The organism is Verrucomicrobium sp. BvORR034, from assembly GCF_000739635.1.
GTDB lineage: Bacteria > Verrucomicrobiota > Verrucomicrobiia > Verrucomicrobiales > Verrucomicrobiaceae > Verrucomicrobium.
This window is the reverse complement of the sequence record NZ_BATQ01000067.1, coordinates 57,672-115,342: the sequence shown is the minus strand read 5'-3', so window position 1 is coordinate 115,342 and position 57,671 is coordinate 57,672. Positions and strand designations below refer to the sequence as shown.

Here is a 57,671-nt window from a genome sequence, read left to right as displayed (position 1 = left end):
TTTGCTGATGTCCCCACTGCCGTGGCCAACCGGCTGGAGATGCGCTTCGGCACCTGGGCCCGTCCGTTGCATCCGTTGCTCACCCTCCAGGCAGAGTGGCTGCTGGGCCTGAACTTGGAAGAACTGAACCCCGTGGCCGCCGCCCAGCGGGTCCCCTGCCCGCTGCTGGTCATCCATGGGGCCAGAGACCAGCATGCAAAGATCGGAGAAGGCCGCGCCATCTACGACCGGGCCCCCGGTCCCAAGGAGTTCTGGGAAATTCCCGGAGCTGCGCATGTAAACTTGCACCGCTTCGCCACTTCCGAGTATGAATCGCGGGTGGCAAGCTTCCTATCCGCCAGCCTGCCGCAGTCCACCGCTCCATGAATCCCACCTCCCCGCCCAGCGCCGCGCCGTCCGCATTGATCAGCATTGAGCCCGAACTGGGCTCTGAGGAGGTTCAGGAGCTCTTCAACCAACTGGCGATTTCGGGCGAACGGCACTCCCCGCCGCGGAACTACCGTCCCCTCAATCTGGTGATGCGCGATGGAGCAGGCATCATCCGGGGTGGCCTTCTGGGCTCCATTGCCTGGGACTGGCTGCAGATCGACCTCCTGTGGGTCGAGGAAACCTTCCGCGGGCATGGGTTTGGCCGCGAGCTCCTGGAGCTGGCCGAAGCCTGTGCCCTCAATGAACGTTGCCGTCATGCCCGGCTCGATTCCTTCGACTTTGGCGCCATCCCCCTCTACGAGAAACTTGGCTATGTGATCTACGGCTCGCTGGAGGGATTCCCAGCCGGGCACACGCAGTACTTTTTGCGCAAGACTCTCGGCCCGCCCGTGTCCCCTTCCGATGTGACCAAGGTCGTCTGAGTTGCCCACTTTCCCGTCATGAAAATCCCCTCCCTCCGCATCCTCATTCTCTGCAGCGCCGCCGCCCTGCTGCTGAACGGCACCGGCTGTAGCACATACACTGGCAGCTCCTCCTCCCCCCCGGCCCAGTCGGCATTCTTGTACGGGAAGAAGAAGCTCCAGGACGTCCGCAAGCTGCCTGCCAAACTGATGGCCCTGATGCGTCGCGACGGATCCTTCTGGGATGCCGACGACATGACCGGCGCCCCCTCCATCCGCATCGATCTCGGCGAGCAGATGGTCTATTTCTACAAAGGGGATGAACTTGCCGGCGGCTCCCCCATCTCGTCCGGTAGAGAGGGCTACTCCACCCGCCCCGGACGCTATCGCATCATTGAAAAGGACATCGACCACAAGTCCTCCATCTACGGCGACTACGAGGACTACGACGGCAATGTCATCGTGCAAAACGTGGACAACCGCAAACATCCCCGCCCGCCCGGCACCCGCTTTGAAGGAGCCAAGATGAACTACTTCATGCGCATCTACGGCGGCGTCGGCATGCACCAGGGCTACCTCCCAGGCTACGCCGCCTCCCACGGCTGCATCCGCCTGCCCGGCAAAATGGCGGAGAAGTTCTATGAAGCCACTCCCATGGGCACACCGGTGACGATTGTGCCGTAGTTCAGATTCCCTCGACGGCCATAACTCCGTCTAACGTATCCAGACGGCTCCTGAAAAACTCAGCAGGCGTAGTCCGGTTGTGCCAACCGGCTCACGCATCAAGCGCCTCTCGATCCTCTTCCCGCTCCGCCCCCCCACAGACCGCGGGGCCGGAGACCGCGCCTCCTTTACTCTGCGGCCTTGTCACCTTGAAGCTTGTTTCCGGGTACAGGAGGCGGGGGTTCCCAGCCCCGCTCACGCATCAAACGTCCCACGATCCTTGACCACAGTGGGCACGGACAAGCCTGCGCCGGCATTCATGTCTGGCGTCTCCAGCGCAGTGGGTCGCACCCTCTCACCCAAAACTTTTTTGTTTTTTACCGTTAAAAAAAGTCCGCAGGTGGAGATCACTCCATATCCCCTTTCTCATGTTACCTGGTGAAACAGAGCGGCATACCCGATTCCTGCGGGTGTTTACCGCGCACGAGATGGCCATCCGGGCTTACGTCCGGCGGTTGGTGCCCTCCCGTGCCGATGCGGATGACGTGATGCAGGAGGTCGCAGTGGTGCTCTGGGAAAAGTTCGGTACTTTCCGTGAGAACGGCGACTTCCGAGCTTGGGCCTTTGGCATCGCCCGCTACGAGGTGCTTTCCTGGCGCAGGGACAAGGGCCGCGACCGCCTCGTGCTGGACGACGATGTCCTGGAGCGGCTCGCCGAAGAAACGGTTCAGGACGAGCCTCGCCTGCACCTGCAGCGCCAGGCCCTGGAAGGCTGCCTGGCGAAGATGAACGCTGGTCAGCGGGATCTTCTCATGCTGGCCTATGAAGAGGGCGTCTCCATTCAGACCGTCGCCCAGCAGAGCGGGCGTACGGTGGCGGGCTTTTATCAATGGCTCCACCGGGTGCGACGCCTCCTGCTGGAGTGCATTCAACGTGGCCCCATGGGGAGGGTCTGGTCATGAACCGGCCCAACGACCCCTGGGATGCCCTGCTGGGCCGCTACCTCGCCGGCCAGCTAAACGCTGATGACCGCCGACTGCTAAATGAGCGCCTGCGCCATGATCCCGCGGCACGACGGGACTTCGCCGCGATGCTCAACCTGGACTCCGCCCTGGCCGTGGCAGCAGCGGGCACCCGCGAGGAAAGACGGGCCCGCGCCGTCAGGAACAAGCGCCTGACCTGGATTGGCACCACCATCGCCACCGCCCTGGTCCTGATCTCCGCATTGGGTTGGTGGATGACCCAGGATGATCGTGCGCCCTTTGCCACCGTCATCACCTCACAGGGAACGGAATGGAGCGGCCCCACTGAGGTACGAGGAAAGATGCAGCACGTCCAATCGGGTGCCGTGGGCTTCCAAACCGCCACGGGCAACCGCGTCATTGTGGAAGGTCCGGCCACCTTCCGGTTCACTTCAGCGCAGGAACTGCGGCTCGATCACGGCCGGGTCCTGGCCATGGTCTCGCCCGAGGGCAAAGGTTTCACCGTGGTGACTCCGGCGGGCAAGATCGTCGACTATGGCACCGAGTTCGGCGTGGACGTGGATGCCGACGGTTCCGCGGAGGTGCAGGTGTACCTGGGAGCGGTGGTGGTCACCCCCAAACGTCAGGGCAGTCATCGCAACCTCACCAAGGGCGAGGCCCTGACCATGCCGGGCGATGGCTCGCCCCCAGGGGCCGTAACTGGCGGTCGCCGCCAGTTCTTCACCCAGCCAGAGACGGTGCAGCAACTGCGCAATACCATGGACCAGCAGGTCCCCGTCTCGGCCACGCCCGACACGCCCAGCCCGCGCACCGCTCATGGCGACTTCTGCAATCTGGGCAACGGAGCCGGCCTGCCAGGGGTCGTCTATGACTTCAAGCAGGATCCGCAGAAGCAGGACATCCCTTTTGACTCCGGACGTTATTTCAAAAAGGTGAAGGCACTCGGCGCGGCGGGATTCCCGGCCGGGGAGGTGCAAGGTTATTTCCGTGTGCCGCCACTCCAGCGGCGCTTCGCCTACCTGGCCATGCCAGTGGAGGAGGCTGATCTCGCCCCCTGGACACTGGGGGCGGAGCAATCCATGCAACCCACAGGCTGGGTCGCCCACTACAGCGGTGTGGTGACGCCGCCCACCAGTGGGGAATGGCGTTTTGTCGGCTACTTCGATGACGCCCTGGCGGTGTACATCAACGGACAACCAGTGTTGGACGGCTCACGTGATGAGATGATCAACGCTGGCGAGCCACACCCCGATGGCGAATTGCGCCAGCCCTTTGGCACCCAGGCGGTGCTCAATGGCAAGGCCCATGCCGGCAAGTGGGTGGCTCTGAACGGCCCGACGCGGATTGACATTGTCGTGGGGGAACGGGTGGGCACCCAGATGGGCGGGCTCCTCATGGTGGAGAACCGCCGCACAGCCTACAACGTGCGGAGCGACGGCTCCCCCATCCTGCCCCCCTTCGTGACCCGCCGTCTGAGCACGGAAGACCGGGCTCACATCAAGGCCTTTTCCGAATCCCGCGACGGCTTCCAGCTCGAGTGGCAGAACCTCCCCGTTTTCAGACTGGACGACAGCACTCCCGCCCCCGCTTCAAGTTCGTCCCAATAACCGCCGCGCTCACCCCGCGGTACCTCTTCCTTTTGGCTCCTCACCCTCATGGCTCTCCCCATCTCCGCAGCCAGCTTCCCTTCCTTCACAGCCCGCCTCCGCACGCGCGCCCTCTCCCTGGCGGCAGGTCTCGTGGTCTTGCTTGGCACAGCGCTCGCGCTGCCTGCGGCCACCGTGCTCAAGAACGGTACGGCGAACATCACCCAGACTGCGACCGACTGGGTGGATGGCAGCAGTTCACCCATCGCTCCCACATCGGCAGATGTCGGGCAGTTCGGCAATGGCGTCCCCACCACTCTCACGCTGGCAGAGAATGTCTCGCTGCTGGGCTTGAATTTCGCCGCGGTCACCACGCCCTCCACTTTTGTCATCAATGACGGCGGGAGCAAGGTGCTCACCCTCGGTGCCAGCGGCATTGTGGTGGAAGCCGGGTCCCACAGCGTTACCTTGAACCATGCCATCGCTCTCGACGCCGACCAGACCTGGACGGTGGGCACCGGGCGGGCACTGGTGGTCAACGGTCCCATCAGTGGGAACTTCAACCTGAATCTTTCCAGCGCCGCCGGCGACTATACTGCCGGCTTTCGGTTCACGGGTACAGCTGCCAACACTTACACCGGCACCACCACCCTCTCTGCTGGAGCCCTCATCCTCGCCAAATCAGCGGGGGTGAACGCCATCGCAGGCAACATCTCCGCCACCGCCCACGGAGCGAACATCATCCTGGCCAATGACGAGCAGATCGCCAACACAGCCATCGTGACCCTCGCCAACGGCGCCAAGCTCATCCTGGAAGGCCGCACCGAGACCATTGGCGGCCTCCAGGCCACCGGCAGCACCACGCTCGTCCAGGCCACGGAATCCGGCACCAACCGGCCTTCCACGCTCATTCTTGATGTGGCCGGATCGAATTCCTACCACTTTAACGGCGGGATCGTGCGCAATGGCGGGACCACCAGCGCCCTCTCACTCGAAAAGAAAGGTACGGGCACCCAGATTTTGGAAGGTGCTCTCATTCACACCGGCACCACCACCATCAGCGGCGGCACGCTCGTGATTCGCACGAATGGGGCGGTGTACTACAACAACACCCGGGCCATCACCCACTGGGCCAGCGCCATCGTCAACAACGCCACGCTGAATCTCCAACACACGAACACCACCGCAGTGGCAGAGACCCTCAGTGTCGCCATCAGCGGCAGCGGTAGCGTGATCAAATCGGGCGCAGGCACGATCCATCTGGGCAACACCGGCTCCAGCTACACAGGCATCACCTATCTTGAAGCTGGCATCCTGGGCGTGGCAAAGCTCGCCGACTACGGTGCCACCAGCAGCCTGGGCAATCGCGCTGCAGATGCCGCAGGCGATGTGGGCCTGGTGTTTCGCGGTGGCATCTTGCAATACGTCGGGGCCACAGCCCAGTCCACCAATCGCGCTCTGCGCATTGGCACCGCTGGCGGCACCATCGACGCCTCCGGCTCCACGCTCAGCGCGACCGTCAAGTTCACCGCCACCAGTTCCCCCGACCTCTTCGAAGGCACCGGCGCTCGCACCTTCACCCTGACGGGCACGAACGCAGGCCAAAACGAGTTCCACCTGCAACTCACGGACCAGGACACGAACAAGACCAGCCTGCAGAAAACGGGTGCGGGCACCTGGTACATCGCCAACACGAACAACACCTACACCGGCACCACCATTCTTCAGGGCGGGACTCTCAATGTGGCCTCCCTCTCGGACTACGGAGTGGCTGGCAGCCTGGGAGCCCGCCTCGCCACAGAGGGTCCCTCGGGCACAGATCGTATCGGCATCCTGTTCCGGGGTGGCATCTTGCAATACACTGGCAGCACCGCCCAGAGCACCAATCGCGGTATCCGCATCAGCACCACGGGCGGAGCCTACATCGATGCTTCGGGATCCACTCCTGAGGCCACTCTCAGCTTTACCGCGGTCTCCTCGGCCGACCTGTACGAAAACGCCGGTGCCCGCCAGCTTACCCTCACCGGCACCAATCAAGGAAACAACACGTTCAACCTCCTGCTCACCGACCAGAATGTCACGAGCGGCAAGACCACACTGAACAAGACCGGCATTGGCACCTGGATCCTGACCAACGGAAGCGGCACCTCCTCTGAGAGCACCTACAGTGGTGACACCAACATCAATCAGGGCATCCTGGCCACACGGGGCTTTGGCATCGGCAACAGCAGCCTCGTCAACCTGGCGGATGAAGCCACCGCCACCCTTCGCCTCGACGCCAACGAAACCATCGGAGCTCTGGGCGGCGGTGGGTCCACGGGTGGCAAAGTCGATCTTCAGACCTTTGCCCTCACCCTAGGCGGCGGCAATCGTGACGGCACCTTTGCTGGTGTGATCACCGGCTCGGGTGCCACCAAGGCGGACGACCTCATCAAAACCGGAACGGGCACCCAGTACCTGACCGGAACGAACAGCACCTACGGCGGGTTCACCGTGCTGGCCCAGGGCATTCTGAACATCGCCAAGATCGGCAACCTTGGGGAAAACAGCAGCATCGGCAACCGTGCGGCAGACAACGCCGCCAGCGACGTGGGCCTCATCTTCCGTGGCGGCACTTTGCAGTACACGGGCAGCACCGCCCAGACCACCGATCGCGCCATCCGGGTGAGCACCACAGGCGGGGCGTTCATCGACGCCTCCGGCTCCAACATCGACGCCACCCTCTCCTTCACTCGTGGCAGTTCTCCAGACTTCTTCGAAAACGGCGGCAGCCGTCAGCTCACCTTCACCGGCACGAACCAAGGAAACAACACCTTTAACATGGCCATCACCGAGACGGGCGGCACCACGACGGTGAACAAGACCGGCATCGGCATCTGGAAACTGGGCGGCACCAGCAGCTACACGGGCGATACCAACGTGAATGCTGGAGCTCTGTTGCTCACCGGAGCGCTGGCCAACTCCAAGGTCACGGTGGCCAGCGGCGCCACTCTCGGAGGCACCGGCACTGCCGCCGGTCAGATCATCATCAATGGCACCCTGTCACCGGGGAATGATGCCAAGACCAATGGCTACGGGATGGGCACCATCACCTTCACCAACACGGTCAACTTCGCCCAGGGCAGCAGCTACTTCGTCCAGCTCGGCACTCATCTCGGCGGCGGCGTGGGTGCCTCAGACCGCATGGCCGCGGGCAGCGGGCTGACCTTGGGTTCAGAGGTCAACCTTTCGGGTGTGTTTCAAGGCACCTTCGACGACCGGGAAGACAACACCCGCTACTGGATCGGCACCAACGGCGGCACGTGGACCATCAACGGAACCTTCGCCAACAGCGAGGTCTGGGACTGGACCGGCATTCTCTACACCGCAGAGGAGGCTCCTTTTCACCTGGGCTACAAGGTGACCGTGGATGGCGTGGACTTCGCCCTCTTCTATGATGCGAACTTCGGCAGCGACTCCCTGTATGGTGGTAATGACATCGTACTCATTGCCACCGTGCCAGAGCCGCTTGTCAGCACCCTTTTGCTCGCTGCGCTTGGCAGCATCGCTTTGCAACGGCGACGTCGTGATCCCCGCCATCGTCTGATCGGATAGATTATTTCATCATACCCACATCGTTCATCCCCCGGTCTATCGGGCGGGTGGAGACCGGCACGGCCGGCCCACCCCCTCATGCACTGATGGCTGAAGCACAAGCGGCACACTTTTGAGATTTAAGTCTTGAATCGAGTTTCGATTCGTCATTACATCGTACACACCGCGTTTCATTTTTTATGAACCTGGAGCAGTCCATCACTACCACTGGTAGCAATATGCGGGCGCAGCAAAGAACCTCGTCAGGCATGGCCTTGATCTCCGTGCTCTGCGTGCTGGCGCTGCTCATGGTGCTCGTGCTTGCTGTGCTCTCCATGAGTCGCACGGAAACGCGCGCTTCATCATCGTACGCCCGCATCACTGATGTGCGCACCCTGGCGGATCTACCGGTAAATGTGGTGATGGGCCAGATCCGGCAGGCAACTTCCGGATTGGGTGATGGCAAGTCGTGGACCTCCCAGCCAGGCATGATCCGGGTGTTCGGCACCGCACCTGGCCCATCGAATCGCGCCAGCCTCATCCAGGCTTATCGGCTCTACTCCTCGGATGCCATGGTGGCCGGAGCTGCCTTTGACTCCACGACGGAAGCGGCAGGTCTGACGGGATGGGAGACCAAAAAGGCCCACTTCACAGACCTCAACGAACCTGTAGTCACCCCTCTTCCTTCCGGCACGCAGACCATCCTCAGGAAGACATTCCCCATCATGGACGTGAGTGTCTTCGACTCCAACTCCGATGGTGTGGCTGACCTTGTCGGCAGCAGCGATGGACGAATCGACGGTGCCCGCATCCTTTCAGCCCTCCCCGGCACCGACGCCTCGCACCCGCTGCCCATGCCCGTACGCTGGATGTATGTGTGCGAGGACGGACGGCTGGTCGTGCCCAGCGGCGAGCAGAATGGCGAGGCTCTCTTTGATTCATCCGTGGTCACCACCGCCAATCCCATCACCGGCCGCATCGCCTTCTGGACGGATGACGAGTCCTGCAAGGTGAACATCAACACCGCCAGTGAAGGGGTGCCCTGGGACGTGCCGGTGGGCACCTCCTGGCAGGACCAGAACTGGGCCAAGTTCATGCCCGGCCAGAATGAATTCCAACGCTTCCCCGGACATCCCGCCATGACCTGTCTGAGCACCGTGATGAAGAGCTTCGACCCCGCCTTCACCCGCCTCACCCAGCAGATGAGCTCCGCCTACACCGCCGGCACGGGCGAGGCCACCTATGCCAGCACAGATTATTTCAAAAACCTGTACGAAATGCTGCCCCGTACCAACTGGGGCGACTTGGGGCAGAGCTCCCGCGCGGGAACCACCGCCGTCACGGTGGACACCGGGCTTCCCGTGAAGGCGGAGCGCATCTTCGCCTCCGTGGATGAGTTCTTTTATGCCTCGAACCTGAACGGCTCCGGCCAGCGCCTGCCCAATGACTCCGCCAGCCGCGTGGATGGCAATGAAATCCGCATGGCCCGCGCCTTCCTCACGGCGCACAGCCGCGCACCAGAGACCAATCTCTTCAACCGGCCTCGCATTTGTCTCTGGCCCCTCTTTGCGGACCCGAACACCCGCAACCCCAAAGACCGCCTCATAGCCTTCGCAGCCACTTCATCCGGGCAGACCGCCGCCTGGTATCGCGCCCAGAAATGGGTTTCCGATTCGAACCCAGGCTCATCGCAAAGCCCGGATGCGGACTTCAACCTGCAACACAACCAGCAGCTCTTCTCGTACCTTCAGTCCCTCACCGCCAAACCCGTGCCCGGCTTTGGCACCGACACCTTTGTCACCAAGTATGGCGAGCTGAACCGCAACCAGATCCTCCTGCAAATGTTCGACCTGCAACGTTGGGGGGTGAACTCCTGGTACGCGGAACGCGGCGCTGGCGGGGCGATTGATTTCACGAAGAGCTATGCCTACGTCCCCCCGCGGGCCTATGTGAGACCATCCGGCGGCTGGGTGGGCGAATGCTCCGCCCTGCCGACAAAGGTAAGCACCCTGCCAGATGGCGGAGCCGTGCCACCCGATGGGCTCAAGGCATTCGGCCGCTGGCCCACCGTCGTGGAGGTGGCCGTCGTCTTCATGCCCACAGAGATCAAGGCCAAGAACAACACCGTCCTGCGCGACAGCTTCGATACCATCGAGGTGAACAAGGCCAAGTTCGAAGGCGTGACCAATCTCTACGCTGACAGCGGCCCCACCTGGACGCCGCCAGACGGCCCGGGGCAGAAGTGGGCAGACCGAACCGTCAAGATGCGGCCCTACCTCATGATCCAGCCCTTCACCCCGGTGGTGGGCATGCCTCCCTACAGCGCCAACATCCGCTACCGGATCGAGGGGCTGGAGACCTGGAAGGTCAATGGCACCACCGCAATGTTCGCCGACATCGGCACGTTGAACACCCTTCGCACGGAGCGCTCCAATGGGAGCACCGATGAAAATGCCCACATGACCTCCTACACCGGACTGCAGGCGATCATCATGGACAAACTGCCCCGCGAGTTTGTGGGCTCGCCCAACGAGGGCAATTGCTACCCCTTCATCGGCCGGGAAATCCCCGTGGACCCCAACCAGGGCACCTTCACCTTTCCCGGTAGTCCCGGCGATGACGGATCGAACCAGGAGATCACGATCAAGATCTACTCCGGGTATGGTCCTGCACCTGGCCCCAATGACACTCCTCTTCAGACGATCAAGATGCGGTTCCCCACCGTGAAGTTGCGCACCCCTCGACTCTATCTCGGTGAGTGGAAGGATACGCCGCTCATGGGGCTGCAGCGCCGCATCGACCAGGGGAGCTTCCAGTCAGAAGTGACCCGCCCCGGCGACGTCATTCGCTCCGTCGTCGTCAATTCCTCCCCCACCTCTCCCAGCGGCGGAGACTACCGCATCATCACCGCCAAGGCGTTGGTGACAGCCGACCACTTCAAGCCCCATCCAGAATACTTCTACGATGCCGACGGTACCAAAGGCAGCTTCGTGTACGAGGCCCAGAGCTTGCGTCTCGCCTCCAAGACCCATACCGGCCACTACGGCCACCCCAACATCGTCGCACCGGGCTACTTCGACAGCATTGCCGATGGAGCCCAGCACTCCTGGCAGACGGCCGGTTGGGAGTGGACCGGCTCCTCCCCCAACCTCTCCAGCACCAAGCCCTATGGTCTGCTGAGGGACGTCTTCTACTGGCAGGACTGCCAGCCTGCGGGCCCCATCAAGCTCAACGGGGCCTACAATTCCTTGAACCGTCCGGGCGACTGGGACAACGGCATCGGCCGGGTGGAGGACGGCGCTTACATCAACAAGCCGGATGAAGGCGGCTACGATGGCAGTGCCAACAAGTACTTCGAGCGTGGCGGATTCGCCGAGGACAGCGGCAAGGCCTACTCCCCCAACCGGCAGATCGCCTCTGCCGTGGCTTTTGGCTCGCTGCCCAGTGGTGTGCTTGGGAATGCCACCACCCCCGTCTCCCGCCCCTGGCAGACGCTCCTGTTCTGCCCCAACCCCCACTCCCGCAGCACCCTGGCGCTTCAGCAGCCTGTCGCAGCAGATCACTTCGGTTTCACGCTGCCGCGGGACCACCTGCTTCTGGACTCCTTCTGGATGCCCATCGTGGAGCCCTACGCCATCAGCGAGCCCTTCTCCACCGCGGGCAAGGTGAACATGAACCACCAGATGCTGCCCTTCACCTACTTGCAACGGGCCACCGCGCTGCATGCGGCCCTGCGCAGCGTGAGGGTACGAGCCATGCCCGCCTCCCTGGCGTGGGTGGGAAACAGCGACCGGACCAACTATCGCGACATCACCAATGGCGTGGAGGAGTGCTACAAGTCTTCCGGCCACTGGATGAAGTTCGAGACCAGCTATGACGTGAATGTGACGGAGACACTCAAGGCCTTCACCCACCGGTTCAACACCCAGAAGGACGTGTTCCGCTCCGCCTCGGAGATCTGCGAGGTCTTCCTCGTGCCCCAGATGATCCCGGGCCGCACCTACAGCACCGCTGCAGGCGGCAAGCCTTCACGCAATCCACAGTACGAGGAAATGACAGACTGGTGGAACGGCGCCCTGAACACCCAGAAGGATGGCATGGAGCTCACCGGCGACAACACGCGTGAGTCGCCGTACAACCAGCTCTACCCGCGCCTCACCACGCGGTCAAATGTCTTCCAGGTGCACTATCGCGTGCAGGCACTCCGCAAGTCCCGCTCCACCAGCGCCAGCCGGTGGGACGAGACCCGGGACACGATCTCCAGCGACTATCGCGGCTCCGCTATCCTGGAGCGCTACCTCGATCCCAACATCACCGGTCTGCCCAACTTCATCACCAACCCCGGCAACTCCTCCGCCGCCCTGGACGACCACTACCGCTTCCGCGTCATCCAGCGCAAGCAGTTCGCCCCGTGACTTTCTGTTCCCACTTCATGCACCCCCACCCTCATTTGAGCACCGCCATTCCCCATGAAACTTGTCTTCCCCGACGTGCGAGCCCGTCTGTACCGGGTCCGCTGCTCCTCTGCCTTCTCACTTGTTGAAGTCACCCTCGCGGTGGCTGTGACCGCCACCGTGGCCATGACTCTCCTGGGCCTCCTTCCGGCAGGTCTGGATGGCATGCGCCAGTCGGCCAATACAGCCGCCCATGCCCGGATCCTGCAGACGCTTGCCGGGCAGGCCCAGATGAGCACCTGGCAGGAGATCACCAGTTCCGGCTACTCCAGCCGCACTTACGCCTTCGACTATCAAGGAGGTGAGCTGGAGAGCCTGGAGAGCGCTCAAGTCACCTACCTGGCCAGGGGCCGGGTGCAGGATGCCCCACCCCTGCCGGGCAGCACAGCCACAAATCCCCGGCTGCGGCTCCTCCGCATCGATATCGTCACCGGCTCCAGTCCCTCAGACTTTGGCACCCCACGCTGCAACACCTACGCCACGCAGATCGCCCAGATGGATGACACCCCCTAACCCAAGTTGCTTCCATGAACCGCCGCCTGCACGCCCCCGCCTTCACCCTGCTGGAGATGCTCGTCTCCATGACGATCACCTCCATCCTGCTCACGCTCATGGTGCAGATCATGGGCACCACCCAGCAGACCTGGCAGCGCACCAAGTCCCAGGCCGAGGCCTTCCGGAGTGCACGTGAGGCCTTCGAGAGCATCTCCCGCCAGCTCGCCCAGGCCACCCTGAACAACTACTGGGACTACAACGACCCCAACCAGCCCACTTACTACCAGCGACAGTCCGAGCTGCACTATGTCTCCGGCCCCGCCTCCTCTTTGCTCACTTCCATGGCCAATCCCACCATCGGTCACAGCGTGTTCTTCCAGGCACCTCTGGGGGTGGATCATCTGGACCCCGCCACCCAACCCGGTGCCGGACTGGACCAGGCCCTCAACGCCTGGGGCTACTATGTGGAGTACAATTCTGACCTGCCCACCCGTCCCGGGTTCATGACGATAGCCTCCCCCACCCACCCTGAGAAAAAGCGCTTCCGGCTCATGGAGTTCCGCCTGCCCTCGGAGAACTTTGATCTCTTCAAGCTGCCCAGCACCGCCACCGCAGGCACCCGTCCGGCCTTGCATGCCGCCTCCACCGCCTCGGGTCTCTACTCCTGGTTCCGCACCCCTTTGCAAACGCGGTCGGAACCGCTCGCGGAAAACATCCTGGCCCTCATCATCCGGCCCACCTTCCCCGGACAGTCCACCCAGCCGGATGACTATCTCTATGACACGCGCAGCTGTCAGCTCTCCAGCGGCAACATTTCCGATGTGGATGCGGCCCGCCGTCACCAGCTGCCTCCGGCCATCCGCATCGTGCTCGTGGCTCTGGATGAAAGCTCCTGGCTCAAGATGGAGCACGACGAAACCCTCTCCACAGAACTGGTGAACCTCGTCAACAACGAGCTCTTCACCCGGCCTGCCAAGCTGGAGGAGGATCTGACCGAGCTCTCGGCCACCCTGACCACCATGAACCTGCAACACCGCATCTTCAATACCACGGTCTCCATCCGCGCCGCCAAGTGGCATACCGAGAAACAGAAGAATCCCACGACCACTCCGTAGGTGCTGCGGCAGATGGATCCCACAAATTCCCACGCCATTTTGTTTCCATGAACCCACACTCTCCCGCCCCCCGTCCATCGGCCCGCGGATTCACCCTCGTGGAGCTGATCGTGGTGATCGCCGTGGCCAGTGTGATCATGAGCCTCTCCATTGGCGGGCTCAACCAGTCCCTGCAGTCCCAGAGGCTCAGCGCCTCCGCCACCCGCCTCGCCGGTGAACACGGTGCCGCCACCCTCCAGGCCGTGCGGGAGAATCGCAGTCTCGAAGTCCGCCTGCTCCGCCGCACACTGGACATCAGTCCCGCCAACCGCCTGCGGGGCGTGCAGATCTATGCCGTGGAGCCCACCACCGGCCTGCCCAGCCCCGTGGGCGAACCGATCTTCCTCGATCCCGGCGTCGTCATCCTGGAAAACGAAGTGCACTCCTCCCTGCTCAAGCACAAATCCACCACCATCCCCGACGGCTACTACACGCTGAAGGCCTCCGGCACCACGGATCTGGACAAAGGCGCCACCGACCGCTGGTGCTTGACTCTGGCACTGGAAGAGGAAATAAAAGACGAATCCACCCCTCCCGCGAACCACCGCGTCCTGGTGATCAATCCCCACACCGCAGCGGTTCAACTGTACTAGGGCGTGTGCAAGAGATGATCCAGACCTGCAGGGCCCAGTAAACTTTGCAGTGCAAATGCTCAGTTGAAGCTCTTCCTCGAAGAGGATGAGGCCACAAGCCCAACGTTGGACGAGCTTCAAGCGAGTCTACGTTTGGAAGATGAGGTTCGGGAATCTACTCCGAAGGAGTTGTGGCGGCCTGGCTCACTTCGGCACCAAGGTTCGTTGACAGGATCCAGCCTCGCCGTGTGCGGCGCCTGCCCGAGAAACTCAACCGCATGTCCAAAGAGAGCCTCACAGCCACTGCTTGATTTTTGGCACATGGAACATCTATAATTGCCACACTCCCCCCACCCCATGTCTTCCGATTCCATTGCCCGCATCAAAAACGACCTGGAACTCTACGTCCGCACAGGGAAGGTGGAAAAATTCCTGGAATCTGTAAAGGCCCTTCAAGATGCCGGCGAGGAGTTCCTCGTGGATGCCAACTACGGCGCCAGCGCCACCCTGCTGGAACATGCTGCAGGCAGAGGGCAGCCAGAAACCATCAAGGCCCTGTTGACACTGGGTGCCGAAGTGGACCGCCCCAACAGCCGCGGTGAGACCGCTTTGATGCACGCCGCCTTCAAAGGAAGCCTGCCCGCCGTGAAAGTCCTTCTGGAGGCGGGCGCTGATCCCAAAGCCCGTGACCGCAGGCGCAAGACCGCGTTGGACGGCGCCCTGTACACCAAGTCCACCGAGGTGGCGGCCCTGCTCGCCAGCCTGGATACCCAGCCCGACCCCATCGCCACCTCCAACTGGTGGGCCACCGCCCCACCCGAGGTGGCCGGTCCCCTGCGGCTGCTCCTGGAGACAGTCGCAAAAGACGGATCTCGAGGTGAAGTCCTCGAACCCTGGATTCTGGCCCGCACCCTGCCCCAGCTCCAGGTTCCCACCTGGTGGGAGGAGCTCATGACCTCGCTCCCGCTGGCCGGAGTAGAATTCGCATGCCCTTCACCAGAATCGCCTGATGGGGAGTACGCCCAGTTCCTCAGGCTGGATGGATTGGAGGAAATCACCACCGACTGGGAGCACGTCATACCGACCTTGCAGGAGGCACGCCTCTATCCTATCGCCATGGCCTCCAACGCCTGCTACTGGGTCGTCCCAAGCGATGGCGACCTCAGCAGTCCCGTGAACTATTGGGACCAGAGCGGCCACTGGGTGGTTCCCGGCAGCCCCACCTTCGCCGCCTGGCTGGGTTCCGCCCTGACCCTGCGCGACAAGTGGCGGGAGTACATAGTTTAGGCACAGCTGAAAGCCCTGGATTATTGAAAGTACTCTCTCAGCGCACCCCTGGCATTGCTGGACAACTCTTGGCGACGCGATTCCTTGATCGCCTCAGACTCCAGACTTCCTGCCGCTTCTCGATTCGGCTCATCTTCCGAGTCCTCCACATCGAAGTCATCCACCTCCACCTCGTTGTTGTCCGCGCCAGTCTTGGGAGCTTTGGCAGACTTTTTGCCACCTTCCACGCTCCTGTCACGCCCGGCCTCGGGCGCAGGAGATAATAACGCCCTGATCCCGGTCGGCACAGAGAAGCCCACGAAGAGGGCGTTGGCCAAGTTTCCGTTTGCGAGCGCGTAGGCGCAAGCCCCCGCAAAAACCGCCAGCACTCCCACGATCAAGAGATAGACCTTCATTTGCCGCTTGGGAATCAACGCCCTCCTAGCAATAAAGCTCTTGTAGAGGCGCAACGCTTCGTAACCAGCGAGACCGATCAAACCAAAGAGAATGTCCAGTTCTTTCATTGTAACATGGTTAGTCGCTTAGTACCGTCCAGAACGACTGTCAGCGAGTTTTCAATTAGCAAGTTGCGTCCGACCAAAGCCTTCCGGCCCGGACAGAGAATCCTCCCCCCTCCAGTCTCCAACCGCAGCGGGCAGGTAGGCTTGCAGAACCTCGCAAATGGTCCCTCCTCCCAATTTCGGACCGCCTGCCCGCGGATCTCTACCCCCACCGTCCCTCCATTCCCTTGGCAGCGCACCAGGCATTGAAGCTTGAGAGCCGTAGCCCAGTAGTGCGCGGAGTCCGCTCCCAGCCGACGCTTTGGAGCCCAAAAAGTCGTGGGTTTGATCAGTTCGAGGGCCAACAACGCCTCATAGCTGAAAAACGTCATGGGTGCCCCCGTATCAAAATGGGCCGACACCTCCTTGTCGCCCGCAAAGGCCAGCGTCACCGTGGGGTAGAAAGACCTTCCACTCTGGTCTCCACAGGGAGCCCAGGCCATATCCACGTCATCCACTTCCACATCATTCCAAAACACAAACGGCACCCGCTGCTGGATCCGCCCAAAGTCCATCATGCTCTCCTCGTCCCAGTTCTCTTCCGGAGAGCTACCATAGGCCCGCACCACTTGGTGGTCCCCGCACAGCAGCACCCAGAGCTTCCCTTCCGCAAATGCCCGGTCGAGCGTCTTCCGGGCAATTTTGCCCGCTTGCACGCGTAGCTGGTCCTTTACCACCAACGGCAGCTCGGTGAACTCTGACAACGGCATGTCAAATGGGTTCTTGCCCCGCAGTTCAATAGCTACCTCGTCCTGGATTTTGATCGTGGTAGTGACCCCCTCCTCCATCAACCGCCGGATCGGGGCAAGGAACTCCGAGTCAAACTTCGAACTGCTGGGGTTGTCAAAGTCTTTGTCCATCAGCTGCACATCAAAGCCCAACGACCGCAGCTCCGCTTGGTATCGCGCTAGGTAAAGATAGCCCGACAGGACCGCTAGCCTGGTTTTGGGCAAGATCTGACGCAACTGCCGCAGGCACTCAACCCCATCTGGCGGCGGCATGTTGATGTCTACCAAGCAGGCCTCGAACTCAGTCTCCCGCGCCAGAGCCACGGCCGTCGCCGTACAGTCTGCAGTGGTTACCTGAAACCCGTTTTCATCCAGGGCCCTGACAAAGGACGAAAGCTGCGCAATCTGGTCATCAACCCACAACAATTGTCGTCTTTCGTTCTTTTTCATAGGCGAAGGCTCCTGAACATGCTTCTATGCAAACTCGACCTGCATTCCCGGTAGATGGATGATCATCTCCGTGTGGTAGCCCCACTTGGAAGCCGCCCGCACAGTCCCGCCATGAGCGTGGATCAATTGGCGCACAATCGCCAACCCCAGTCCCATGCCCTCATGCATCCGCGTGGTGAAAAGGTAGTCAAATACACGCTCTAGTTTGGAGGACTCGATGCCTGGCCCGTTGTCATAAAACTTGATCATCAGCCCCTCATCCACCTGCTCCGCCGATATGCGAATCAGCTTCTGCATCCCCTTAGTGTCCCGCTCCAGAAACCACAGCGAGTTCGCAAAGAGGTTGGCAAAGACCCGCTGCAGTTTGTCCTCATCCACGCGAATACGCCACGCATGGGGGCACTTTACCTCGACGTTCACCCGTATCTTCGCGGCCTCATTCCTCACCTGGTCCACTGCCCTGTCCAGAAACTCTCGCAGAGACACTCGCGTCTTCCTGACTTCGCTGAATCGGGCCAGCCTCGTTAGAGAGTGAATCCTCTTCTTGCCCTTGTCCACGCACACAAGGGCTTGCTCAATCTCCGGCACACCAGACACCCCGCGCGCGGCCTGGTATAGCGCCGTGGACAAATAGTTCTGCGCGTGCAGGAGTTGCTCTATCGCATCATGCACATTCTCCAGTGCCAGCCTTCCTGCCTCAATCGCCGGTGCCGCCTGGATGATGCGACGCTCCATCTCCGTGAGCATCTGGATCCGATCCGCATTGGCCAGCCCCGCGCTCATGCGGTTCGCAAAGGCCTGTAGAATATGTAGATCAATTTCAGAGAAGCCAAACTGACGCTTCGCATAAGCCGCAATCACCCCCGCAGCCTCCCCACCAATGTCCAGCGGTACAAATATGGCCGCGCGCCAATTCCGCTGCTTCACCAGATCCCGGTGATGAGCCACCCCCAAACTCTTCTCCTTGAGTTCGTCTTCATCGAGCAGGTCATTCAACATCACCGGTTTCCCGTTCTGGACCGCCTTGCCAGCAATGCCCTCCCCGATGTTCATGTCCAGATGCACCCGTCCGGGCGGGTCCAGGGCAAAACCGCGTGTCTTCAACGCTCCACGGGATTTGTCCACAATCCACACCACTACCGCCGCCGCCGCCAAGGCCAGACGCCCCGCCTCCGCCACGGCATCAGCAATTGCGTTGGACGAACTGGGCACGTTAAGGTCCTGGCTGGACAGTTGCTCAATCGCCGCGCAGGCTTTCTCCGCCCTGACCGCCCGGGAGACATATGTGGCCACGTACTCGATACGCGGCTGCGCCTTCTCCAGAACCTTTTCATCCACCAACACCCAGAAGCAGCCGATCGGGTTGTCAAATCCTGAAACCACTGGCGTCAATAGCAGCACCGCATCCCCTCCCGTCGGCAGATCCAGCTTGCACTGCCGAGGTTCCTTCAGTTCCATCCTCGACCAAAGCTCCTGCACCTTCTCCAGGGCCGCGCAGCACCTCGTCTCCAGCATATCTTCGTCATCCACCAGAAATTCCAGCTCTCGCCCCGCCCCATCCCCGATCTGAGGCACAATCAGCCCACCCGCCGCATGGTGAGGCAGATCCCTGAAGGCGAGACCGATCAAATTGACTGCCAGCGAACAAAGCGGCCGCCCTCCAGCCCTTAGGTTTTCAAATGCCACAGCAAGCCGGGCAAATCGGCTTTCAACGTCCCTGTTAGATTCCGCCTTCATGACACGCGCAAAAGCCCAATGGCACGGCACCCAGCATCAAATCAATATACCCTCACATCGAACAACCTACACAATGTTTGTCAACACATTGTTGGTTAAGGCATACTTACAAACCGCTACTACCCCACCCCTCTTCGGATCGCCTCGCCAATTTTTCACATTCATGGACAACCACTTGCAGATCGCCCTCTCCAACCATTCCTTCAGCGCCGATTCGCAAAAAAAACGATGCGTAAGTGCATGAAGCAAACAAAAACACACAAATTCACGCCTGGACTTTCCTGAACTTCCCTACCCAGCACAAAGGGCGGCAGCGTTTACACACAACCGCCCTTGCAAATCAATCCGCGCGACAAACTACCGTACTGCCTTATTGCTAAGGTTCTGGACTACTGGTTCGCGGAATTACCGGATTACTGGGCCTTTTTACATCACCATACCGCCATCCACCGCCAGCGTCTGGCCCGTGATGTAGCGTGCTTCGTCGCTCGCGAGGAAGGCAGCGGCATTGGCGATGTCCACCGCCTCACCGAAGCTGGCGAGCGGGATCTGCTTGAGCACCCCTTCCTTCTGGGCGTCGTTCAGTTCATTGGTCATGTCTGTGACGATGAACCCCGGAGCAATGGCGTTGACAGTGACGGCACGACCTGCAAACTCCCGCGCCAGAGACTTGCTGAAGCCAATGAGGCCAGCCTTGCTCGCAGCATAGTTGCACTGGCCAGCATTGCCGATCAAACCAATGACGCTGGCCACGTTGATGATGCGCCCGGTCTTTGACTTCAGGATGGAGCGCTGGAAGGCCTTTACGAGGTTGAACGCCCCTTTGAGGTTGGTGTTAAGAACGACATCCCAATCCTCGTCGCTCATGCGTAGGGCCAGGCCATCGCGCGTGACGCCAGCGTTGTTCACCAGAATGTCCACGCTACCCAGATCGGCCAGCACCTGTTTGCCCATCGCCAGCACGGCGGCGGCATCGGCCACGTCCACAGCGTAAGCCTTCGCGGCTCCGGGATAGGCGGCATTGATGGCCTCGGCGGCTCCTTGGGAACTGTTTTCCGTGCGGCTGACGATGGCAACCTTGGCGCCTTCTGCGGCAAAACGTTCTGCGATGGCGCGACCGATCCCACGGCCGGCACCGGTAACTACTGCGACTCGATTGAGGAGCTTGCTCATTCAGGGTCATTAGCGAAGCCCGGGCGGGCTTGCAACCCAGAATGCGGCACCATTTCCTTCTTCTTGCTCTTGAAGTTGTGACAGCTACACTCGCCCCATGCGGTGCCCCGTTTGTCAACAGAGCCTCCATGAAGTCTCCCCGGCGTGCCCGCATTGCAGCTTCGATCTCACCATCGCCGTGCAACACTTGGGCATGGTGCCGCGGCTGCAACCAGACGTCACAGATCTGGCAGGCGTGCTCACCCCTGGCCAGACCTCACTGCTCCAGGAGATGATCCGCGAGAAGGAGCGACGTTTCCCTCAGCTTCAGTTCGCCTGCGTCACCCTTCAGATCCCCCCTCAGGTGCCCCTGCGCGCCTATACTTTCTGGCTGCTCAATCGCGGCAGCCTGGTCAGCGCCATGGAAAAAGGGGGCGACTGCCGCATCGTGCTCTTCACGCTGGAAATGAACCAGATGCAACTGTGCTGCATGCTGGGTTACGGCCTGGAGCCCTTCGTAAACCAGACCACTCTGGAGCAAATTGTGCAATCGGCACAGCCCCTGCTTGCCAGAGGAGATGCCGCCGGAGCCTTTCAGGCCTGCTTGGAGCACGTCGACCTGCATCTGACGGCCATCAGCCGAGCCATTCCCGCCATCTACGGCCTCCACGAAGAAAAAGTCGCATCACCATTGAGCACGGAGGCAGAGTTTGCCTACTAAGTAGCCAGCCTCGCCCTATGGCCCCACGATCCCCTTCCCATTCGTCCGCCGTTTCCCGAAGCCGCCTCGTCCAGACCGCGCTGGGCGCTTTTGCCGCCTTTTTCCTGGGAATGATCGGTCAGTATCAGGCCCAGGCCCGCGAGTACCTGCCCCAGTCGGTCACCTTCAAAGGAGAGGACAAATTCCAAGCCTTGGTGACGCGAGCCCTCCGGGAGAATTGGCGTGCACTCCCCATGGGCGAGCGAGTGGCCCAGTTCGGTCTGGCCCTCCGCGGCACCCCGTACGTCGGGTACACACTGGAGATCGACAACAAAATCGAGTCCGCCTCCTGCAACTTCAATGGCCTGGACTGCTGGACCTATTTCGAGACCGCGCTCGGTCTGGCTCGAATGATTGGGACCCCCAAGCCCGCCTACACTCCCAGCGATCTCCTTGCCGAGATCGAGTGGACCCGCTACCGAGGAGGCGTCTGCACCGGCTTCTATCTGGAACGCATCCACTACCTGGCGGAGTGGTGGTATGACAACGAAGCCCGTGGGAATGTGCTCAACGTCACTGGAGACGTAGGCCCCACCGTCGCCCTGGTCGGGAGAAAGTGTCAGGAGATGACCGTGCTCTGGAAAGGCTACCGCTATCTGAAGAACGACCCCTCCATGCTGCCAGAAATGGGCCGCATCGAGCGGAGGGAAAGCGCCCTCCCCTTCAACTACATCCCGAAGAGCAAGGTGGCCGCCATGGAGAAGAACCTCCAAAATGGAGACATCATCGGCATCGTCACCAACCAGACTGGCGGCCACTGCTCCCATGTGGGCATGGCGTACCGCACGAAAGACGGTGTGCTCCACTTCATGCACGCCTCCAAGAACCACAAAGCCGTGGTGCTGGATGACTCCCTTTCCACCTATCTGAACCGCTTCAAATTTCACTCCGGCATCATCGTGGCCCGCGCCCTGCCCCGGACGGCCACGATCATTGACCCCACTCACTACGCCGACCGCATCCAATACATCACCGGCATGCCCCCGCTGGTGGTCGCCAGAAAGGGGTAAGCAGCGTCACCAAAAGCCTGAGCGCCCCCCCACCACCAAGGAGCGGCGGTTTGTGCTTGCGCTTGCACAACCGCCGATGGGAAGCGGAGCGATTGGCCACAAAAACCCGACTGCCGTGTGAGGCCCAATTGCTGCTTGCAGACTTGGGATCAATTCCGCTCCGGCCAACTCCGGCGGTTGTGCAAGCACAAACCGCCGCTCCTTGGACAGCAAAAACCAGCACGCCTTGACTACGGCCGCGTACGAATTGCAGCAGCCCAATCCTCCCTGTTGTCGATGTTCACAACATGGAAATCACAAGGGCCACCAAAGCGGCGTCGAGCCGCACGTACTCCAAGACACTGTCGTGACTCGCAGCGTGGCAGGCGAAAACGGCACGTTCCAGATACTCGCAAGCACAAGCACATGCACATGCTCGATCCCCTTCAGATGTCCATGTACTTTGCCATGCTCACCCTCAGGGGTACGGAACGCCATCAACCTCCCACCAAGCGCTCCACGCCAACGGCGTGATACATAAGAGCCCGGGGTCAGACCGCGAAGCGGTCGCCACCCCGGGTATCGATAGAGTAGCACTGGAACTCCAACGGAGTTCAACAAACCGTCCAAGCTACCTGGAGACGAAATTCCCATTCCCTACGGTCCTCATCCCACAATGCGGCCACGCCATGGCCTCTGAACCTCGCTTCAAACTTCTGGCCCCCTTCCCGATACGAACGTTGCATGCCGAAGGCATCCCAGAAGGCAGCCAGGGGTCGGGCGAATTTGACGAGCCCAGCCCCAGGAAACTCGCACAAACGATTGCCCCTGAAGGGACGCCAGAAAGCGTGTTCCTCCCAGCAACGATTCTTGCACCCCTCCAAGATGCATTCATTGTACCACGCCCTCCAAGGGCATCGCTTCGCTCAACCTCTGGCTACCGTCTCAAATGGCTTCGGCATGAAGGAAGGATGGCCACCCAGTAGCGAAAAATCTCTCGAGGTACTAGGCCTTCCCATGCTTTTTTGCCTCCGGGCTTCCCGATGCCGGAGGCATCAAAGCCCTTAGCCGGAGGTTGAGGGAGCGTAGCGACTGACACCTCCGGAGGATCAAAATGAGTATTGCATCCCGGAGGGGATGCCAGCGAGGTCCCTTTGCCTGCACAGTTTCAGCATCGACGCCCTCGCCCCTCTTCCAGGTGCGATGACTTGTCCACCTTTCCTGTTGAGTTCTGGCTCCTCTCTCGACGCGATCAGTACATACCGAAGGCATCCTCAGACAATAGCCAGAGGCTGGGCGAGTTTCCTTGTTCACCATCCGCCGGGCGGTCAACCATGCCGAAGGCATCCCAGACGGTAGCCAGGGGCCGGGCGAGTTTCACGAGCCCTGCCCCTGGAATCTCGCACAAACGATTGCACCCTGAAGGGGTGCCAGAAGAGGCGCCTAGCCTAGCGACCAAAGGCCTCTAGTCTCAGCCCCACCCTACTTCGCCTCCTGGTCCTTGTACTCAAACTTCTTGAGATCCTCCAGCGAGACAAACTCCAGCGCCGACATGTGGGTGGCTTCCAGCACCACATCCGGCGCCCATCCCGCCTCCAACGCCTCTTTCCAGCGGGTAATGCAGAGGCACCACTTGTCCCCGTTCTTCAGGCCGTTGAATCCCCACTCCGGCACCGGGGTCAGCAAGTCATTCCCACAGGCTTTCGAGAACAGGAGAAAATCATCCGTCATCACCGCACAGACGGTGTGCAGGCCACGGTCTTCCGATCCAGTGCGACAGTAGCCGTCCCGGTAAAAGCCGGTCAGGGGCTTCTTGCAGCAACACTTCAGTTCAGTACCCAGAACGTTGGTTGGCATGGCAGCAGAAAATTAGAGGTGCGAAAGGTTCGAAACCAGTCTCCCACCGTTAAGCGGGAGATACACGGGCAATATACCATCGCATGCCCGCCAGGAAAAGGATGCTCAACTTCAAGTTGATTCGACAAGTCCCCAAAGTTTAAACGCCTTCCTCCATCCGGATGACCCGGCGAAGGAAGGCGTTGTTGAATTCGAACGATCGTTGAGCGGTTTTGTGCGTTCGCGGGACCTAGGCCAAATCCAGGGCCTTCTTCAGCCGTTCAAGAGCGCCTGCGGTGCACAAGGCATACCCAGCCTTCCCCTTGAAGATCTGTCGCAAGGCGACTCCATTGCAGTTTTCCTCCATCACCTGCCACAGGAACGGCAACAACAAGTGTGGAATGGCTCCGTGATAGAACTCATTCGCATACTGATGTTTCTTTCCCGCGAAGTCGAACCCAATTCGCACCTCACTACCAGGGTCCGGCGGAACTTCCTCGTCCTCAAACTCAATCGTGATGTTCTTAGGAGTGAAAAGCCCGTAGGACGCTTCCGCTATCTCATTGATGAGGGTCGCCAGGTCCTCCGTCCACTCCTCTGGTTCTTGCCAGCGCTCGATCGTCGCATTCAGTCGTTCGTCCGGGATTCTGGCATGAGAATAGCCGTCCCGAAAATCCGAGATGGCACGCTCCCTGACATCGTCTGGATAATGTTCCAGATAGTCGACATCTAGCGCCACCTTCAAAAATTCGGCAAATTCCTCTTCCTCGTTTTCGGCAGATTTTTGTGTGAAGAAGGGAGGAATCTTGCGAGCAACCGCAGGCACCTTCCAATCGGGGGGCGGCTCATCGAATGGAGGTGTCCCAAGTTTCCCAGAAATACGGATGGGAGCCTCCCCCTTAACCCATGGCGCACCAAAGTGCTGAGACAAAGTAGTCCTCAGTTTGTCATTGCCTCCTCTCACTGCAAGGACCGAACCGGCCTCAAATGTGTACAAGAGCAGAGGAACGCGGCTGGAGCCCGACTTGGTGGTGCTGATATATCCCAGCGGCATCTCAACAGGAAAGTGAGTGGGCTCCATTCCAGCTACGAAGGCCCCCATCTTTAGCCACTCGGGATGGAGTTGCCGAAATCCCCGCCAGTTCAGGCAGGTGGATCCCGGCAGTGCACCACATGAACTTTCCATTACGCCAGCAAGTTCCTTTACCGATGCCAGCGCAGACTTGGCGCTTACCACTCCCTCCGCATAGTCAATGATGAGCCAGGGCCAGATCTCCGTCTTGAGCAAAGCCGGACGCAACCAGTCAATGCCAAGCATCGCATCCCAGAAAGCTGCGACATCAGTCTTCCCCTCCGAAAAAAACGTTCCTCTTTCCGTGATACCCGCCCCCTGTAGTTTCAACTTTGAATAACAGCCGGAAAGGAGTTCACTCACTTCCTTTTCATATTCACCGAAAGCACGACCAGTGGCGGCTTCGGCTTCGGATGTCGAGAACCCCTTCATCCAATGCACCGCAAAACAGTCGTTGTGATCCCAAGACATCGAGATGCTCAACTCCAAGGTGCCAAGCTGCTTGGATGGCGAGGCCCACACTTTGAACTGGACAGAGTGCTGGACATCGTGTCGAGCCTTCACAAGATCGATCCACCGCCGAATGTGGGAGGCTGAGACCAAACCGGCCTGTAAACGGTAACGAAGATTCAGGCTGGTCTCCCCCCGACGCCGATAGACTTCAGAGGCACGTTCGGCCATTACTCCAATCGGAACAGAACTCACAAACGAGTCGAGCGCCTTGAAGTTCAATGGGATGAATTCTTCATCCCAACCATCGCCACCGGGGAACTGGCTGTATCCGGGAATGTCCACCAGCGATGTCGCGAGTGCCTCGACGTCGCCAGGCGACAAAAGCCTGTCCATAAAGGAAAATCTGCTCAGTGGAAATTTGCTCATGACAGAAGTACGGGAACTGTAGCGCGTCGGGCCGCTGCTCGTCTATCGAGAGAATACCGCAAAAGTGCGGAGAAACTTCCTCCATCGCGGCGTCTCTGCTGGGAGCGCACTCGAGCGCCTGCGAGCGAACGACGGGTGACTAAAACGAAAATCGCCCGAACAGCGGGGGCGCTGGTCGGGCGAGATTGGAATAGAAGGCGTGCGCTCTCGTTAACTTTGCCGATCACGAAGACCGATCACTCGGTTGGCGCTGCTGACGACGCAGGCGGCCCATCCCCCTGGCTTCCGCCTTCACCAGCCCCCTCGGCGGCAGGAGTTCCACCCTCAGCACCCAAGATTTCACCTTCGACTTTCTCTTCGTCGTCGGGGATGACCTTGGCCACATCCTGAATGGTTTCGCCTTCGCTCAGGTTCATGAGCTTCACGCCCTGGGCATTGCGGCCCGTCTGGCGAATGTCCGCCACCCGGATTCGCACGCTCTGGCCGCTGCTGGTCATGAGCATGAGCTCGTCTTCTTCATGCACCGCCATGGCCGCCACCACGTTGCCGGTCTTCTCGGTCACGTTCATGGTGGTCACGCCTTTAGCACCACGGTTGGTCTTGCGATATTCTTCAAACGGCGTGCGTTTGCCCAAGCCGTTCTCCGATACCACCAAAAGCTGTGCCGTCTCATCCACCGCCGTCAGGGAGACGACATGGTCGGTCTCACCTGGGCGAATGCCCATCACCCCGGCGGCAGCGCGGCCCATGGGGCGGATGTCCGTTTCCTCACACTTCACGCACATGCCCTCACTGGTGACGAGGCAGATCTCACTGGAGCCATTGGTGAGGATGACCTGGATCAGGTCATTTCCTTCATCCAGCTTCACTGCGATGATCCCGTCTTTGCGGATGTTCTTGAAGTCGGCCAGCTCGGTCTTCTTCACCGTGCCATCCTTGGTCGCAAACAGGACAAAGCGGTCAGAGCGCCACACGCCCTCATCGTGGTCACTGTCCGCTTCGAGACGGAGCACAGCAGCGATTTTCTCCTCTGCGCGGAGATTGAGCAGGTTCTTGATGCTTCGCCCCTTGCCAGTTCGCGCCATTTCAGGAACCTGATAAACACGCTCCACATACACACGACCGGTGTTGGTGAAGAACATCAAATAGTCATGCGCGCTCGCGGCAAAGAGGTGCTCCACAAAGTCGGCAGCATCATCTTCACCCGCCGCCTCCCGCGTCTCCATGCCTTTCAGGCCCTTGCCTCCGCGTGCCTGCGTGCGGAACTCGCTGGCCAGCGTGCGCTTGACGAAGCCACGGTGCGTGATGGTAACGATATTGCGCTCGTTGGCGATGAGGTCCTCAATGTTGATCTCGCCTTCCGCGGCTTCGATCTTGGTGAGACGCTCGGTGCCGTACTTGGCGCGGATGTTGCCCAGTTCATCCTTGATGATGGTGAGCACTCGGCTCTCCTTCGCCAGGATGTCCATCAGGTCCGTGATGGTATTGAGCAGAGCCTCGTAGTCAGCCTGAAGCTTTGTCCGCTCCAGCGCCGTCAGTTGATAGAGGCGCAGGTCGAGGATGTGCTTCACCTGAAGGTCTGTGAAGACATACCGGCCACTGCGAATGCTCGGTTGGGAGCGGATCAGGATCCCCAGCGACTGGGCGGCTTCCAAGGTGAAGGTGTAGGCCTTGATCCGGCTTTCCGCCTCGTCACGGCTCGAAGCCGTGCGGATCATTTTGATGAAGTCATCAAGCTGGCTCAGCGCCAACAGGAGCGCCTCCAGCTTCTCTGCATCGATCTCCGCCTGCTTGAGAAGGTACTTCGTGCGGCGAATGATCACTTCGCGGCGGTGCTCGATGTAGCAACTGATCGCATCTTTCAGCGAAAGCAGGCGCGGACGACGGTTGTCGATCGCCAGCATGTGCACGGAGAAGGTCGTCTCCAGCGAGGTCTGCTTATAGAGATTGTTCAGCACCACCTGGGGGCGGGCTTCACGACGCAGATCCACCACCACACGGGTATTTTCATCCGACTCGTCGCGGATGGCCGTCACTTCCGGGATGATCTTCTCAGAGGCCAGCTCGCCAATGCGTTTGCACAGTTCCGCGCGGTTCACACCATACGGAATGGCAGTGATGATGATCTGGGGCTTCGTGCCCGTTTCCGAGATTTCTGCATGGCCGCGGATACGCAGCGAGCCATGACCAGACTCAAAGTAGTCACGAATACCTGCGGTCCCCAGAAGAGTACAACCGGTGGGGAAGTCTGGGCCTCGCACGTACTGCATCAGTCCCTGCAGGGTGATGGCAGGATTGTCGATCTGCGCGCAAATGCCATCCACAATCTCCCGCAGATTGTGCGGAGGCAGGTTCGTGGCCATGCCCACGGCGATGCCGGTGCCGCCGTTGATCAGCAGGTTCGGGAACGCGGCGGGAAACACCACCGGCTCGGTGAGACGTTCGTCATAGTTGGGGACGAAATCCACCGTCTCCTTCTCCATGTCGTCCATGAGGTGCCCGCCCAAATGGGTGAGCCGGGCCTCCGTATAACGCATGGCTGCCGGAGGGTCACCTTCGACTGAACCGAAGTTTCCCTGCGGATGCACCAGCGGATCCCGCATGGACCACGGCTGCGCCATGTTTACCAGGGTGGGGTAGATCACCGCCTCCCCGTGCGGGTGGTAGTTCCCTGAGGTGTCACCGCAGATCTTCGCACACTTCATGTGCTTCTTCGGCGGATAGAGCGAGAGCTCGTGCATCGCATACAGAATGCGGCGCTGGCTCGGCTTGAGTCCGTCTCGCACGTCGGGCAGGGCGCGCGAAATGATGACGGACATGGAGTAGTCGAGGAAAGAACCTTTGAGTTCCTCTTCTACGTTGATGGGCTTGATGTTGTCTTCGCTCACAGGAAAAAGCAGTGCGATGTCGGTGCAGAGAACGCCGGTCTCACCGGCAGCTCTGCGGGGTCAGATGGTCAGCCGGGCGTCTGTCACACGTCCAGGTTGCGCACATTGAGCGCGTTCTCTTCAATGAAGATCTTGCGGGGCTCCACGACGTCCCCCATGAGAATCGTGAAGATGCGGTCCGCCTCGATCTCGTTCTCCTCATTGAGGCGCACCCTCAACAGTTTGCGCGTCTTCTGTTCCATGGTGGTCGTGTAGAGCTCCTTGGCGTTCATTTCCCCCAGACCTTTGAATCGGCGGATTTCAAGGCCACGGCGGCCGATGTTCATCACCCCTTCCAGAATGCCGGGCACGCTGAACACGGGGTGAACTCTCGCATTGTCCCCTTCACCTTCCACCAGTTCAAACAACGGCTTGTCCTGGCTGCTGTAGTGGTCCAGGGAGAGGCCCAGCTCAGAGAGCTGCCCCAGGAGCTTCTTGATGGAGTTTGCCTCGTGGATCTCCACGAGCCGGGCGCGACGAGTCCGTCCGTCCTTCACGGCCGGCTTCTCTGCCACCGCAGGTTCGGCACCTTCTGCGCCCTCGGCTCCAGCCACCACGGGAGCTGGCTCGATGGAGCGACCAAAGAGGCCCAGGTCGGCATTGGCGTGGGCGAACTCGGCAAGCTCCCGGTCACCCAGGAAATAACTCACCATCTCCTCATTGCCATCGCGAATGCGCACCAGGAAGGCGGGCATTGCCCCGGTCTCCTGATCCCGGCACTGGATGTACTTTTCAAAGTCGCCCCCGTTGCGCCGGATCACTTCATTGAACCGCGAGAGGCGGGACAGCAGGTCCAGGATGGGCTTCAGCTTGTCTTTCTCCATCATCGGATTCTCACCCGAATCCGTGAGCACTCGCAGGCGCACTTCTTCCGCGCCCAGGTCGATGAGGATGTGGTTCAACTCCCCGTCGTCCTGCACATATTCTTCGCGCTTGCGGCGCTTCACGAGGTAGAGCGGCGGCTGGGCGATGTAGATGTAGCCACGGCGCACCAGCTCGGGCATCTGGCGGCAGAAGAAGGTGAGCAACAGTGTGCGGATGTGCGAGCCGTCCACGTCAGCATCGGTCATGATGATGATCTTGTGGTAGCGGGCCTTGTCGAGCCGGAAGCTGCCTTCGTCCGCACCGTCACCGATCCCGGTGCCGATTGCGGTGATCATCGCCTGGATTTCGCGGTTCTGCAGCGCCTTGTCGAGCCGCGCCTTCTCCACGTTGATCAGCTTGCCTCGCAGCGGCAGGATGGCCTGCACGCGGCGGTCGCGGCCCACCTTGGCGGAGCCACCGGCGGAGTCACCTTCCACGATGAAGAGTTCGCTCTTCGCGGGATCGCGCTCCGTGCAGTCCGCCAGCTTGCCAGGGAGACCGCCGCCGGTCATCACGCTCTTGCGCACCGTTTCGCGCGCCTTGCGGGCGGCTTCACGCGCCCGGGCTGCCGTGAGAATCTTGTCGATGATGCGCTTGGCCACCCCTGGATTCTCATCCAGGTACTGCTGCATCCCCTCGTAAACCACGCTGCTCACCGCACCCTCCACTTCCCCGTTCACCAGTTTCCCCTTGGTCTGGGAATTGAAGCGCGGGTTCGGCAGCTTCACAGAAAGGATGCACACCATGCCTTCGCGGCAGTCTTCCCCGGTGATCGGCGGATCGCTCTCCTTCACCATTTTGTTCGCTTTTGCGAACTGGTTGATCGCCCGTGTCATGGCACTGCGGAAGCCGCTCAAGTGCGTGCCGCCGTCCGGGTTCGGGATGCTGTTGGCAAAGCACAGCATCTGCTCCGAGTAGCTGTCGTTATACTGCAGCACACAGTCCACAAAGCAGATGTCCTGCTTATCTTCCACCTCGACGGAGCGCTGTCCGCGCAGCACCACCGGCTTGTCATGAACCAGCGTTTTGTTGTCGCCAAGCTGCACCACAAACTCGACCACGCCGAACTTGTAGAAGAAAGTCTCCTCGCGGATGGGCTCAGGCCGCTCATCCCGCAGCACGATGATCACCCCTGGGTTCAGGAAAGCAAGCTCGCGAAGCCGGTTGACCAGCAACTCGAAACGAAACTCCGTGGTGATCGTGAAGATTTCGGCATCAGGAAAGAACGTGATCTTTGTGCCCGTCCGGGTGGGGTCTTCCAAATCGCCCACCACCGTGAGCGGTTCGACGGTTTTGCCACGAGCGAAGGAGATGGCATACACCTTGCCATCACGGAACACCTCGGCTTTGAACCACTCGGAAAGAGCGTTCACGCACTTGGCACCCACGCCGTGGAGACCACCAGAGTACTTGTATGCTCCCTGACCGAACTTGCCGCCGGCGTGCAGGTTCGTCATCACTAGCTCCACCGTGGGAATGCCGAACTTCGGGTGAACTTCCACCGGAATTCCGCGTCCGTCGTCTTCCACCGAGCAGGATCCGTCTGAATGAATCGTCACTGTGATGGTCTTGCAGAAGCCGGCCAGATGCTCGTCAATCGAGTTGTCCAGCACCTCAAAGACGCAGTGGTGGAGGCCTCGCTCGTCCGGGTCACCAATGTACATTCCCGGTCGCTTGCGAACCGCCTCCAGGCCCTCGAGTTTGTCAATTTGCTCCGCACCGTAGGCCTGATTGTCAGCGATGCCGGTGTTGAAGATCTCAGGGGTGTTATTGTCGTCGGACATGGGTCGTTGGCTCAAAATACCGACCCCGAAATGAGCGCTGCGGTCGCGAGCAGGCAAACCATCGTGCCATGCCGCAAATTAAGCGCCGCCAGCGGGGTAGATCAGTTTAGCGAGCGGGCACAAGAGCGCCAATTTTTTTTACGGTTTTGGGCGGGAAAACTGGTGGTTTTTCCCGGGAAAACACCCTCTGTTCCCCTTGTTTCCGCTGGTTCGTATCCAGAACGCCGTTACATACCCTCCCATGCACCCCGATACCGACTTCGATTTCGCCGTTTTAGGTGGCGGCAGCGCCGGTTACGCCGCCGCCCGCACCGCCGTCGCCCTGGGCCTGAAAACCGCCATCATCGACGGCGCAGAAGAGCTCGGCGGGCTCTGCATTCTGCGGGGCTGCATGCCCAGCAAAACCCTCATCGAATCCGCCAACCGCAACCTCGTCATCCGGAATGCTGCCTCTTTCGGCCTGCAAGCAACCTCCCAAGGGGTGGACACCCGGGTCATACGCCAGCGGAAACGGCACTTGATCGCCGATTTTGCCGGGTATCGCCAGCAGCAGATCAACGATGGCAGATTCACCGTCATTCGCGGAATGGCCCAGTTTGCCGAATCCCCTGACGATGCCGTGAATCTCAAGGTCACGCTCAAGGACGGCCAGATCCGCCGCCTGACGGCCGGGACAGCCTTGATCGCCACCGGATCGGTCATCAATGTGCCCTCCGTACCCGGCCTCCAGGAAACGGGGTACTGGACGAGCGACACGCTTCTGGACGCGGAGGACACCCCCTCCTCGTTCGCCGTGCTGGGCGGCGGTGCCATTGCCTTGGAAATGGCGCACTACCTGGAGGGAATCGGCCGCGAAGTGTCGGTGATCCAACGCAGCCCCCACCTGCTCACCGGTATGGACACCGATCTCGCCGCCGTGGTCCATGGTGCGTTTGAGAGACGCGGTATGGGCATTTTCTGCGGCACGCGTCTCCTTCGTATGGAAACTGCTCCGGATGGCAAAAAGCGCGTGTATTTTCAGCACGCCGGAGCGGAACAAGTGTCTGAAGCTGCGGAAATTTTAGTGGCTCTGGGAAGAACCCCGGCAACAGCCAATTTGGAAGCTGGAAACATCGGCATTGAGTTGGATCGAAAAGGGCAAATTCCGGTTTCTCCAGAAATGTTCACAAGCCATCCACGTGTTTTCGCCGCAGGTGATGTGACGGGTCCTTTGGAAGTGGTGCACCTCGCGATTCAACAAGGCGAAGTTGCAGCGAAAAACGCAGCAAGCACGCTGAAGAACCAGCCCTCCAAACACCGCATGGATTATCGTTGCAAACTCTTTGGAGTCTTCACTCATCCACAAGTTGCTGTTGTGGGACTTTCAGAGACAGAAGCACGTGAAAAACGCGTACCTTATCTCGTCGCCAGCTATCCCTTCAATGACCATGGCAAATCCATGGTGATGGATGAGATGGAAGGCTTTGTGAAGTTGTTGGGTGACCCTGAAACAGGAGAGATTTTGGGCGGCTCTGTAGTGGGTCCAGAAGCCACTGAACTCATCCACGAAATCGCTATGGCCATGCACCTTGGCGCCACTGCAGCCCAGGTGGCAACCGCTCCCCACTACCATCCAACACTTAGTGAAATATGGACTTATCCCGCAGAGGAGATTGCAGAACAAATGGATGCGAAAATTTGACCAAAGAAATAACTCCATGGGCCTCAAAAACATCCGAGTGATTGATTGACACCCTTCCCTCAGAATGATTACTTTTTCCTAATGCTGAAACAAATTATCGGACAACCCACGGAAGGCATGAAAGATGAACGGCGCAGCGATATTTCCGCCGCTTCTCCTGCCCACTCCGGCGCAGCACAATCCCCCTCTCCCACAACACAATCGCCAAGATCGTCAACCCAACCACTCATGACCACCAGCAAGAACGTTCTCGCCAACGACGTCGAAATCAAAGGATCCATTAAATTTTCTCACGACCTGATCATCGACGGAAAGATTGAAGGTGAAGTCAGTTCAGATGGCGCATTGACCGTTGGCGAAAATGCGTTGATCAAAGGCGAGATCAAAACTCGCGCAGTAACCCTTTTCGGAAAAGTCGAAGGCAATATAACCGTACAAGAACGTTGTGAACTCAAGTCGAATGCCGTACTGGTGGGCGACGTGACCGCAGCAACCTTGGCGATTGAAGAAGGAGCCACTTTCCTGGGCCGGTCCCAGGTGGGCAAAGGCGCTGCCGCCAAGGCAGCGAACAGCGGCGCGGGTGGCCCTCAGAAGCCCTAATCCCCAACCCTTTCTAAAGACGTGCTTGGAAAATTTCTAGTCAGAGAACCGAAAGACGAGAAATCCGCACTCTCAAAAAATCAAATCGAAGTCACTTGCCCCATTTGTGGCGCGGCTCAGCGTGAGCCGCGTCTGGTGGTGACGACCTTCTGCAAGAAGTGCGGGGAGCACCTGCGAATCGAAAAGCAGCGTGCGATTGCCTCGTCCCAGTGCAACCCGAATCCCAGCGCAGTCTTTCCTGCGGTGATGGATGCGTCGGCCAAGGATCCCCTCCTGGCCGAGCTAAGGAAGCCAGACGCCCCCGCCACCCCGGAGACCCTGCCATCCCAGCCTGAGACTCAGGCTCAGGAAGAATTCAAGGCGCTCCTCCCGACCGATGGCCCTCTTCAGGAGGAATTGCCTCTGGGTCTCGGCGATATGATGGGCTTCAAGGAAGCTGAACCTGCAGCACCATCACTGTATACTGGCGCTCAAACGCGCACCGGACTCCGTCAGCGACCTCAGCCCCAGCCGCAGGTCCCTGCGCCTCAGCCACTTGGACTCGCCGCGCTCAAAAAGCCGGCTTACCTGCAGCGCACAGAAATTTCAGAAAAAGCCGAACGCCCCAAGCCTACTGGCGAGGTGCAGGGTCCCATGGCCCAGAGCACTTTCCAGAAAATGAAGGAGCAAGGCTACTACCGCCAGCAGTACTTCAAGGAAGTCGAGTGCGGAAAGTGCCAGCACAAGTTCAAGGTCGGTCGTTCCGCCAAATCCACCACCTGCCCCTCGTGCTCCGCCACGATCTGCATGGAGGATTTCGACATCAATCTCGACTACAGCACCCCGATCGACACCCGTGGCGATGTGCTGATCCGCCGCAACGGCGTTGTGAAGACCACCGAAATCCGCTGCCGCGACCTTCGCGTGCAGCAGGGCCAGGTGAATGCCAGCCTCTTTTGCAGCGGGGACATCACGCTCAAGACCTCCGGCTTGATCGAAGGTGAAGTGCGGTGCAATCGGCTGGTGATCGAAAAAGGCAGCGAGGTCCAGTTCGCGAGAACCATCCAGGCCGCCGAAGTCGAGATCCAGGCCAAGGTCATCGGAAGCATCCAATGCACCGGCCGGGTCCTGCTCACAGGTACCGGCAGTGTTCAGGGTGACGTCACCGCCCGCTCCATCGGCATTGATCCCGGTGGCGAGCTCGACGGCTCCATGAATATTCTCCGGGTAGAGCCAAAAGTGGAACCCAGCGCGCCACGCCAGGTCAGCGCTTCATCGCTGGTCACGGGCTGCGGCCCAGCCCCCAAATCCACCCCCTGACGATTTTCGAACCCGAAGCATCTGCTTCGGGTTCGTTTTTTTCGGGCAGTCTGGACACCCCCTCCCGGGACGCTCCGGTTCGGCTCAACCGCGCCAAAGCAGGACCTGGCGGCATGGATCACAATTTTTAGCTGCCTGTTGAGCCCAATGCCACTCGGCTCGGGTTTTTTGAAACTATCCATTGGGCGTGAGCCCCTTACAGCCACCGGACCCAGGAGTCAGCACAGGCTTGTCACGGCTACGGCCAATCCCTTGATCCGCGGTTGCGGCTTGCAGATTGGTGCATGCGTACCATATTCAGCATGGTTCAAATCGCCGCCCCAAGTATCACCGAGGAGATTCTTCGGCTGAAAAAGCAACGCAACGCCATTATCCTTGCTCACAACTATCAGAGTCGTGAGATTCAGGAACTGGCCGATTTCGTGGGCGACTCCCTCGGCCTCGCTTACAAGGCCAAGGAAACCAAAGCGGACGTGATCTGCTTTTGCGGCGTTCACTTCATGGCGGAGACCGCCAAGATTGTGAATCCGGAAAAGATTGTCGTCCTGCCTGACGCCAACGCCGGCTGCTCGCTTGAGCAAAGCTGCCCTGCCCCGCAGCTTGAGAAGTTCCTCGAAATCCACAAGGAGAAGAACTACTACGTCATTGCCTACATCAACTGTAGCGCTGGCGTCAAAGCCCTCAGCGACTGCATTTGCACCAGCGGCAATGCGGTGAAGATCGTTGAAGCAGCCCCCAAGGATCGCCCCATCCTGTTTGTGCCAGATCAGAATCTCGGAGCCTGGGTCATGGAGCAGACCGGCCGCAAGATGGATCTCTGGCAGGGAGCCTGCTACGTGCACGTGGAATTTACCCGCGACAGCATCAACCAGATCAAAGCGGAATACCCGGACGCCAAGGTCGTCGCCCACCCAGAATGCACCTATGCCGTGCGCCTCCTCGCCGACGAAGTCTGCAGCACGGAGAAAATGGTGCACTACTGTCGCGACAGTGAGGCCGAGAGCTTCATCATCGTGACAGAAAGCGGCATGCTGCACCGCCTGGAGAGGGAGGTGCCCAACAAGCGCTTCATCCCCGGTCCCACCGGCCACTGCCGCTGCGCCGACTGCCGCTACATGAAGATGAACAATCTCGAGAAGCTTCACGACTGCCTGCTCAACCTGCGCCCGCAGGTGGAAATGGCCGAAGAGGTGCGCAAGCGCGCCGAGAAGCCCATCTTGCGGATGCTAGAGCTGAGCCGCTAGAGAGTTTAATTTCCACGAACTATGTTGAGGGAGACGAAGGGACCCACACCCCGACGTCTCCCTTTTTGTTTCCTCTCCCTCCCCTGACCTTATGAGCACCTGGTTGACCATCGTCATTGCCGCACCGTTGCTCATCCTTTGGGCTCTGCACGAGCTGGGGTGGAATGCACCCGTCGCAAAAGCGCTGTGTGCGGTAGTCGGAGTTGTGACCGTGGGCCACTGGCGGCCCAAAGCAGAACAGCTGGACGATTCCGCTGCCATCGCCATCTCAGGTGCGGGCCTTGGAGTTCTGACCTTGCTGATTGGGATTTTTATTTCCTGAATCCTGGTTCCAGTATTACGAAGTACTGGGCAACCTCTTCGAAGGCGATTCCTTCTCAGGCGCACTCGCAGCTGCATTCGTGAGAGTGCGGTTCACGCATCAAACGTCCCACGACGACGCCACCGCTCAAGCCCGTCCATCGGCCTGAGCACCACCTCACAGCCTCAACCTACTGGCGCACTTCCTCGGGAGCCTCAAGCACTTCACGCGCCGCCTTTTCCTCTTCGTCTTCAGGCAACAGTTCGACACGCTTGAAATGAAGCTGGGCCACACGACGAGCCTCAACCTTGGTGGCGGTGACCTCATAGTTCTCAATCCGCAGCATCTCACCCTGCTTGGGGAAATGCCCGAGGAAATGAGTCACATAGCCACCGACAGTGGTGACCTCATCACTCTCCAGCTCGAGATCCGTCAGATCATTGAGCTCATAGAGGTTGAGCATGCCTTCCACTTCGAACTCCTCGGTGTTGATACGGCGAAACTCAGGCTTCACCGGAAGGTCGAATTCGTCCTGGATGTCACCCACGATTTCTTCCACGACGTTGTCGAGCGTCACAATACCCACGCCGCCGCCGTACTCATCCACCGCCAGCGCAAGGTGGGCGTGCTTCTCCAGGAAAAACTTCAGGAGCTTGTCGATGGGCATCATCTCCGGCACCAGCAGCAACTCGCGCTTGATCCGGCGCAGATCGCTGCCGTCCTTACCACCCTCGTGAACGAGTTTCAGAATGTCCTTGATGTGCACGAGGCCGATGGTGTGGTCCAAATGGCCTTCCACCAGCGGAAACCGCGTATGCTTGGACTCAATGGCGAGCTTCAAGCTGGACTCGAAGGGTTCATCCACATCCAGGGAAATCACATCCTTGCGCGGCGTCATGACATCGCGAACCGCGCGATCATTCAACGCCAGGGCGTTCAGCACAATGTGCTTTTCGGTCTCGGTTACTTCCTCGGACCGCTGACTTTCCGCGACGATGTGCTTGAGCTCCTCTTCAGAGTGCACGCGCTCCCCTTCCGCCACAGGGTCGAGTTTGAAAACCACACGGAGAATCCAGTTGGCGGTGCCATTGAGGAGGAAGATCGCGGGCTTGAGCACCACATAGAAGAGGTGCAGCGGCCGGCTGATCAGCAGCGTGGTGGCCAGGGCCTTGCGAATGGCCATGGACTTGGGAGTCAACTCGCCCAGCACCACGTGTAGGAAGGTGATGATGGCAAAGCCCGCGCCCCAGCCGATCCCCCGCACCACCGCTTCATTCTCCAAGCCCACCTTAAACAAAAGTGGCTGGAGCATATGGGAAAGGTACGGCTCACCCAGCATGCCCAGGGCGATACTGGCAAGGGTGATGCCAAGCTGTGTAGCAGAAAGATAAGCGTCCAAATGACGCGTCACCGAGCGGGCGAACTTGGCACCGCGATTGCCTTCGTCGATCTCCTCCTGGAGCTGACTGTCGCGGACCTTGACGATCGCGAACTCCGCGGCCACGAAGAAGCCGTTCAGGAGCACAAAGAACATGATCACCGAGATCTGCCACAACACCTGGCTCCCGGTGAGATGCCACTCCCGCACCACCGGTTCGGCGGCGCTGGCGAGGACAATAGTGGAAAGAGAGAGAATCATGAGTCGGCGCGAAGCGTTTTCCGCGCCTCAACAGTGTCAAAGTTTTTCGTAAGATCCATCACAACGCTTCTCGAGGATGGTAAATCCTGCACTTTTGGCGTCGGAAACGGACATCGGTTTCGATACCCGGGGGGTGTTCACGGAGGTGATTACTTTCCTCACCGGCGTTTTGCACAGTGGGCACTCCGTAAGAGCAGGCCGGCTGATGGGACGTCGCAAATCAAACCCCTTGCTGCAGCGGGGGCAGCCGTCTTCAGGTTTGGTGGCGATGTAGTGGTAGGTCGGCATCTACAAAAACAAAGGTGCTGCGTCGCAGCACCTTCGCAAAGTCAATTTGATGTAACCTGAACTGAAATTACCAGCTGGATTTGGTCACACCGGGAATGAGCCCTGCGGAAGCCATTTCGCGGAAGGTCAGACGGGACATCTCAAAGCGGCGAATGAACGCACGACGACGACCGGACACACGGCAGCGGTTCACGAGGCGAGTCGGGCTGGCGTCGCGGGGAAGCATGGAGAGACCCACGTAGTCACCCTTAGCCTTGAGTTCTTCGCGAAGTTTCGCGTACTTCTCAACCGTCTTTTGTTTGCGCTTGTTGCGTTCGATCCAGCTCGTTTTAGCCATAGAGCTTGCCAAGATATATAAAACCTGTCGGCGCGCAACCTAAAATGAAGATTGTTTGCGCTTTCTTTTCGGCCTGCTGAGCGGAATCCGGACATTTTCCCTCCAAAGAACGGCCTTGCAATCCCTTTTAATTCCCCCGGATCCCTCTGGATCCCGACGAGGGTTTCTGGCGAGCGTCACGCTGACTCTGGCGATTCTGAAAACGATTCGTCGGAAAGACAAAAAGATCTGGCAAGCCTGCCAATCCCGGCTATGCCATTCAGCATGACTATCGGAATGATCATCGCAGTATGTTTTCTGGTCGCGGGGGCCTTTGCATTCACATATCTGAAGAAAGGTTCAATGTAATCGGTCATGAGTACCCGCATTGAAAAAGACAGCATGGGCGAGATGCCCGTGCCCGCTGAAGCCCTCTACGGTGCCTCCACCCAGCGTGCCGTGCTCAATTTCCCCGTGAGCGGCCGGCCGGTCCCCTACCCGGTGGTGCACGCCTATGGCCTCATTAAGTGGGCCGCCGCCAAGGTGCATGCCGACCTCGGCATCCTTGCCGCTGACAAGGCTGCTTTGATCGAACAGGCCGCCCTGGAAGTCGCAGCCGGAGATCTGGACGCCCATTTTGTGCTGGACACGTATCAGACTGGCTCCGGCACGAGCACTAACATGAACGCCAATGAGGTCATCTCCAACCGGATCTGCCAGATCGCTGGCAAGCCAATTGGTGCCAAGGACCCCGTTCATCCGAATGACCACGTGAACATGGGGCAGTCGTCCAACGACACCTTCCCCACTGCCATCCACGTCGCCGTCGCCCAGGAGTTGCTCAACAAGCTTGTCCCCTCCCTTCAGAAGCTACAGGCTTCCCTCGAAGCCAAGAGCAAGGAGTTCTGGGATGTCCTCAAAATCGGTCGCACCCACCTTATGGATGCGACCCCGGTTCGTCTCGGGCAGGAATTCAAAGGGTTCGCCCGTCAGGTGGAACTCGCCGTGGATCGCTCCCACAAGGCCATCAACGCCATTCTCGAGTTGCCTCTCGGCGGCACCGCAGTGGGCACGGGCCTGAACTGTCACCCTGATTTCCCGGCCAAAGCGATCGCGCTCCTCGCAGAGAAGACCGGAATCGCCTTCCGCGAGGCCAAAGACCACTTCGAAGCCCAGTCCGCCAAGGACGCCCTCGTTGAAGCCAGCGGCCAGCTCAAGACCATCGCCACCAGTCTCTTCAAGATCGCCAATGACGTGCGTTGGCTCAGCAGCGGCCCCCAGTGCGGCATTGGTGAAATCTCCCTCCCCGCTACTCAGCCCGGCAGCAGCATCATGCCCGGCAAGGTGAACCCGGTGATGTCAGAGAGCCTCATGCAGGTCTGCGCCCGCGTGGTGGGCAATGACGCCACGGTCACCTGGTGCGCGGCCAACGGCAACTTCGAGCTCAACGTGATGATGCCCGCTCTGGCAGCCGCTCTACTCGAAAGCATCGAACTGCTCACGAACGCCGCCGGCATCTTCCGCGAGCGTTGTGTGGATGGCATCGAAGCCAAACGCGAGCGGTGCGCCGAGCTCATTGAATACAGTCTCGCCATGGTGACCGGCCTGAACTCGAAGATCGGCTACGACAAGGCCTCCGTGATCGCCAAGCTTTCTGCCAAGACTGGCACTCCGGTCCGTCAGTTGTGCCTGGAGCGCCTGGAGGAATTGGGCATCACCGAAGCAGAGCTGACCGAAGCCCTGGATCCCGCCCGCATGACGGCACCAGATGCAGGCATGGTCGGGGCCGGTGGCGGCTAGTCTGCCCGTCACGATCTGCCCCTAAACTTGAAGGGTCAAAGTAGGCATTCGCCACTTTGACCCTTTCTTTTTGCCGCAGGGTCGAAGCCGTGCAGCAAAAGCAACTCCCAAAACTTTAGTCGGCGGAGCGCAGAGACATGCCCGTCACCAGTTCCGAGCGGAAGGTCATCTGCCACGGGACTTTGATCCCCGCCTCGCGCGCCATCGCCACCAGTTCCGGGAGCGAGTCTGCGGTCATCTTTTCCATGATCCGGCGGCGGTGAATCTTGATAGTCGCCTCTGTCGCCCCCAGGGCCTGGGCGACGGAACGGTTGGACATCCCGCGAATGAGCAGTTCCAACACCTCCATCTGACGCTGAGTCAGCGATGAAACCCGGGTGTGCGCCTCCTTTTGTATGGCTCGTTTGGTCGCCAGGTTTGCCGAGCGCTTGAGCGCCAGACTGACCGCATCCATCAGGGGTTCACGCTGCACAGGCTTGGAAAAATAATCCACTGCCCCCATTTTCATGGCGGCAACACAGGCCTCGACGCCCTGCCTCGCCGTCACAAACACCATTTGATCGCTGCGCCCTCGCTCCTTGAGGTGTCGCTGCAGTTCGATCCCGGTCATGTCCGGAAGATCCACTTCAAGGATCACACACACAGGGCTGGCAGCGTGGCATCCAGACAGGAATCCCCTGCCGCTAGAGTACGTTTCCGCTTGATACCCAGCTTCATCCAGCCATTCCAGTATCCGGAACCTTCCAGAAACGTCCGGATCGACCACGCAGACCTTTGCGCTAGAGATTTTCATTTTGTCGCCTCGTCAGGTTGTTGCATCCCGATGGAAATCTTGGAAACGGCAACTAAATCGCCGTCATAAGAAATTGGTGAGTAGGGAGTTGCGCTCACGCTGGCGATTGTGTTCGCAAGCAATCAATTTGTGAAATGCATTGTACGTATGTGTTCCATGCACTAACCGTATGGCATGGATCTCCGTTCCCTTGGCGTGTTTGTCGAAGTGGTGCGCCGTGGCGGCTTCACGGCGGCGAGTTCCAAGGTGGCGCTGACCCAGCCTTCCATCAGCCGGGTGATTAAGCAGCTTGAGGATGACATAGGCCAGGTCCTGATCACCCGTCAGCATCGATCCATCGTGCTGACCGACGCCGGCAAGATCCTGTTTCGACACGCGCAGAACCTCCTGCGGGATCACGCCGCACTCGAAACAGAGCTGGCGGACCTCGCAGGGTTGAAGCGAGGGGTTCTGACGCTCGGCATCCCTCCCCTGAGCGGCACGCTCTTTGTTCCGCTGATCAAACGTTACAAGAAGACCTATCCGGACATTGAGCTCGTTCTGTTCGAGAAGGGATCCAAGGCCACCGAGCGCGCCCTGCTAGGCGCAGACATGCAACTGGGCACCCTGATCCTGCCCCTGGACTCCGCATTGTACGACTCCGTCCCCTTTTTCCACGATCGTCTCGCGCTTGCAGCACCGCTCCATTCCCATTGGGCCAAGCGGGAAAGCGTGACACTGAAGGAGCTCAAAGACGAGCCGTTTATTATTTTTCCAGAGGATTTCGCCCTCAACGACACGGTGCGCAACGCCTGCGCAGCGGCGGGATTCACTCCAGAAATCGCTGCCAGCAGCAGTCACTTCTCCCTGATTGCGGGGTTGATCGACAGCGGTGTCGGCATCTCCCTGCTTCCCATGTCCGTGGTACGAGGGACCAACGCCGTGGCCGTCATCCGCCTGGAGGAACCCGACATTCAGTGGAATATCGCCATCGCTTGGTGTCGGGATTTCTACCTGTCGCACGCGGCCAAGGCTCTAGTCAATCTGGTGAAGGCACATCCCGTCGATCCCTGATCTGGGACGACTAGGCATCGACCTACCATAGTCATCACATCGACATACGCCAAAAGGCGTATGCGAGAGAAACTTCCGTCCTGCGGACAGGCATGTTCGCTGCTGCGGCATTCTATTTTCTCCACTACTTTTCCTCGATTGATCGGATCACTTTCTGGCATTATTCGCTTTCTTAAATTTTCCAATCCACCTCACGTCATCTCCCTCCCAGTGTTGAAGTCGCGCCCCTGCTCCCCTGTCCCCAAGATTACCTCGCTCGCCATTGCCAGCCTTATGGGATTGGCCCTCGTCACCCCCGCCAGCATCCTGGCCGGTGAGCCAGTACTCTCCTCAGAAAAGGCCGTAGGCACGCTCCCCGTTCAGCCCCCCGGCTCGGACAAGTTCATCAACATTTCCACCACAAGTCTTTGGTACCTGTATGGCTTCAACTGGGACAAGCCTTTCGCCTCCAGTCATGAGCGGGACCTGATCACTCTGGAACACTACCAGGACAACGCCTGGGGGGATCTTTTCTTCTTCACAGACTTCACCAACCTCACCACGGAAGGACGAGGCCACCCGGAAACAGGTTTTGACCTCTACGGCGAAGTAAACCCCAGGCTCAGCCTGGGCAAGCTCACCGGCAAATCCTACCGTTTTGGTCCGGTGAAGGACATCTACTTCTACTCGGGCATGTTGGAGTTTGGCACCTCCGACTCCCTCGCCAACATCAACCGGAGCTTCGGCGCACAGCTGGATAAAACCCAGCTCCGTCAGCTCCACGGCATGGCGCTGGAGCTCGACCTTCCGGGGTTCGCCTACTCCAGCATCAACTTCTTCTGGCGGGATGACTTCGACATCAGCGGCAGCACCTGGCAGATCACCTACGTGTGGGGCATCCCCTTCCGCCTGGCAGGCTGCGATTTCATGTTCAGAGGCTTTGCCGACTACAACGGTGCGGAAGGTGAACTGGCAGAGTCCTTTCACACCAGCCCCCAGCTCATGATGGACCTTGGGGCCAAGCTGTTTGGCAAGAAGTCCAAACTGTGGATCGGCACCGAGGTGGACATCTGGGTCAATGAATATGGCCTGAAGGGGCAGCACGATGTCGTGCCGCAGGCAGTGCTGGAGTTCGAGTTCTAACGATTGTCCAGCGCGCCCCTGAGTTGCGCAAAATCTGCGCGACATCCCCCAAAGTGTGCTGTTCTATGGTGCCAGGACTCTCTTACAGTCGTCCCCTTTCCTCAGCAGCTCTTTCCCGCAACCGGCCCATGCAATTGACCATCAATGGCAATCCCGCCGAGGTGGCCCCACGACCGGGACAGTGCCTGAGAACCTTGCTTAGAGAGCACGGCTGGTATGGAGTGAAAAAAGGGTGTGATGCCGGTGACTGCGGTGCCTGCACGGTCTGGGTGGATGACAACCCGGTGCACAGTTGTCTCTACCCAGCCTTCCGGGCGAAGGATCGTCATATCACCACCATCGAAGGGCTGTCCCCAGAAAATGGCACCCTGCATCCGATGCAGGCGCAGTTCCTGGCGGCCCAGGGGTTTCAGTGTGGATTTTGCACCGCAGGCACGATCATGACTGCCGCCGCGAAAGGCGGTGCCATGCGCACGCCTATGGAGAGGGTCCTGAAAGGGAACCTCTGCCGGTGCACCGGCTACCGGGCCATTCGGGATGCCATTGAAGGACGTCGTCACGTGCAGGAAGACTTGCCCGGTGCCAGCGTGGGCCGCAGCCTGGGCAGCCCGCTGGGCCCCGCTCTGGTCACGGGTCAGGCCCGCTTCACGGCCGATGAGCCCCCGCTTCCTGGTCTGTTGCATCTGAAGGTGGTGCGCTCTCCCCATGCGCATGCCCAGGTGCTGGCCATTCGGAAAGAGGCCGCCCTTGAGGTGCCGGGAGTGCACAGCATCTTCACCTGGGAGGATGTGCCGCAGCATCGCCCTTTCACCAGCGCCACACATGATGACTATCACGTGGATCCGGATGACACCCTCATGCTGGACCGGGTGATGAGATTCGTCGGGCAACGTGTCGTGTTGGTGGCGGCCGACTCTGAACAGGCTGCCGCTCTCGCCTGCGACAAGATTGAGGTGGACTACGAGATACTGCCTGCCGTGTTTGATCCCGAGGAGGCCATGCGCCCCGACGCTCCGATCCTGCACCATGGCAAAGACGCCGCCTCACGCATCTCCCACCCGGAGCGCAATGTGCTGCGGGAGATCCACGGCGAGAATGGCAACGTGGCCGCAGGGTTCGAGGAAGCAGACGTCATCGTGGAGAACACCTATGCCACGCACCGGCAGCCGCACGTGACTCTGGAGACGCACAACAGTCACAGCCACCTCTCGCCAGACGGGCGGCTGCATGTGCGCACCAGCAGCCAGACGCCCTTCCTGACGAAGGTAAAGCTGGTGTACCTGTTTAACCTCTATCCCGAGAATCTGCATGTGTACACCGAGCGGGTGGGCGGCGGCTTCGGCGGCAAGCAGGAGGTGTTGACCGAAGACCTCTGCGTCTTGGTGACCCTCAAGACAGGACGGCCCGCCCGTTGGGAGTTCACCCGTGAGGAGGAGTTCACCGCCACCACCACGCGGCACCCCTTCCGTGTGAAGGTGAAACTTGGCGCACGACGCGACGGCACGCTCACGGCCATGAGCATGCGGGTAGTGACCAACACGGGCGCCTACGGCAATCACGGCGGCGAGGTGCTGGGCCATTCGCTCAACGAGGCCTTTGCCGTGTATCGCTGCCCCAACAAACAGGCGGACGGCTATGCGGTGTACACGAACTGTGTCCCCGCGGGCGCCTTCCGGGGATATGGCCTCACACAGACCGCTTATGCCGTGGAGTGCGCCATGGATGAACTGGCCAGCACCCTCGGCATGGTGCCAGCCGCTCTCCGGCGGAAAAACATGATCCAGCCCGGGGACACGCTCTTGAGCATCTGGCCCCATCCCGGCGATTTGGAGATCGGCAGCTACGGTCTGGCCGAATGCCTCGATCTGGTGGAAGCAGCGCTTGCCAGCGGCCGCGGGGAACCCGTGCCGCAGAGCCCAGAGTGGTGCACCGGGCAGGGTCTGGCACTAGCCATGCTGGACTGCGGCCCGCCCACTGAGCATCGCTCTGAGGCTCGCATTGATCTCCTCGCTAATGGGTCCTATCAGGTCGCCATCGGGTCTGCGGAGTTCGGCAGTGGCTCGCTCACTGTACAACGGCAGATTGCGGCAACTGTTTTGGGGTGCCCGGTCGAATCAGTCAAAATGGTCACTGCGGACACGGACAAGACACCCTACGACACCGGCACCTTTGCCAGCACTGGCACGCTGGTGGGCGGCGGCGCGGTGCTCGCTGCGGCCAAGGTGCTGAAGGAACAGCTCCTCCGGCTCGCCAGCCGCTACACAGGACAACCGATTGACTCCTGCCAGCTCTCTGGGGCCGCTGTTGATTGTGCGAACCATCCCCTTCCTTTGAGTGAATTGCTTGCACGGGCTGAGAAGGAGGGACATCGCCTCAGCGCTGTCCGTCGTGCCTATGCCGCGCCCAGATCGGTGGCCTTTAATGTCCATGGCTTTCGCGTAGCTGTGCATCGCATCACCGGTCAGGTCCGCATCTTGCAGAGCGTGCATGCCGCAGACGCCGGGCAGGTGCTCAATCCCATGCAATGCCGCGGGCAGGTAGAAGGCGGCGTGGCCCAAGGCATAGGCTGGGTGCTCAGAGAGGACATGCAGCTCACTCCGGAGGGGCGCATCGCCAACCCCACGCTGCGCCACTTCCGCATCCCGGCCATGGCGGATCTGCCCGAGACTGAGGTGTACTTTGCGCATACGCACGACCGCATCGGCCCCATGGGGGCCAAGCCCATGAGCGAGAGCCCGGTCAATCCCGTGGCTCCGGCCCTGGCCAATGCCATTGCCAACGCTACCGGCATCCGTTTCACCGATCTCCCCCTCACTGCTCCGCGGCTGTACCCAACGCTTGCCCACCGTCCCACTCTACCTGCACAAGACATCGCCCTCTCATGACGCCTCCCCGTCCCGCCACCTCTGGTTTCCTCGAACGCCGCTTTCAGCTCTCGCGTCATGGCACGTCGGTGAATCGTGAGATCATCGCCGGCTGCACCACCTTCGCGGCCATGGCCTACATCCTGGTGGTGAATCCGCAGATCCTCAAGGACGCGGGCATGCCCCAGGCCGCCGTGGTGACGGCCACAGCGCTGGCCGCCGCTGGAGCCAGCCTGTTGATGGCGTTTCTTGCCAACTTCCCCCTCGCCCTCGCTCCGGGCATGGGGATCAACGCCTTCTTCGCTTACACGGTGTGTCTGACGATGGGCGTCCCGTGGCAGAGTGCCCTGGCGCTGGTGTTTGTGAATGGGTGCATCTTTCTGCTCCTCTCAGTGACAGGCATGCGAGAACGCATCGTCAACGCCCTGCCCAACTCTCTGAAAGCGGCGGTCTGCGCCGGCGTCGGGCTCTTTATAGGGTTCATTGGATTGAAAAATGGCGGCCTGGTAGTGGGGCACCCGCACACCTTTGTGACTCTGGGTGACATCTCAAACCCGTCGGTGGCCCTCTTTGGCGTGGGCGTGCTGCTCACCTGTGTGCTGGTGGCCAGGGGCACTCCGGCAGCCATCATCATTTCGATGGCCGTCATCACGGTCATCGGTTTCTTCCTGCCGGATGGCAAGGGCGGAAAAATCACCCAGATGCCAACCAGCATGCTGTCTCTGCCTGCCTCCATTGAGCCGACCTTTCTCAAGCTGGACTTCACCTTCCTCCTGAAGGAACCCGCCAAGGCCCTGCCCGTCATCATGACGCTGCTGCTCGTGGACCTCTTTGACAACATCGGCACGCTCATTGGGGTGACGAAGCGTGCCGGACTGATGGACAAGAACGGCCACGTGCCCGGCCTGTCCAAGGCTCTGACGGCCGACTCCCTGGCCGCCATCCTCAGCTCTCTGTTGGGGACATCTACTGTGGTGAGCTACATCGAGAGCGCCACCGGCGTGCAGGCGGGCGGACGCACCGGCCTCACCTCCGTGGTGGTGGCTGTGCTCTTCCTTCTCGCCCTGTTCCTGACGCCCCTCATCCTCATGATCCCCGGTGTGGCCGTGGCCCCCGCCCTGGTGGTGGTGGGCATCCTCATGTTTGAAAGTGTGAGCGAGATTGATCTCACCCGGTTCGAGGTATCCGCCCCCGCCATCCTGACACTCATGGCCATGCCCATGACCTTCAGCATCAGCACCGGCATCGGCATCGGCCTCATCGCGCTCACCGTCATCTCCCTGGGCACCATGAACCGCAAGGGCAAGGCCTCCGCCGTGACGGAGCTTCATCGGGAGTTCGAGGAAGATCCGCCCGCCCGTCCGCGTGACCTGACCCCCTTCACCTACGCCCTGGCCCTCATCTTCCTGCTCCACTTCTTCGAGAAGTGGTTGTTCAAGGTGATGGAAAAGTAGGAGCCACCCCACCTCTCATTTTCGATGCCCACGCTCCTGGTTCGCAATGCCGCCATGCTCGTCACCATGGACGGGCAGCGTCGTGAACTGAAGGATGCGGGACTCTATGCGGTGGATGGCATCATCCAGCAAATGGGTGCCAGCGCCTCACTGCCGACGACGGCGGATGAGGTTTTGGATCTGAGCGGTCAGATCGTGCTACCGGGATTCGTCAACACCCACCATCACCTCAACCAAACGCTGACCCGCTGCCTGCCCGCCGCACAGGACAACAATCTCTTTCCCTGGCTCCAAGCCCAGTATCGAATCTGGGCAGGCACCACAGAGGCGGCCTCCCGCACCAGCACGCTGGTGGGTCTGGCCGAGCTGGCACTTTCCGGCTGCACCACGGTGTTTGACCACACCTACCTCTACCAGAGCGGCAACAACGTGGATTGCCAGATTGAGGCGGCCCGGCAGTTGGGGGTTCGCTTTCATGCCAGCCGGGGGTCCATGTCGTTGGGCCAGTCTCAAGGCGGTCTGCCACCCGATGACTGCGTGGAGGACGAGGCCTTTATCCTCACCGACAGCGAACGCGTCATCCGCACCCACCACGATCCAAAGGTGGGTTCCATGACCCAGGTCGTCCTGGCCCCCTGCTCCCCTTTTTCAGTAAGCACGGGACTGCTAAGAGACTCGGCAGCTTTGGCCCGCCAGCACGGTGTGAAACTGCACACCCACCTCTGCGAGACCTTGGATGAGGAGCGCTACACGCTCCAACGCTTTGCCATGCGTCCCGTGGAGTGGATGGAGACGCTCGGCTGGCTGGGTGACGACGTATGGTTTGCGCATACGGTGCATGTCAGCGATTCAGAGATCCAGCGCTTTGCTCAAACTGGCGTGGGGGCCGCCCACTGCCCCTGCTCGAACATGCGGCTGGCCTCCGGCATTGCCCCCATCAAGAAGTACCTTGCAGCGGGAGTGAAGGTAGGCCTGGGCGTGGATGGCTCCGCCAGCAACGATGCCTCCAATATGTTGCTGGAAGTGCGCCAAACGATGCTGCTCGCCCGGCTGGCCCTGGGGCTGCGTCCTGCCGATCTGCCGCCACCTCCTCCAGAAGACTGGATGACCGCACGGGAGGCATTAGAACTGGCCACCTTGGGCGGAGCAAAGGTGCTCGGTCGTCAAGACATCGGTTCCCTCGAACCTGGGAAATGCGCAGACTTTTTCACTCTGGACCTGCACACCCTGAACTACGCAGGAGCGCTGCATGATCCGGTGGCAGCCATCGTGTTTTGCGCTCCCCAGCGCGTGCGGCACACCATTGTGCATGGACGCCCGGTAGTGAAAGACGGTCTGGTCGTGACAGTGGACATGCCGCCCGTGATTGAGGAGCACAACCGCCACGCTTCAAGGTTGGCCAGTGCAGTGTAGCTTTCCAACGGGATCCTCAACCCAGCGCGTTGCTTTCAACGCTCAGTTCCAGAATCCTCTCATACGCCCCAGGCACATTCATGTCGTCCAGCCACCAGCTGGACTCCAGTTCCAGCACTCGTCTTGGGATGTGAATCTCCCGCAGATAGTCCCGCATCGTTGCTGCGGGAGTCGATGCCAGACCAGCGAAGACCGAATACGGCAAAACCACTGGGTGCCCACGTCGACCTCCACTTTGAGGCTGGCAGATCTCGTCAACATGAACCGCCGCCAGATCCATGAGACGTCGCGCAGCGGTGAGTGGAAACTGCGGCTGATCCACCAAGATCACCGCCACGCTTTGAAGGTCCTTCTGCCAATGCGGCCAGGCGGAAGCGATACGCAAGGACGACATCATACCATCCTCCGGTTGGTCATTCGCAATCACATCCACCCAGTTCAAGCACCTCAGTTCGTCCAATACCGCATTGTTGGCGGGATCAACCACCATCGCAACCTGCTGAGCCCCTGCCAAGTTCCAAACGCTCTGATGATGCGCCAGCACCGTCCCTTTTCGCCATGGGAGCAACGCTTTGGGACGCCCCATCCGCCGGGACGCCCCGGCAGCCAGCACGAGAACCCCAAAACGATGGCTGCAATTTTTCACGATCTAGCGTAGATCATTCCGGTCATTCCTCACCTTAAAAACCGGCGCGTCCAAGCATGGATCTCCATCACATCACCGCCCAGCAATCTCCCCAGACTCCGGACGAAGTCCAGACCTGGGAACCCGGGCTCGCTTGGTTGGCAGGTGGCACCTGGCTGTTCTCTGAGCCGCAACCAGTCCTGCACACCCTGCTGGACATGGGGAACTTCAACTGGCCATCTCTCCAAGCCGTTGAGGAGACTGGACTGGAAATCGCCGCGACCTGCACCATCGCCCAACTGCATGCCTTCGGCGGCAGCACCGGTGTTCCCGCTTCCTGGCAGGCCTTCCCGCTCATCCAGACTTGCTGCGAATCGCTTCAGTCCTCTTTCAAAATCTGGAACGAAGCCACCGTGGGGGGCAACCTATGCCTGGGACTCCCGGCTGGTGCTCTTATCTCCCTGGCGGTGGCGCTGGAAGGCACTTGCGTCCTTTGGCCCCGTCAGGATCTTCCGCGATCCGTCTCCGCGCTCGAGTTCGTCACTGGCGTGCAGCAGACGGTTCTTCGGCCCGGCGAACTCCTCCGCAGCATCCACCTGCCTGCGTCGGCATTGCGGAAACAACCCGCTTTCCGCCGTTTCTCCCAGACGCAGGAAGGGCGGTCCTCCGCATTGCTCATCGGCACCCGTTGCCCGGTCACAGCAGAGATCCTCCTCACCATCACCGCCGCCACCGTCCGCCCGGTGCAACTCCGGTTTGCCACCCCACCCGGAGCCCGGGACCTGGCTGCCAGCCTGGAGGCAGCGATTCTTCCCACTGCTTATTTCAGTGATCCCCACGGCACCGCGGACCACCGCCGTCATCTGGTGCACTATTTTGCCCCGCAGATCATCGAGGAACTGGCCTGACATCCGCTGTCGTTCATCTCCGCGCTTCTGCCATGAACGACACCCACGCCACTCTGATCTGCACCCTCCCCGCCCGCACCGGTACCGGCATCAACCGGGCCGTATCCTCATGGCAGATCCGGTTTCATACCAAGGTGATCCGGTTTGAGGGGTTCATGAGCGCAGATCTCCTGCCCCCACCTCATTCGAACAGCCGGGATTGGAAACTCATTGTCCGATTCCGCACGCCGGATCAACTTGACCATTGGATGCACTCTGCCGAGCGGAGCTGGCTCATTGCCGAGGCAGAGGAACTGCTGGCGGACGGCGCGGTCTTTTCAGAAATCCTTCCCGAGAAGGAGGAAACCTCCCATCCGGGAGGCGTCACCGAGATTATTCGCTCCCAGATCCGCCCCGGCATGGAGGAGGCCTACCGCCTCTGGACCCGACGCACTCAGGAGGCGCAGGCACGGTTCGAGGGATTTCGCGGCGTGCACATCATCGCCCCCACCCCAGGCAGCGGCTCCTCCGAATGGACTACCCTCCTGCGCTTTGATTCGGAGGCCAATCTGGATCGCTGGCGTCACTCCCCCGAGCGCTCCGCCCTCTTGGAAGAAGCACGCGAGGTCATCCACAAGACCGAAGCCACCCGCCTCAAGTCTCCCTTCCCCGGCTGGACTCCCATTGATCCCAAGACCGGAGCCGCTCCACCCCGCTGGAAGACCGGACTCCTCGTCCTGGTCGGTCTCTATCCCCTGGTGATGATCAATCTCAGCTACGTCCGCCCCCTGTTTGGCAGTCTGGACATCACGCTCGTCACCCTCATGCTCAACATCCTTACCGTCGCCGCCACGACCTATATCACCATGCCGTTTTTGGTCGGGCGATTCAGTTGGTGGTTGATGCCCGCAACGGGAGAAACAGCCCACCTTTCCAAAGGCACCCTCAAAGGCCTTGGCATGATAGCAGGCATCTTGTTGATCGAAGCCACGACTTTCTGGCTCTTGCATTGACCTCATCCCGCCAAATTGAGCCACACCAAAAGCGCTGTGTTTTTCAGATAGTGAATGACGGAGACAAACCAGATGCTGCGTTTGGTGTAGAGAAAGATGGCTGAAAACATCATGCCAGCGAAGACATAATACGGGAATTCCTGCACGCCGTAGTTCAGGTGTCTCATTGCAAAGATGGCAGACGAAATCAACATAGCCAAGGGCAGCGCGTAGCGCCACGGCCGGGCCAGCCACTCGATCCGCTGAAGGAAGTAGGCGCGATAGAGAACCTCTTCCACGACCGCCCAGATCGGAAAGATGAGAAAGGCAAAAAGGTATCTCACCTGGGGATGTCCAATCATCGTCTTGATCGCGTTTGCCTCGGGAGCTGTTCCCCACAAGGCATGGCTGACACGGGCGAAAATCTCTGTAGCGAGAAAGGCGACAACCAACACCACCGCCAGCTGCCACAGGCAACGTCTCCAGTTGGCAGGCCATTCGAAGTTGAGGCTGCCCAGCCCACCGTTGAGCCAAAGCAACAGTACCGCGATGATCGCCAGACAGGGCGGGTTGCTATGAAGATTGGTGAGAGAGATCTCAACCCGCCCCCACGAGATGGTGGTGATGGCCTGAATCCAGCGGTCTGAAAGGAACATGGCCCCGAAGAGGACAAACTCGGCAAGGATCTTCCATCGAGAAGGGCCATCCGCCGCCACTGGCAGATCCCTCACGTCTTGAGGCACGGATTGGTTCAGCGCGTCTTCAGATTCCTTGTCACTCCCGGGGTTTGGTGGAGACCTATTCAATTGTCGCGCCCACCTGTTTAGGAGGTTTTATAGTGACTGGGGTCATTTTGGAAAAGACAAAACAAATTACCAAACGCTACAGATCCCGCGTCGCACACTGTCCGTCGTATCTTTCGGTTGCCTGAGTGGCCTCCATCGTCCCACTTCGGACATGCCTTCCCTGTCGGAACTCAACACGCTTCCCCAAGACTCCTTCACAGCCGCTTTGGCCGGGATCTTCGAGCACTCCGACTGGGTGGGGTTCCGAGCTTGGACGCGTCGGCCGTTCGCTGATATCGGCACCTTGCACGCGGCCATGTGCGCCGTCATGCATGAGGCATCAGATGCTGAAAAGCTCACTCTCATCCGCGCCCACCCTGACCTGGGCGACCGGCTGGCCGCTCTTTCACCCGAGTCCGCCGCAGAGCAGCAGGCCTCCGGTTTGAAGTCATTGACCGAATCCGAGCAGGCGCGCTTTCAGTCCTTCAACGCCAGCTACAAGGAGCGCTTTGACTTCCCTTTCATTCTCTGTGCCCGGCTCAATGACCCCGAGAGCATGCTCAGAGCGTTTGAATCCCGTCTCCCCAACGACCACGAAACGGAAATCGCCACCGCGCTGGCCGAGATCGAAAAGATTGCCAGACTGCGCCTGGACCAGCTATTCTCAAGCTAGCCCCAAGCACACGTTTCTCCATGCCCGGCCGCATTTCCACACACGTCCTGGACACCTATCACGGCAAGCCCGCCGCCGGCATGCTGGTGGAACTGCACCGCCTGACCGGAGAGTATCGGGAGCCTTTGTTCACCGCCCGCACGAACGCCGACGGTCGTCTGGACGAAAGCATGGTGGATGCCGAGGAAATCACCACCGGAGTGTATGAGCTGCTTTTTCACACCGGAGATTATTTCAAAGACTCCGGCGTGGCCGTCTCCCATCCTCCCTTTCTGGATCTTGTGCCCGTGCGTTTCGGAGTCGAGAGCCCGCAGGCGGCCTACCATGTGCCCCTGCTGGTGGGACCATGGTCGTACAGCACCTATCGCGGGAGTTGAATCACAGTTGTTGGCGGGTCTATCGCAACCAACGGCTTGCCCTTTGGACGGGGCCGAGGCACAATCGCAGGTGCCATGAAATCAGATTCCTCCTACCCGCGCGACCTGGTTGGCTATGGACGCCAGCCCGTGCACGCCGCGTGGCCAGGCAAGGCCCGCATCGCCGTCCAGTTCGTCCTCAACTATGAGGAAGGCGGCGAGAACAGCGTGCTGCATGGTGATCCGGGCTCTGAGACCTTTCTCTCTGAAATCATCGGCGCGCCCAGCTTTCCCGATCGCCATCTCAGCATGGAGTCGATCTACGAGTACGGCAGCCGCAGCGGAGTCTGGCGCATCCTGAAAGAGTTCGAAAAGCGCAACTTGCCCCTCACCGTTTTTGCCGTGGCCATGGCACTGCAGCGTCACCCTGAAGTGGCCCTCGCCGTCATGGAGCAGAAGCACGAGATCGCCAGCCACGGCCTCCGCTGGATCAGCTACCAGCAAGTGGATGAGGCCACGGAGCGCACCCATCTGGAGGAGGCAACGCAGATCATCGAGGAAATCACCGGCAGCCGTCCCCTTGGTTGGTACACCGGACGGGACAGCCCCAACACCCGCAGGCTGGTGGTGGAGAACGGTGGCTTCCTCTACGATTCCGACTACTACGGCGATGATCTCCCCTTCTGGACCTCCGTGGAAACTGCCACTGGAGGAAGCAAGCCGCATCTGATTGTGCCGTACACGCTCGATGCCAATGACATGCGCTTTGCCACGCCGCAGGGCTTCAATACGGCCGAGCACTTCTACACCTACCTGCGGGACACCTTCGACGTGCTCTACGAGGAAGGGGCGGAGTTTCCCAAGATGATGTCGATCGGCATGCACTGCCGTCTTTTGGGCCGTCCAGGCCGGTTCCTGGCTTTGCAGCGGTTCCTGGATCACCTGGCCAAGCACGACCGGGTGTGGATCACCCGGCGCGTCGATATCGCCCGCCACTGGCACCAGCATCATCCCTTTTCCAGCACGACCTCAGGCGCTCCATCATGAAACTTGTCTCGCAAAACTACGGCAAAGCCCGGGTGCGCCTCTGCAAGGTCCTCCGTGACGGCCCCGTGCATTCCGTCAAAGAGCTCACCGTGCGCATCGCGCTGGAGGGCGAGTTCGCCGCCAGTTACCAGTCCGGGGACAACTCCTGCATCGTGCCGACGGACTCGATGAAGAACGCGATCAACGTCCTCGCCTACCATCACCTGGGGGAGGACAACGAGCCCTTTGCACAGGTGGTGGGAGATCATTTCCTGAACCGCTATGCCCAGGTCACCAAGGTAGTGGTGGAGCTTGAGGAACGTTCCTGGAATCGGCTGGTGGTGGGCGGAGTGCCCCATCCCCACAGCTTTGCCCAAACCCAGCGCGCCACACCGCTGGTGAAACTCGTGCAGACCCGCACCTCCACGTCTCTGGAGTCAGGCGTCCAGGACTTTACCCTGCTGAAAACCACCGGATCCGGCTTCAGCGGCTTTGCCACCTGTGAGCACACCACGCTGCCCCCCACGGAAGACCGCTTGCTGGCGACCACACTGAAGGCCCGCTGGACCTGGAACGCCGTACCTGCCAGCTATCAGGCCACCACAGACGCCTTCCTGAAGGCCGTGGTCGTGCCGTTTGCCCAGAATCACAGCCCCTCTGTCCAGGCCACCCTCTGGGAAATGGCGGCGGCCGCCTTTGACGCCTGCCCCGAGATTCAGGAAATCACCCTCACCCTGCCCAACCTCCACTACTTTACCCAGAATCTGCGGGCGTTCGGCATCGACAACACGAACGTGCTGATGCTGCCCTCCGAGGAACCGCACGGTCAGATCGAGGCGACCCTTTCCCGCAATTGACGCCTGATTGCGCCTCCACCATGACCACTGACGGCCTGCTCCGAGAACTCCTCGCCGCCCGTGCGCGACGGGAACCCTGCGTGGTTGCCACCGTGGCCGCCGTCCGGGGCTCTGTCCCACGGGAAAAAGGGGCAAAGGCATTGATCTTCGAGGATGGACGCATCCTAGGCTCCATCGGTGGAGGCAAGATGGAGGCGCTGGTCATTGCCGATGCCCTCAGCACCCTGGCAGACGGCCAGCCCGTGTTGAAAACCTACCCGCTTCACGAAGCCAGCCCGGACTCCTTCGGTGCCATCTGCGGGGGCGAAGCAACCATCTTCCTAGAACCCCAAGCGCTGGGCGAGTGGCTGCACATCTTTGGCGGAGGACATTGCGGCCAGGCGCTCGCCCGGCTGGCCATGGACTGCGGCTGGCACGTCACTCTGGTGGATGACCGGCCGGACCTCCTGCAGGACGGAGCGGCGAATGTACTGCATGAGGGATGCGCCGCAGGATACATCGCCTCACGAGCATGGAGAAAAAATGATGCTGCGGTTCTGGTGGCGCGGAATTTTCACCAGGACCGCGACGCCCTGGCGGCCCTGCTGGTGCATCCCGGCGCCGGTTATCTGGGCATGATGGGCAGCAAGAAAAAAGTGCGGGCCGTCTTTGAGGAACTGCAAGCCCAAGGATTGGCCCCAGAGGCTCTGGCCGCGGTTCATGCCCCAGTGGGCCTGGACATCCATGCCGATTCACCCATGGAGATCGCCGTCAGCATCCTTGCGGAGATCATGGCTGTCATGCGCCAGCGTGCTGGGAACAGCCTGCGAGATGGTCTGCACTGAGTCATCCACCGCGAGCGCGGCGTGGAGTCCGCGTGACGGCGGAGGCAGCGGCCCCAGCTTGGTGGTGATTTCCTCAGCTTCCTGCGCCAGTGCTCCCGCCTCCTGAAACTGACCCAGAGAGCGATGACTGAGCACCATCAGCCGGCACGTGCGGGCATAGGCAGCTGCCGCTTCATCCTCGGTTGTACCGAGTTCCACGCGAATGACATGGGCCTTCTGGTGCATCTCCAACGACTCTTCCAGCCGCATCATGCGGTAGTTCAATGCGCCCACGTTGTCTGAGACATTTGCCACTTCTGCGGAAACGGCTCCACGATGGGTGACATACCCTGCCAAGGCCTCCTCGTAGCAGAAGGCCGCTTTCTCAAAGTCTCCCTGGCCTTTGCAGATGTGGCCGAGATTGTTCATGAGAAGAGAGAGCGTCGGTGAGGAGGAGATTCCAAGTCTGGCCGCCAGTTCAGCCGCCTTTTCATACAGCTCCCTGCCCCCCTGGGGTTCACCCCATCTCACCTGAAGCTCTGCCAGGAGCGAGCTGATCCCCAAGATCAGTTCCCCGTCCATGACAGGAGCATCCAGCAAGCGGTATAATATGCGACGGTACAGCGCTTCCGCCTGATGAAAGGCCCCCTTGCACAACCAAAGCTCAGCCAGCACATGCACCTCGACCATCAACTGCCCCATGCGCGACGGGTCGCGGTAAGCCTTGGGGCGCAATTCCTCCACCAGTTCATTCTGGAAGGCAAACTCCTGCTCAAACTCTGGGCTCTGAGGGTGCAATGCTGATCTGTCGGGGCTTGGGAGGGGGCGTTGACTCCCACGAAGGGAAGAGTCGCCATCCTTCCATCAATCTCCGACCGTCGCAACCGCAGCTTACCACCAGGAGACACCCACAAGTGAAACCAAGGTCCACAAACCCTTCAGGAACGACTTTTTGCCAAAGTCCGTGAACGAGGATTTCCCTGAACCCCGGCCTGGTTCGCGAGATGCCTCATCCGACTCCGTCGGGTCGGGCTCAGGCAAGGCAAAGTCTTCATCAAAGTCGGAGACGGAGCCCATGCTTTCCATGGGCTCGTCCACCGGATGCTGGCCCCGCAGGCGCTCCCTCAGCGCCGCGCGTGGGTCAGTCCGATGCATGGCACCATGCGGATCCCCGGAGAAATCATCATCGCCTTCGGCAAAGGCAGGCAGTGGCACGAGGCTCTCCACCCGGCTCACGATTTCAGCCGGGGTGGGCAGCGTTGCTGCCCCCGTGAGCGCCTTCTGCAGGCCGCAGACCAGTTCCTTCAGTTCTACGGACCACGCGTCACGCTCCTTGATTGGCTGGTTTGAAATGCTTCGGGCGCCGTCAAACAACGCAACCGCCAGAGCGGCAAATTCCCGGGTGCTGTCAGCCTCCTCGCCCGCATCCGATGGCTGACGCTCCAAGGGGGGCTCCATCAGGCAACGCAGGGTCGCGTGAGGCCGG

General features: G+C 60.2%; 48 protein-coding genes (2 of these 48 cut by a window edge). 31 read left to right on the top strand and 17 right to left on the bottom strand.

The genetic code is table 11. The features are described 5' to 3' along the window. From BV034_RS12365 to BV034_RS12315, 11 genes are all read left to right on the top strand, one after another. A protein-coding gene (locus BV034_RS12365; RefSeq protein WP_050027318.1) for an alpha/beta fold hydrolase crosses the window boundary here: on the top strand, nt 1-366 show its 3' portion. It extends 528 nt beyond the left edge of the window; 366 of the gene's 894 nt are visible here — the last part of the coding sequence; the start codon falls outside the window, past its left edge; it ends in the stop codon at nt 364-366. Further along, nucleotides 363-851 (top strand): GNAT family N-acetyltransferase, encoded by a 489-nt coding sequence (locus BV034_RS12360; RefSeq protein ID WP_050027317.1) that lies wholly within the window; start codon nt 363-365, stop codon nt 849-851. Before BV034_RS12365 ends, BV034_RS12360 begins: the two co-directional genes overlap by 4 nt. Nucleotides 852-869: 18 nt before the next feature. Further along, nucleotides 870-1,514, top strand: coding sequence for a L,D-transpeptidase family protein (locus tag BV034_RS12355; RefSeq protein ID WP_265592919.1), 645 nt, complete (start codon nt 870-872; stop codon nt 1,512-1,514). A 407-nt stretch (nt 1,515-1,921) separates the two neighbouring features. Further along, complete coding sequence (locus BV034_RS12350; RefSeq protein ID WP_050027316.1) at nt 1,922-2,455, top strand: sigma-70 family RNA polymerase sigma factor; 534 nt, start codon at nt 1,922-1,924, stop codon at nt 2,453-2,455. Continuing rightward, complete coding sequence (locus tag BV034_RS12345; RefSeq protein ID WP_050027315.1) at nt 2,452-4,083, top strand: FecR domain-containing protein; 1,632 nt, start codon at nt 2,452-2,454, stop codon at nt 4,081-4,083. The genes BV034_RS12350 and BV034_RS12345 overlap by 4 nt, the downstream gene beginning before the upstream one ends. Before the next feature lie 48 nt (nt 4,084-4,131). After that, nucleotides 4,132-7,656 carry an autotransporter-associated beta strand repeat-containing protein gene (locus BV034_RS12340; RefSeq protein WP_050027314.1) on the top strand — a complete coding sequence of 1,175 codons (3,525 nt, stop codon included), beginning with the start codon at nt 4,132-4,134 and terminating at the stop codon, nt 7,654-7,656. Nucleotides 7,657-7,904: 248 nt separating this feature from the next. Then, nucleotides 7,905-12,050: a Verru_Chthon cassette protein A gene (gene vccA, locus BV034_RS12335; protein WP_265592918.1), complete on the top strand. Its 4,146-nt coding sequence runs from the start codon at nt 7,905-7,907 to the stop codon at nt 12,048-12,050. A 54-nt stretch (nt 12,051-12,104) separates the two neighbouring features. Then, on the top strand, nt 12,105-12,602 hold the full coding sequence (vccB, locus tag BV034_RS12330; protein WP_050027312.1) for a Verru_Chthon cassette protein B: 498 nt from the start codon (nt 12,105-12,107) through the stop codon (nt 12,600-12,602). Between the two features lie 14 nt (nt 12,603-12,616). Then, complete coding sequence (gene vccC / locus BV034_RS12325) at nt 12,617-13,699, top strand: Verru_Chthon cassette protein C (RefSeq protein ID WP_050027311.1); 1,083 nt, start codon at nt 12,617-12,619, stop codon at nt 13,697-13,699. Between the two features lie 47 nt (nt 13,700-13,746). After that, complete coding sequence (gene vccD / locus BV034_RS12320) at nt 13,747-14,331, top strand: Verru_Chthon cassette protein D (RefSeq protein WP_050027310.1); 585 nt, start codon at nt 13,747-13,749, stop codon at nt 14,329-14,331. 336 nt (nt 14,332-14,667) lie between these two features. After that, on the top strand, nt 14,668-15,597 hold the full coding sequence (locus BV034_RS12315) for an ankyrin repeat domain-containing protein (RefSeq protein ID WP_050027309.1): 930 nt from the start codon (nt 14,668-14,670) through the stop codon (nt 15,595-15,597). Between the two features lie 20 nt (nt 15,598-15,617). Here BV034_RS12315 and BV034_RS12310 read toward each other — a convergent pair whose 3' ends face one another. The 4 genes from BV034_RS12310 to fabG form a co-directional block, all read right to left on the bottom strand. After that, nucleotides 15,618-16,100, bottom strand: a complete 483-nt coding sequence (locus BV034_RS12310) for a hypothetical protein (RefSeq protein WP_050027308.1) — start codon at nt 16,098-16,100, stop codon at nt 15,618-15,620. Beyond that, on the bottom strand, nt 16,097-17,314 hold the full coding sequence (locus tag BV034_RS12305; RefSeq protein WP_050027307.1) for a response regulator: 1,218 nt from the start codon (nt 17,312-17,314) through the stop codon (nt 16,097-16,099). Before BV034_RS12305 ends, BV034_RS12310 begins: the two co-directional genes overlap by 4 nt. Before the next feature lie 24 nt (nt 17,315-17,338). Further along, nucleotides 17,339-18,943 carry a GAF domain-containing sensor histidine kinase gene (locus BV034_RS12300; RefSeq protein ID WP_265592917.1) on the bottom strand — a complete coding sequence of 535 codons (1,605 nt, stop codon included), beginning with the start codon at nt 18,941-18,943 and terminating at the stop codon, nt 17,339-17,341. 534 nt (nt 18,944-19,477) lie between these two features. Continuing rightward, nucleotides 19,478-20,224 carry a 3-oxoacyl-[acyl-carrier-protein] reductase gene (gene fabG / locus BV034_RS12295; protein ID WP_050027305.1) on the bottom strand — a complete coding sequence of 249 codons (747 nt, stop codon included), beginning with the start codon at nt 20,222-20,224 and terminating at the stop codon, nt 19,478-19,480. A gap of 97 nt (nt 20,225-20,321) precedes the next feature. Here fabG and BV034_RS12290 point away from each other — a divergent pair, with 97 nt between their 5' ends. Both BV034_RS12290 and BV034_RS12285 read left to right on the top strand, forming a co-directional pair. Then, entirely contained in the window at nt 20,322-20,924 is a 603-nt protein-coding gene (locus BV034_RS12290) for a TPM domain-containing protein (protein WP_081887763.1), read from the top strand. 17 nt (nt 20,925-20,941) lie between these two features. Beyond that, a complete protein-coding gene (locus tag BV034_RS12285) occupies nt 20,942-21,973 on the top strand; it encodes an N-acetylmuramoyl-L-alanine amidase-like domain-containing protein (RefSeq protein ID WP_081887762.1) in 1,032 nt (343 codons plus the stop codon). Nucleotides 21,974-23,204: 1,231 nt separating this feature from the next. Here the strand turns inward: BV034_RS12285 and BV034_RS35980 are convergent. From BV034_RS35980 to gyrB, 5 genes are all read right to left on the bottom strand, one after another. Then, entirely contained in the window at nt 23,205-23,333 is a 129-nt protein-coding gene (locus tag BV034_RS35980; RefSeq protein WP_265592916.1) for a hypothetical protein, read from the bottom strand. Nucleotides 23,334-23,434: 101 nt separating this feature from the next. Continuing rightward, nucleotides 23,435-23,809, bottom strand: a complete 375-nt coding sequence (locus BV034_RS12280; RefSeq protein WP_038170358.1) for a DUF2237 domain-containing protein — start codon at nt 23,807-23,809, stop codon at nt 23,435-23,437. Nucleotides 23,810-24,038: 229 nt separating this feature from the next. Beyond that, on the bottom strand, nt 24,039-25,739 hold the full coding sequence (locus BV034_RS12275; protein ID WP_050027302.1) for a hypothetical protein: 1,701 nt from the start codon (nt 25,737-25,739) through the stop codon (nt 24,039-24,041). Nucleotides 25,740-25,975: 236 nt separating this feature from the next. After that, nucleotides 25,976-28,627, bottom strand: coding sequence for a DNA gyrase subunit A (gene gyrA / locus BV034_RS12270; protein ID WP_265592915.1), 2,652 nt, complete (start codon nt 28,625-28,627; stop codon nt 25,976-25,978). 83 nt (nt 28,628-28,710) lie between these two features. Next, complete coding sequence (gene gyrB / locus BV034_RS12265; protein WP_050027301.1) at nt 28,711-31,314, bottom strand: DNA topoisomerase (ATP-hydrolyzing) subunit B; 2,604 nt, start codon at nt 31,312-31,314, stop codon at nt 28,711-28,713. A 241-nt stretch (nt 31,315-31,555) separates the two neighbouring features. Between gyrB and BV034_RS12260 the strand changes: the two genes are divergently transcribed. The 5 genes from BV034_RS12260 to BV034_RS12240 all read left to right on the top strand — a co-directional run bounded on the left by BV034_RS12260 (nt 31,556) and on the right by BV034_RS12240 (nt 36,460). Then, on the top strand, nt 31,556-32,995 hold the full coding sequence (locus BV034_RS12260) for an FAD-dependent oxidoreductase (protein ID WP_050027300.1): 1,440 nt from the start codon (nt 31,556-31,558) through the stop codon (nt 32,993-32,995). Between the two features lie 81 nt (nt 32,996-33,076). Then, entirely contained in the window at nt 33,077-33,595 is a 519-nt protein-coding gene (locus tag BV034_RS12255) for a polymer-forming cytoskeletal protein (protein WP_265592914.1), read from the top strand. 138 nt (nt 33,596-33,733) lie between these two features. Continuing rightward, nucleotides 33,734-34,894: a polymer-forming cytoskeletal protein gene (locus tag BV034_RS12250; RefSeq protein WP_265592913.1), complete on the top strand. Its 1,161-nt coding sequence runs from the start codon at nt 33,734-33,736 to the stop codon at nt 34,892-34,894. Nucleotides 34,895-35,178: 284 nt separating this feature from the next. Further along, nucleotides 35,179-36,138 carry a quinolinate synthase NadA gene (gene nadA, locus BV034_RS12245; protein WP_050027297.1) on the top strand — a complete coding sequence of 320 codons (960 nt, stop codon included), beginning with the start codon at nt 35,179-35,181 and terminating at the stop codon, nt 36,136-36,138. A gap of 91 nt (nt 36,139-36,229) precedes the next feature. Then, nucleotides 36,230-36,460 (top strand): hypothetical protein, encoded by a 231-nt coding sequence (locus BV034_RS12240; RefSeq protein WP_050027296.1) that lies wholly within the window; start codon nt 36,230-36,232, stop codon nt 36,458-36,460. Nucleotides 36,461-36,629: 169 nt separating this feature from the next. Here the strand turns inward: BV034_RS12240 and BV034_RS12235 are convergent, their stop codons facing one another. The 3 genes from BV034_RS12235 to rpsN form a co-directional block, all read right to left on the bottom strand. Beyond that, nucleotides 36,630-38,078 carry a hemolysin family protein gene (locus tag BV034_RS12235; protein ID WP_050027295.1) on the bottom strand — a complete coding sequence of 483 codons (1,449 nt, stop codon included), beginning with the start codon at nt 38,076-38,078 and terminating at the stop codon, nt 36,630-36,632. A gap of 36 nt (nt 38,079-38,114) precedes the next feature. Then, nucleotides 38,115-38,366 carry an FmdB family zinc ribbon protein gene (locus BV034_RS34700; protein ID WP_081887760.1) on the bottom strand — a complete coding sequence of 84 codons (252 nt, stop codon included), beginning with the start codon at nt 38,364-38,366 and terminating at the stop codon, nt 38,115-38,117. 67 nt (nt 38,367-38,433) lie between these two features. Beyond that, nucleotides 38,434-38,703 carry a 30S ribosomal protein S14 gene (rpsN, locus tag BV034_RS12230; protein WP_009963265.1) on the bottom strand — a complete coding sequence of 90 codons (270 nt, stop codon included), beginning with the start codon at nt 38,701-38,703 and terminating at the stop codon, nt 38,434-38,436. A gap of 354 nt (nt 38,704-39,057) precedes the next feature. Between rpsN and BV034_RS12225 the strand changes: the two genes are divergently transcribed. Then, entirely contained in the window at nt 39,058-40,482 is a 1,425-nt protein-coding gene (locus BV034_RS12225; RefSeq protein ID WP_050027294.1) for a class II fumarate hydratase, read from the top strand. A 115-nt stretch (nt 40,483-40,597) separates the two neighbouring features. On the opposite strand, the gene BV034_RS12220 is transcribed toward BV034_RS12225, so the two are convergent. Beyond that, a complete protein-coding gene (locus BV034_RS12220; RefSeq protein ID WP_050027293.1) occupies nt 40,598-41,275 on the bottom strand; it encodes a response regulator in 678 nt (225 codons plus the stop codon). 174 nt (nt 41,276-41,449) lie between these two features. Between BV034_RS12220 and BV034_RS12215 the strand changes: the two genes are divergently transcribed. The 5 genes from BV034_RS12215 (at nt 41,450) to BV034_RS12195 (ending at nt 49,181) form a co-directional block, all read left to right on the top strand. After that, entirely contained in the window at nt 41,450-42,328 is an 879-nt protein-coding gene (locus BV034_RS12215; RefSeq protein WP_050027292.1) for a LysR family transcriptional regulator, read from the top strand. A 213-nt stretch (nt 42,329-42,541) separates the two neighbouring features. After that, entirely contained in the window at nt 42,542-43,450 is a 909-nt protein-coding gene (locus tag BV034_RS12210; RefSeq protein WP_265592912.1) for an outer membrane protein OmpK, read from the top strand. A gap of 128 nt (nt 43,451-43,578) precedes the next feature. Beyond that, complete coding sequence (locus BV034_RS12205; protein ID WP_050027290.1) at nt 43,579-46,335, top strand: molybdopterin-dependent oxidoreductase; 2,757 nt, start codon at nt 43,579-43,581, stop codon at nt 46,333-46,335. Continuing rightward, entirely contained in the window at nt 46,332-47,768 is a 1,437-nt protein-coding gene (locus BV034_RS12200) for an NCS2 family permease (protein WP_050027289.1), read from the top strand. The genes BV034_RS12205 and BV034_RS12200 overlap by 4 nt, the downstream gene beginning before the upstream one ends. 24 nt (nt 47,769-47,792) lie before the next feature. Further along, nucleotides 47,793-49,181, top strand: a complete 1,389-nt coding sequence (locus tag BV034_RS12195; RefSeq protein WP_050027288.1) for an 8-oxoguanine deaminase — start codon at nt 47,793-47,795, stop codon at nt 49,179-49,181. 16 nt (nt 49,182-49,197) lie between these two features. Here the strand turns inward: BV034_RS12195 and BV034_RS12190 are convergent, their stop codons facing one another. Beyond that, a complete protein-coding gene (locus tag BV034_RS12190) occupies nt 49,198-49,827 on the bottom strand; it encodes an NTP transferase domain-containing protein (RefSeq protein WP_265592911.1) in 630 nt (209 codons plus the stop codon). A 56-nt stretch (nt 49,828-49,883) separates the two neighbouring features. On the opposite strand from BV034_RS12190, the gene BV034_RS12185 reads away from it, so the two are divergent. Then, nucleotides 49,884-50,714, top strand: coding sequence for an FAD binding domain-containing protein (locus BV034_RS12185; RefSeq protein WP_050027286.1), 831 nt, complete (start codon nt 49,884-49,886; stop codon nt 50,712-50,714). A 32-nt stretch (nt 50,715-50,746) separates the two neighbouring features. Further along, the gene (locus BV034_RS12180; RefSeq protein WP_050027285.1) at nt 50,747-51,706 is read left to right on the top strand and encodes an antibiotic biosynthesis monooxygenase; all 960 of its coding nucleotides are present in this window, start codon (nt 50,747-50,749) and stop codon (nt 51,704-51,706) included. A 2-nt stretch (nt 51,707-51,708) separates the two neighbouring features. Here BV034_RS12180 and BV034_RS12175 read toward each other — a convergent pair whose 3' ends face one another. Further along, a complete protein-coding gene (locus tag BV034_RS12175; RefSeq protein WP_050027284.1) occupies nt 51,709-52,416 on the bottom strand; it encodes a CPBP family intramembrane glutamic endopeptidase in 708 nt (235 codons plus the stop codon). 226 nt (nt 52,417-52,642) lie between these two features. On the opposite strand from BV034_RS12175, the gene uraD reads away from it, so the two are divergent. The 5 genes from uraD (at nt 52,643) to BV034_RS34695 (ending at nt 56,206) form a co-directional block, all read left to right on the top strand. Then, nucleotides 52,643-53,143 (top strand): 2-oxo-4-hydroxy-4-carboxy-5-ureidoimidazoline decarboxylase, encoded by a 501-nt coding sequence (gene uraD, locus BV034_RS12170; protein ID WP_050027283.1) that lies wholly within the window; start codon nt 52,643-52,645, stop codon nt 53,141-53,143. 20 nt (nt 53,144-53,163) lie between these two features. Beyond that, nucleotides 53,164-53,520 carry a hydroxyisourate hydrolase gene (gene uraH / locus BV034_RS12165; RefSeq protein ID WP_050027282.1) on the top strand — a complete coding sequence of 119 codons (357 nt, stop codon included), beginning with the start codon at nt 53,164-53,166 and terminating at the stop codon, nt 53,518-53,520. 75 nt (nt 53,521-53,595) lie between these two features. Then, nucleotides 53,596-54,546, top strand: coding sequence for an allantoinase PuuE (puuE, locus tag BV034_RS12160; protein ID WP_050027281.1), 951 nt, complete (start codon nt 53,596-53,598; stop codon nt 54,544-54,546). Then, nucleotides 54,543-55,382, top strand: coding sequence for a factor-independent urate hydroxylase (pucL, locus tag BV034_RS12155; RefSeq protein ID WP_050027280.1), 840 nt, complete (start codon nt 54,543-54,545; stop codon nt 55,380-55,382). Before puuE ends, pucL begins: the two co-directional genes overlap by 4 nt. Nucleotides 55,383-55,402: 20 nt before the next feature. Then, the gene (locus BV034_RS34695) at nt 55,403-56,206 is read left to right on the top strand and encodes an XdhC/CoxI family protein (RefSeq protein ID WP_081887758.1); all 804 of its coding nucleotides are present in this window, start codon (nt 55,403-55,405) and stop codon (nt 56,204-56,206) included. Here the strand turns inward: BV034_RS34695 and BV034_RS12145 are convergent. Together BV034_RS12145 and BV034_RS12140 are read right to left on the bottom strand one after the other, a co-directional pair. After that, nucleotides 56,114-56,983 (bottom strand): tetratricopeptide repeat protein, encoded by an 870-nt coding sequence (locus BV034_RS12145; RefSeq protein WP_050027278.1) that lies wholly within the window; start codon nt 56,981-56,983, stop codon nt 56,114-56,116. The two genes, BV034_RS34695 and BV034_RS12145, sit on opposite strands and share 93 nt — an antisense overlap. Before the next feature lie 93 nt (nt 56,984-57,076). Then, nucleotides 57,077-57,671: the final stretch of a hypothetical protein gene (locus BV034_RS12140; RefSeq protein ID WP_265592910.1), read on the bottom strand. It continues 1,316 nt past the right edge of the window; 595 of the gene's 1,911 nt are visible here — the last part of the coding sequence; its start codon lies off the right edge, out of view; it ends in the stop codon at nt 57,077-57,079.

Bases quoted from the DNA above. Each gene is read 5' to 3' on its own strand.
- BV034_RS12360 (WP_050027317.1), top strand. From the start codon at position 363: ATGAATCCCACCTCCCCGCCCAGCGCCGCGCCGTCCGCATTGATCAGC.
- BV034_RS12355 (WP_265592919.1), top strand. From the start codon at position 870: ATGAAAATCCCCTCCCTCCGCATCCTCATTCTCTGCAGCGCCGCCGCC.
- BV034_RS12350 (WP_050027316.1), top strand. From the start codon at position 1,922: ATGTTACCTGGTGAAACAGAGCGGCATACCCGATTCCTGCGGGTGTTT.
- BV034_RS12345 (WP_050027315.1), top strand. From the start codon at position 2,452: ATGAACCGGCCCAACGACCCCTGGGATGCCCTGCTGGGCCGCTACCTC.
- BV034_RS12340 (WP_050027314.1), top strand. From the start codon at position 4,132: ATGGCTCTCCCCATCTCCGCAGCCAGCTTCCCTTCCTTCACAGCCCGC.
- vccA (WP_265592918.1), top strand. From the start codon at position 7,905: ATGGCCTTGATCTCCGTGCTCTGCGTGCTGGCGCTGCTCATGGTGCTC.
- vccB (WP_050027312.1), top strand. From the start codon at position 12,105: ATGAAACTTGTCTTCCCCGACGTGCGAGCCCGTCTGTACCGGGTCCGC.
- vccC (WP_050027311.1), top strand. From the start codon at position 12,617: ATGAACCGCCGCCTGCACGCCCCCGCCTTCACCCTGCTGGAGATGCTC.
- vccD (WP_050027310.1), top strand. From the start codon at position 13,747: ATGAACCCACACTCTCCCGCCCCCCGTCCATCGGCCCGCGGATTCACC.
- BV034_RS12315 (WP_050027309.1), top strand. From the start codon at position 14,668: ATGTCTTCCGATTCCATTGCCCGCATCAAAAACGACCTGGAACTCTAC.
- BV034_RS12310 (WP_050027308.1), bottom strand. From the start codon at position 16,100: ATGAAAGAACTGGACATTCTCTTTGGTTTGATCGGTCTCGCTGGTTAC.
- BV034_RS12305 (WP_050027307.1), bottom strand. From the start codon at position 17,314: ATGAAAAAGAACGAAAGACGACAATTGTTGTGGGTTGATGACCAGATT.
- fabG (WP_050027305.1), bottom strand. From the start codon at position 20,224: ATGAGCAAGCTCCTCAATCGAGTCGCAGTAGTTACCGGTGCCGGCCGT.
- BV034_RS12290 (WP_081887763.1), top strand. From the start codon at position 20,322: ATGCGGTGCCCCGTTTGTCAACAGAGCCTCCATGAAGTCTCCCCGGCG.
- BV034_RS12285 (WP_081887762.1), top strand. From the start codon at position 20,942: ATGGCCCCACGATCCCCTTCCCATTCGTCCGCCGTTTCCCGAAGCCGC.
- BV034_RS12280 (WP_038170358.1), bottom strand. From the start codon at position 23,809: ATGCCAACCAACGTTCTGGGTACTGAACTGAAGTGTTGCTGCAAGAAG.
- BV034_RS12275 (WP_050027302.1), bottom strand. From the start codon at position 25,739: ATGAGCAAATTTCCACTGAGCAGATTTTCCTTTATGGACAGGCTTTTG.
- gyrB (WP_050027301.1), bottom strand. From the start codon at position 31,314: ATGTCCGACGACAATAACACCCCTGAGATCTTCAACACCGGCATCGCT.
- BV034_RS12260 (WP_050027300.1), top strand. From the start codon at position 31,556: ATGCACCCCGATACCGACTTCGATTTCGCCGTTTTAGGTGGCGGCAGC.
- BV034_RS12255 (WP_265592914.1), top strand. From the start codon at position 33,077: ATGCTGAAACAAATTATCGGACAACCCACGGAAGGCATGAAAGATGAA.
- nadA (WP_050027297.1), top strand. From the start codon at position 35,179: ATGCGTACCATATTCAGCATGGTTCAAATCGCCGCCCCAAGTATCACC.
- BV034_RS12240 (WP_050027296.1), top strand. From the start codon at position 36,230: ATGAGCACCTGGTTGACCATCGTCATTGCCGCACCGTTGCTCATCCTT.
- BV034_RS12235 (WP_050027295.1), bottom strand. From the start codon at position 38,078: ATGATTCTCTCTCTTTCCACTATTGTCCTCGCCAGCGCCGCCGAACCG.
- BV034_RS34700 (WP_081887760.1), bottom strand. From the start codon at position 38,366: ATGCCGACCTACCACTACATCGCCACCAAACCTGAAGACGGCTGCCCC.
- rpsN (WP_009963265.1), bottom strand. From the start codon at position 38,703: ATGGCTAAAACGAGCTGGATCGAACGCAACAAGCGCAAACAAAAGACG.
- BV034_RS12225 (WP_050027294.1), top strand. From the start codon at position 39,058: ATGAGTACCCGCATTGAAAAAGACAGCATGGGCGAGATGCCCGTGCCC.
- BV034_RS12220 (WP_050027293.1), bottom strand. From the start codon at position 41,275: ATGAAAATCTCTAGCGCAAAGGTCTGCGTGGTCGATCCGGACGTTTCT.
- BV034_RS12215 (WP_050027292.1), top strand. From the start codon at position 41,450: ATGGATCTCCGTTCCCTTGGCGTGTTTGTCGAAGTGGTGCGCCGTGGC.
- BV034_RS12205 (WP_050027290.1), top strand. From the start codon at position 43,579: ATGCAATTGACCATCAATGGCAATCCCGCCGAGGTGGCCCCACGACCG.
- BV034_RS12200 (WP_050027289.1), top strand. From the start codon at position 46,332: ATGACGCCTCCCCGTCCCGCCACCTCTGGTTTCCTCGAACGCCGCTTT.
- BV034_RS12195 (WP_050027288.1), top strand. From the start codon at position 47,793: ATGCCCACGCTCCTGGTTCGCAATGCCGCCATGCTCGTCACCATGGAC.
- BV034_RS12185 (WP_050027286.1), top strand. From the start codon at position 49,884: ATGGATCTCCATCACATCACCGCCCAGCAATCTCCCCAGACTCCGGAC.
- BV034_RS12180 (WP_050027285.1), top strand. From the start codon at position 50,747: ATGAACGACACCCACGCCACTCTGATCTGCACCCTCCCCGCCCGCACC.
- uraD (WP_050027283.1), top strand. From the start codon at position 52,643: ATGCCTTCCCTGTCGGAACTCAACACGCTTCCCCAAGACTCCTTCACA.
- uraH (WP_050027282.1), top strand. From the start codon at position 53,164: ATGCCCGGCCGCATTTCCACACACGTCCTGGACACCTATCACGGCAAG.
- puuE (WP_050027281.1), top strand. From the start codon at position 53,596: ATGAAATCAGATTCCTCCTACCCGCGCGACCTGGTTGGCTATGGACGC.
- pucL (WP_050027280.1), top strand. From the start codon at position 54,543: ATGAAACTTGTCTCGCAAAACTACGGCAAAGCCCGGGTGCGCCTCTGC.
- BV034_RS34695 (WP_081887758.1), top strand. From the start codon at position 55,403: ATGACCACTGACGGCCTGCTCCGAGAACTCCTCGCCGCCCGTGCGCGA.